43 protein-coding genes and 1 pseudogene are annotated in these 49419 nt (G+C 69.3%); 29 read left to right on the forward strand and 15 right to left on the reverse strand.

Annotation, left to right across the window (positions count from 1 at the left end):
- The first annotated feature begins 364 nt into the window (after positions 1–364).
- The 8 genes and pseudogenes from Msi02_RS38715 (at position 365) to Msi02_RS38745 (ending at position 10498) form a co-directional block, all read left to right on the forward strand.
- The gene (locus tag Msi02_RS38715) at positions 365–1294 is read left to right on the forward strand and encodes a hypothetical protein (protein WP_204052728.1); all 930 of its coding nucleotides are present in this window, start codon (positions 365–367) and stop codon (positions 1292–1294) included.
- Positions 1284–1517: pseudogene (locus Msi02_RS44855) on the forward strand (DUF7662 domain-containing protein); the annotation flags it as partial. The gene Msi02_RS38715 and the pseudogene Msi02_RS44855, both read left to right, overlap by 11 nt.
- A 9-nt stretch (positions 1518–1526) precedes the next feature.
- Complete coding sequence (locus Msi02_RS38720; protein WP_204052729.1) at positions 1527–2216, forward strand: hypothetical protein; 690 nt, start codon at positions 1527–1529, stop codon at positions 2214–2216.
- Complete coding sequence (locus tag Msi02_RS38725) at positions 2213–2902, forward strand: GIY-YIG domain-containing protein (protein WP_204052730.1); 690 nt, start codon at positions 2213–2215, stop codon at positions 2900–2902. Before Msi02_RS38720 ends, Msi02_RS38725 begins: the two co-directional genes overlap by 4 nt.
- Positions 2903–3299: 397 nt before the next feature.
- Positions 3300–5372: a hypothetical protein gene (locus Msi02_RS38730; protein ID WP_204052731.1), complete on the forward strand. Its 2073-nt coding sequence runs from the start codon at positions 3300–3302 to the stop codon at positions 5370–5372.
- A 575-nt stretch (positions 5373–5947) separates the two neighbouring features.
- Positions 5948–7516: a glycosyl hydrolase family 18 protein gene (locus Msi02_RS38735; protein ID WP_204052732.1), complete on the forward strand. Its 1569-nt coding sequence runs from the start codon at positions 5948–5950 to the stop codon at positions 7514–7516.
- A 335-nt stretch (positions 7517–7851) separates the two neighbouring features.
- Positions 7852–9630, forward strand: a complete 1779-nt coding sequence (locus Msi02_RS38740; protein WP_204052733.1) for a carbohydrate binding domain-containing protein — start codon at positions 7852–7854, stop codon at positions 9628–9630.
- A gap of 259 nt (positions 9631–9889) precedes the next feature.
- Positions 9890–10498, forward strand: a complete 609-nt coding sequence (locus Msi02_RS38745) for a TetR/AcrR family transcriptional regulator (protein ID WP_204052734.1) — start codon at positions 9890–9892, stop codon at positions 10496–10498.
- 26 nt (positions 10499–10524) lie between these two features.
- On the opposite strand, the gene Msi02_RS38750 is transcribed toward Msi02_RS38745, so the two are convergent.
- From Msi02_RS38750 to ureA, 4 genes are all read right to left on the reverse strand, one after another.
- Entirely contained in the window at positions 10525–11487 is a 963-nt protein-coding gene (locus Msi02_RS38750) for a quinone oxidoreductase family protein (RefSeq protein ID WP_204052735.1), read from the reverse strand.
- A gap of 153 nt (positions 11488–11640) precedes the next feature.
- Complete coding sequence (locus tag Msi02_RS38755; RefSeq protein WP_239109166.1) at positions 11641–12813, reverse strand: cytochrome P450; 1173 nt, start codon at positions 12811–12813, stop codon at positions 11641–11643.
- A gap of 244 nt (positions 12814–13057) precedes the next feature.
- Positions 13058–14701, reverse strand: a complete 1644-nt coding sequence (locus Msi02_RS38760) for an urease subunit alpha (RefSeq protein ID WP_204052736.1) — start codon at positions 14699–14701, stop codon at positions 13058–13060.
- Entirely contained in the window at positions 14701–15378 is a 678-nt protein-coding gene (gene ureA / locus Msi02_RS38765; RefSeq protein WP_204052737.1) for an urease subunit gamma, read from the reverse strand. Before ureA ends, Msi02_RS38760 begins: the two co-directional genes overlap by 1 nt.
- 114 nt (positions 15379–15492) lie before the next feature.
- Between ureA and Msi02_RS38770 the strand changes: the two genes are divergently transcribed.
- Complete coding sequence (locus Msi02_RS38770; protein ID WP_204052738.1) at positions 15493–16080, forward strand: TetR/AcrR family transcriptional regulator; 588 nt, start codon at positions 15493–15495, stop codon at positions 16078–16080.
- A 95-nt stretch (positions 16081–16175) separates the two neighbouring features.
- Here Msi02_RS38770 and Msi02_RS38775 read toward each other — a convergent pair whose 3' ends face one another.
- A complete protein-coding gene (locus Msi02_RS38775; protein WP_239109168.1) occupies positions 16176–16958 on the reverse strand; it encodes an IclR family transcriptional regulator in 783 nt (260 codons plus the stop codon).
- A gap of 66 nt (positions 16959–17024) precedes the next feature.
- Here Msi02_RS38775 and Msi02_RS38780 point away from each other — a divergent pair, with 66 nt between their 5' ends.
- From Msi02_RS38780 to Msi02_RS44165, 6 genes are all read left to right on the forward strand, one after another.
- Positions 17025–18194, forward strand: coding sequence for a cupin domain-containing protein (locus Msi02_RS38780; protein WP_204052739.1), 1170 nt, complete (start codon positions 17025–17027; stop codon positions 18192–18194).
- On the forward strand, positions 18191–19039 hold the full coding sequence (locus tag Msi02_RS38785; protein ID WP_204052740.1) for a fumarylacetoacetate hydrolase family protein: 849 nt from the start codon (positions 18191–18193) through the stop codon (positions 19037–19039). Before Msi02_RS38780 ends, Msi02_RS38785 begins: the two co-directional genes overlap by 4 nt.
- Positions 19039–19749, forward strand: a complete 711-nt coding sequence (locus Msi02_RS38790; RefSeq protein ID WP_239109169.1) for a maleylpyruvate isomerase family mycothiol-dependent enzyme — start codon at positions 19039–19041, stop codon at positions 19747–19749. The genes Msi02_RS38785 and Msi02_RS38790 overlap by 1 nt, the downstream gene beginning before the upstream one ends.
- 26 nt (positions 19750–19775) lie before the next feature.
- On the forward strand, positions 19776–21035 hold the full coding sequence (locus Msi02_RS38795; RefSeq protein ID WP_204052741.1) for an FAD-dependent oxidoreductase: 1260 nt from the start codon (positions 19776–19778) through the stop codon (positions 21033–21035).
- A 63-nt stretch (positions 21036–21098) separates the two neighbouring features.
- Complete coding sequence (locus tag Msi02_RS38800) at positions 21099–21383, forward strand: hypothetical protein (protein ID WP_204052742.1); 285 nt, start codon at positions 21099–21101, stop codon at positions 21381–21383.
- Positions 21383–21517: a hypothetical protein gene (locus Msi02_RS44165; RefSeq protein ID WP_256862901.1), complete on the forward strand. Its 135-nt coding sequence runs from the start codon at positions 21383–21385 to the stop codon at positions 21515–21517. Before Msi02_RS38800 ends, Msi02_RS44165 begins: the two co-directional genes overlap by 1 nt.
- Positions 21518–21526: 9 nt before the next feature.
- On the opposite strand, the gene Msi02_RS38805 is transcribed toward Msi02_RS44165, so the two are convergent.
- Positions 21527–22288, reverse strand: a complete 762-nt coding sequence (locus tag Msi02_RS38805) for an IclR family transcriptional regulator (RefSeq protein WP_204052743.1) — start codon at positions 22286–22288, stop codon at positions 21527–21529.
- A gap of 69 nt (positions 22289–22357) precedes the next feature.
- On the opposite strand from Msi02_RS38805, the gene Msi02_RS38810 reads away from it, so the two are divergent.
- The 3 genes from Msi02_RS38810 to dmpG are packed head-to-tail and all read left to right on the forward strand — an operon-like array spanning position 22358 to position 25148.
- Positions 22358–23182 carry a 2-keto-4-pentenoate hydratase gene (locus Msi02_RS38810; protein ID WP_239109171.1) on the forward strand — a complete coding sequence of 275 codons (825 nt, stop codon included), beginning with the start codon at positions 22358–22360 and terminating at the stop codon, positions 23180–23182.
- A complete protein-coding gene (locus tag Msi02_RS38815; RefSeq protein ID WP_204052744.1) occupies positions 23179–24123 on the forward strand; it encodes an acetaldehyde dehydrogenase (acetylating) in 945 nt (314 codons plus the stop codon). Before Msi02_RS38810 ends, Msi02_RS38815 begins: the two co-directional genes overlap by 4 nt.
- Entirely contained in the window at positions 24123–25148 is a 1026-nt protein-coding gene (gene dmpG / locus Msi02_RS38820) for a 4-hydroxy-2-oxovalerate aldolase (RefSeq protein WP_204052745.1), read from the forward strand. Before Msi02_RS38815 ends, dmpG begins: the two co-directional genes overlap by 1 nt.
- Before the next feature lie 24 nt (positions 25149–25172).
- On the opposite strand, the gene Msi02_RS38825 is transcribed toward dmpG, so the two are convergent.
- Entirely contained in the window at positions 25173–25823 is a 651-nt protein-coding gene (locus Msi02_RS38825) for a TetR/AcrR family transcriptional regulator (RefSeq protein ID WP_204052746.1), read from the reverse strand.
- Between the two features lie 184 nt (positions 25824–26007).
- Between Msi02_RS38825 and Msi02_RS38830 the strand changes: the two genes are divergently transcribed.
- The 3 genes from Msi02_RS38830 to Msi02_RS38840 are packed head-to-tail and all read left to right on the forward strand — an operon-like array spanning position 26008 to position 29358.
- A complete protein-coding gene (locus tag Msi02_RS38830) occupies positions 26008–27552 on the forward strand; it encodes a bifunctional 3-(3-hydroxy-phenyl)propionate/3-hydroxycinnamic acid hydroxylase (RefSeq protein ID WP_204052747.1) in 1545 nt (514 codons plus the stop codon).
- A 28-nt stretch (positions 27553–27580) separates the two neighbouring features.
- Positions 27581–28513, forward strand: coding sequence for a VOC family protein (locus Msi02_RS38835; protein ID WP_204052748.1), 933 nt, complete (start codon positions 27581–27583; stop codon positions 28511–28513).
- Entirely contained in the window at positions 28513–29358 is an 846-nt protein-coding gene (locus tag Msi02_RS38840) for an alpha/beta fold hydrolase (protein ID WP_204052749.1), read from the forward strand. Before Msi02_RS38835 ends, Msi02_RS38840 begins: the two co-directional genes overlap by 1 nt.
- 249 nt (positions 29359–29607) lie before the next feature.
- Here Msi02_RS38840 and Msi02_RS44170 read toward each other — a convergent pair whose 3' ends face one another.
- Both Msi02_RS44170 and Msi02_RS38850 read right to left on the reverse strand, forming a co-directional pair.
- Complete coding sequence (locus tag Msi02_RS44170; RefSeq protein ID WP_275414216.1) at positions 29608–29805, reverse strand: rhamnogalacturonan lyase family protein; 198 nt, start codon at positions 29803–29805, stop codon at positions 29608–29610.
- A 42-nt stretch (positions 29806–29847) separates the two neighbouring features.
- On the reverse strand, positions 29848–30891 hold the full coding sequence (locus Msi02_RS38850) for a LacI family DNA-binding transcriptional regulator (protein WP_204052750.1): 1044 nt from the start codon (positions 30889–30891) through the stop codon (positions 29848–29850).
- A gap of 175 nt (positions 30892–31066) precedes the next feature.
- Here Msi02_RS38850 and Msi02_RS38855 point away from each other — a divergent pair, with 175 nt between their 5' ends.
- From Msi02_RS38855 to Msi02_RS38870, 4 genes are all read left to right on the forward strand, one after another.
- Positions 31067–32383: an ABC transporter substrate-binding protein gene (locus tag Msi02_RS38855; RefSeq protein WP_204052751.1), complete on the forward strand. Its 1317-nt coding sequence runs from the start codon at positions 31067–31069 to the stop codon at positions 32381–32383.
- A gap of 89 nt (positions 32384–32472) precedes the next feature.
- Positions 32473–33426: a carbohydrate ABC transporter permease gene (locus tag Msi02_RS38860; protein ID WP_239109173.1), complete on the forward strand. Its 954-nt coding sequence runs from the start codon at positions 32473–32475 to the stop codon at positions 33424–33426.
- Positions 33410–34351, forward strand: a complete 942-nt coding sequence (locus Msi02_RS38865) for a carbohydrate ABC transporter permease (RefSeq protein WP_204052752.1) — start codon at positions 33410–33412, stop codon at positions 34349–34351. Before Msi02_RS38860 ends, Msi02_RS38865 begins: the two co-directional genes overlap by 17 nt.
- 49 nt (positions 34352–34400) lie before the next feature.
- Entirely contained in the window at positions 34401–36038 is a 1638-nt protein-coding gene (locus tag Msi02_RS38870; RefSeq protein ID WP_204052753.1) for a GH39 family glycosyl hydrolase, read from the forward strand.
- A 40-nt stretch (positions 36039–36078) separates the two neighbouring features.
- On the opposite strand, the gene Msi02_RS38875 is transcribed toward Msi02_RS38870, so the two are convergent.
- From Msi02_RS38875 to Msi02_RS38900, 6 genes are all read right to left on the reverse strand, one after another.
- Positions 36079–37395 carry a hypothetical protein gene (locus Msi02_RS38875; protein WP_204052754.1) on the reverse strand — a complete coding sequence of 439 codons (1317 nt, stop codon included), beginning with the start codon at positions 37393–37395 and terminating at the stop codon, positions 36079–36081.
- 9 nt (positions 37396–37404) lie between these two features.
- Positions 37405–37881 (reverse strand): cupredoxin domain-containing protein, encoded by a 477-nt coding sequence (locus Msi02_RS38880; RefSeq protein ID WP_204052755.1) that lies wholly within the window; start codon positions 37879–37881, stop codon positions 37405–37407.
- Positions 37882–37912: 31 nt separating this feature from the next.
- The gene (locus Msi02_RS38885) at positions 37913–38872 is read right to left on the reverse strand and encodes a copper resistance CopC family protein (protein WP_204052756.1); all 960 of its coding nucleotides are present in this window, start codon (positions 38870–38872) and stop codon (positions 37913–37915) included.
- Positions 38873–39119: 247 nt separating this feature from the next.
- Positions 39120–41972 (reverse strand): glycosyl hydrolase family 95 catalytic domain-containing protein, encoded by a 2853-nt coding sequence (locus Msi02_RS38890; protein ID WP_239109174.1) that lies wholly within the window; start codon positions 41970–41972, stop codon positions 39120–39122.
- 233 nt (positions 41973–42205) lie between these two features.
- Positions 42206–43531, reverse strand: coding sequence for a lectin (locus Msi02_RS38895; RefSeq protein ID WP_239109176.1), 1326 nt, complete (start codon positions 43529–43531; stop codon positions 42206–42208).
- A gap of 566 nt (positions 43532–44097) precedes the next feature.
- Positions 44098–44787: a FadR/GntR family transcriptional regulator gene (locus Msi02_RS38900; protein WP_204052757.1), complete on the reverse strand. Its 690-nt coding sequence runs from the start codon at positions 44785–44787 to the stop codon at positions 44098–44100.
- 219 nt (positions 44788–45006) lie between these two features.
- Here Msi02_RS38900 and Msi02_RS38905 point away from each other — a divergent pair, with 219 nt between their 5' ends.
- From Msi02_RS38905 to Msi02_RS38920, 4 genes are all read left to right on the forward strand, one after another.
- Complete coding sequence (locus tag Msi02_RS38905; protein ID WP_204052758.1) at positions 45007–46284, forward strand: ABC transporter substrate-binding protein; 1278 nt, start codon at positions 45007–45009, stop codon at positions 46282–46284.
- A gap of 157 nt (positions 46285–46441) precedes the next feature.
- On the forward strand, positions 46442–47269 hold the full coding sequence (locus Msi02_RS38910; RefSeq protein WP_204052759.1) for a carbohydrate ABC transporter permease: 828 nt from the start codon (positions 46442–46444) through the stop codon (positions 47267–47269).
- Positions 47269–48096, forward strand: a complete 828-nt coding sequence (locus Msi02_RS38915) for a carbohydrate ABC transporter permease (protein ID WP_079317010.1) — start codon at positions 47269–47271, stop codon at positions 48094–48096. The genes Msi02_RS38910 and Msi02_RS38915 overlap by 1 nt, the downstream gene beginning before the upstream one ends.
- A gap of 25 nt (positions 48097–48121) precedes the next feature.
- Entirely contained in the window at positions 48122–49306 is a 1185-nt protein-coding gene (locus Msi02_RS38920) for a mandelate racemase/muconate lactonizing enzyme family protein (protein WP_204052760.1), read from the forward strand.
- Positions 49307–49419: the final 113 nt, after the last annotated feature.

Consider the following 49419-nt stretch of genomic DNA (forward strand, 5'->3'; position numbering starts at 1 on the left):
CCTGACGCGGGTCCGGCTCTGGCGTTCCTGACATGTGAGCCCTGTCAGCGAGCGTGACCAGGACCGAATGGAGCCGGAGCGGCGGGCTCGGCGCAAGGCCGAGCCCGCCGCAGTCATGTAAAGAGCCCAGATCCTCCTGCTGTCCGAGCGAGGGAGTTCGCCTCGGCGATCACGACGCGGACGGTTGCCGCACCCCCGCGGCCGTGTCGCCAGGCGTTACTCAACTTGCGGTGGGCGCAGTTCGCCTTTCTCATCCGGGTCACCGGCAAGCTGCTTGAATTCCCCGCCGAAGAACGGGAACGCCCTAGTGTGGTGATCACTTACTCATCTGGCCGTTCATGACGGCCGCCGGACGGAGAATGAGATGGCAGAACCCCCCATGCCTCCCATTGAGGGCCGGCTTCGACACTGGGCGGAGGAGTTCGCCGCCCGACGCGATCTTCCCGTCGCCGATCTACGGATCGATCCGCCTCTTCACCGGGAGGAGGCGGAAGGGCTTGTGCTCGCTCTGCGATCCGGTCTTGTCATGGTCGAGCGGGCCGGGGTGTTCCGCCTCGCGGGGGCGCACGCGGCGAAAGGGCCGTACAACCTTTTTTCCACCGGCCCGAGGCCGATGCTCAACCGGGAGTATCTGATCCAGATAGCCACGTTCGCCGAGTTGGTGGTGCATCACCGATGGCCCGCCCGGCAGGTGGTCTTCGAGTACGACGCGTTCGACCTCGGCGTTCTCGATGAAGGAGACCGCCCCGCCATCCTGGTGGAGACCAAGAGGGATGAGGCTGGGCTAGACGTCATGCTCAGCCGAGTGACGGCTGCGAGGGAGGATGAGGTGCTCCAGCCGCGCACGGCGGACCAGCGCAAGGCATCGGCACTGGTACGGCTGCGGCCTCGGCGTTTTCTAGCGGTGGCTCCTGGTGTGCGGCGCTGTTTCGGCTCGGTCGTTGAGGACGGCCGGGTACGGCTCATCCCGAGGTCCGAAATTCCTCACGGCACCCGCGGGGATCGGGACTGTCCCGTTTGCGGTGGCGAGGACGTGACGGGAAGCAGGCTCCCGGACGGACGTATCGCCTTGTTATGCGGGGGCTGCCACTACCGCTGGTCACGAACGCCGAGACACCCGTGTCCGCGCTGTGGCTCTGGGGATGTGGAGGAGAACGGCTACCGGGGCTGGGCGTTCGAGGACGAGGAGGAGGCACGGGACAATCCCGACGCCGACTGGCACTACGTGGACTGGCGGGTCTTCCGTTGCAGCCGGTGCCACAACGAGTGGCGGGAGGGCTCTCGTGCCGGGTGAACGCGGCCGCGCGGACTGCAGCGGCTTGACCAGGTGGCTGCGCGGGCGGCGGGAGGACATCGTGATCGTCACATGGGACGAGCTCAATGGTCTCGTCCGGGGTCTTCCGCGCTCGGCGGTCGATCATCATCCGCAGTGGTGGTACGGAGACCGGCCCAACACCCGGGCGTGGCGGGCGGCGGGATACGAGCTTGATCGGGTGGAGATCGGGCGATACGTGAGGTTCCGCCGAGTGGCTGCCCCGGCGATCGCGGTCTCTGCAACGCCGCAACCGGCCACCGTGCCGTGTGGGGTGGACGAGCTGACGGACATCGACCCGCGGAGGGTGCTCGTCGTCATTCCCTGCTCGGCCGGCAAGTCGCGGGGCGGGGAGCCGTCTTCCGGGGCTACGTCGTGTTCCTGGCCTGAGGCTTTGCTCGCGGCCCGCGCCCGCCTCCGGCTGACGGCGCAGGTCGACGAGGTGCTGCTCCTGCCCGCCTGGCGGAGATATGAGGGCTTCTTCTACCGCGCCGCGGGGTCGTCACTCCAGCAGGCCGTCTTGTCTGGTGTCCACGTCCTCATCCTCAGCGGCGGATACGGGGTGGTCAGAGCTAAGGAGGCCATCGGGTATTACGAGAAGGTCCTGAACCGGAGGGACTGGCCGCCGGGGTTGCTGGAGTCCCTCCTGGTGGAGGAGGCGTCACGCCTGGACGTGGATGCCGTGGTCGCGTTCACGCCTGCCCGGGGCCATTACGCCGCTGTCGTACGGTGCGCTCCATGGCGCGAACGCGGTGTTTCACCCGTGTTCCACGTGACGATGGTCGGCCATAGCGGCGGCGCGATGATGAAGGTGCCCCATGGGTTGGGTCAGGCCTTCGCCGCATTCTGGGACAGGGACCGGCGCAGCTTTCCCCCTGGCGCGGTGCTGGAGCGGCTCTCATGACCGACGTACAGCGGCGGGCGGACACCGACCGCTTCTACGGGCTTCTGGAAACACTCGCAGCACGCACAAGACTTCCCCGGCTGAGGGAATGCTCAGCGGCGGATTCGTGGCCGGCCCACGGCGTGTACTTCTTCTTCGAAGACGGCGAGACCCGCACGGAGGGGAACCGCCCGCGAGTCGTGCGGGTCGGGACGCACGCGCTGACGGAGCGGTCCCGGACCCAGCTGTGGACTCGGTTACGCCAGCACCGCGGGAACGTCGGTGGCACCAACCCCGGAGGCGGTAATCACCGAGGGTCGATCTTCCGTCTCCACGTAGGTACGGCTCTGCTCAACAGCGGCGAGTGGCCGGCCGTAGTCAGAGCCGGGTGGCGGCTCCCACGGGCAGGCGCCGAGGTCCGCCTGGCCCAGCACGAGCTCGAACGCGCGGTGAGTGACCACATCGGCGCGATGCGCCTCCTATGCCTGCCCGCTCCCGAGCGCGAGCAGCGCCGGGCGATCGAGTCGAATGCCATCGCACTGTTGTCCCTTATCCGGGGAGGCGTCGACCCGCCGTCCCCGCGCTGGCTCGGCCGTCATGCCGAGAGTCTGGCGGTGCGTACCTCCGGCCTCTGGAACGTCCAGCATGTCGACGGCCGCTACGATCGCGCCTTCCTCGATCTGCTCGGCGACCTGGTCGAGGGATAGAGACCGGCGCTGCCGGGCGGGTCAGGAAGCAAGTTAGGCGTGGGATGGTCAGACCGAGATAGGTGACGGCACCCTACTAGTTGGTATCGCCAAAAGGCGTAGCCCGGGCAGCTCTGGGCCGACAGAGCCATAACGAAATGCCCCCAGTTGCCCGCCTCGCCCGCCCTTTCATCAGTAAGACCCGACAGAGTCTTAGACATCAAGGCTCGCTTCTGGCGGTTCTGCCGCTTGATACCGAACTTCATGGGAAAGTCTTTGACTGTCGCATGCTCGGTGACTACGCCGGGCGCGTAGGACACGGGTATCCGTCGCCTCTCAGCCGAAGTGACCGAGGCGTATCCGTGATTCACGGCAGGCTGTCGGCTCAGGGAGGGCTGTGACTGCGAGAGGGGGCACCTTGCGGGTTGAAGATCTGTCGGAGGCTGAACGTCGGGTGTGGGACGCGTTTCCGCTGGGAGAGGAGGTGGACTTCACGGTCGGTGAGCCAGAGAATGTCGATCCCGCGGGGGGCGCCACCTGGGGGCCGGAACGGACCGTCCGTGCCAGGGTGATCGCCACACTTCTGATGCGGGAAGAGACGCCTCGATCGCACCGTATCCCGGCTATACGAATCAAGGGCGCTCGGATCACCGAACGTGTGAACCTTGCCTACGCCACCCTCCGCCACTCAGCGCGATTCTTATCATGTTACTTCGAACGCGACCCGAGCCTGTACTGGACGCGTTGTTCTCAACTGGGTTTCAATGGCTCCCACCTGCCAGGGCTCTCGGGTTCCAATGCTCAGATCGATGGGCATCTGCGGCTCGAAGGCTGCGTGTTCACTGGCCTCGTGGAACTGCGGGGGACCCAACTTGCGGGAAGCCTCACTCTCAGTTACGCACGGGCTTCGGTGACCGGTTTGGCGATCGACTGTGACCGGCTCCAGGCGGGCCGCGGCATCTCAGCGATCGGGTTCAGCTCAACAGGACACGTGAGATTCTCCAACGTCAAAGCGAGCGGCACCGTGGTCATGAGCGATGCTCGTTTGAGCGCAAAGGGCAAGGCGCTGACCTTGGACGGGCTGGTGGCCGACGGGAGTGTCTTGTGCAAGCGCATGGTGGTCAGCGGTATGGTCAGCGTTCGCAATGCTCGTATTGCGGGTCTGTTCAGCTTCGGCGGAACAAGGATCGATAACCCCGGAGAAATGGCCTTCCGCGGCTCCCGTATCACCGCAGAGGGCGGGCTGTATTTGGGCGGAGGGTTCTCCGCAGCCGGCACGGTACGTCTAGCCGACTCGCGCATCGACCGGGAACTCAACCTGGAGGATGCGCGCCTGACACAGGTGGACGGTGACGCGCTCCAGGCGGAGGACCTGCAGGTCGAGGGCACACTGGATGCACATAACCTCGATGCAAGGGGCAGGGTCGACCTCACTCAAGCGCGTATCGCGGGATCGCTGCACCTGAACGGGGCCCACATCGATGGCACAAGACCGTCCACCACAGGTCTGGACTCGTCGCGGCTTGTCGCGCTCGACGGCGACGGGATGACCATCGGCGGCGGTCTGTCATGTTCCGATGGCTTTCGAGCGGAAGGCGCCGTTCGGCTCGCAGACGCGCATATCGGCACTTTCGCCGACTTCACCGGCGCGCAGCTAAGCAACCCCTCCGGCCAAGCACTCGACGCGGCGGGGGCGAATATCGGCCGCGGCCTGCAATGCGGCCACGGCTTCACGAGCGAAGGGGAGCTCACCCTGATAGGTGCAAGCATCGGTCGACATCTCGATTTCGACGACGCCACGCTATGCGCCCCCGACGGCAAGGCGCTTGCTGCCTGGCAGTTGGAGGTCCGAGAGCTCTACCTTCGCCCTCGCCGGACGCCCGAAGGCGTGATCGACCTGCGGCACGCACGTATCGGCGTACTTCGTGACGACCCTCAAACCTGGGGACCGCATCGGCAGGACGGCCTCGTCTACGATGCCGTAGATCCTGTGCTCCCCCCTGCCCGGCGTCTGGATTGGCTGAAATTGGACGAGGACGGGTATGCGCCGCAACCGTATGAGCAACTCGCCGCGACACACCGGAGATTAGGAGAGGATGCGAGAGCCCGCACCATCCTGCTAGCCAAAGAGCGGCAGCGGCGTGCGACGCTGCCGCTATACGCTCGTGCTTGGGGCTTGTTGCAGGACGTCACGGTCGGGTACGGCTATCGCCCGGTCCGTGCCGCCTTGTGGTTCCTGGCATTACTCGCCCTCGGAACAGTCGTATTCGCCATGGATGCACCACCGCGCGCCGAGGCCGGCAAAGGACCCGCATTCAACGCCGTCGTCTACGCCCTGGACTTGCTGTTTCCCCTGATCGACTTCGGACAGGAGAAGTCGTTCCAACCGATCGGCGACGGTCAGTGGGTCGCCTACGGGCTCGTCCTGGCGGGCTGGGTGCTCGTCACGACCATTGCCACCGGCATTACCAGAGCCATTTCCCGGCAATAACTGAATCCTGCGATCTCCGAGCCCAAAGGATGCCCGCCTGTGGGAGCCGCTGGCGGGCAAATATGAGTGGCCCTGCATGGGGCGGGAGAAGTATCAGAGCCGCCCGCTCTCGCCGCTGCTGCGGATATAGGTTCTGATCGATGGCGACCGGGCGCGCTCGCTGGGAGGTATCGGCGGCAGCGCTGCGTCCGGCACCTGCGGCGGCATCATCCGGTCGCTGCTTCGGGGGCCTGACGACGGCGATGCGCTACGAGGCACTCATTTCGGTGACAATCGAAGCCTTCTCCTGACCCGCGATGGAGACGACCAGGGTTGGGCCGGCGGACCTCTGGCGCGAGGGGCGACCAAGCCCTTCGATCTCGCTCGATCCCCTGGTCTTACGGGCATCCTCGCTGGTGAGCGAGTTATCTGTTAACAACCTTGACAGTGAGAGCGTGGGTCCCGACCATGGGACCACGGATCCGTACTGTCCAGTGGCTCGCTGGTGAACCGACCCACCGGTGAGGTCGCCGGCGCGCCATCACCCCCCGCGATCGGCGCCTTGGCTCCGATCACTCCTGGTTCAGGAGACCTTCATGCGAAAGCGCACACCCCGCCTGCTGACGCTGGCAGCATCGCTGCTGCTGGCGGCCGCGGGCGCCGTCCTCACGCAGACATCGGCCAACGCGGCCAATCTGCTCGTGAACTCCGACTTCGAGACCGGCAGCCTTTCCCCATGGTCCTGCACCGGCGGCCTGGGATCGGTGGTCGGCTCCCCGGTCCACACCGGCGGCAAAGCGCTGGCCGGCGCGGCCAGCGGCTCGGACAACGCACAGTGCACCCAGACCGTGTCCGTGAAGCCGAACACCGCCTACACGCTGAGCGCATGGGTCCGCGGAAGCTACGTGTACTTCGGCGTGAACGGCGGATCGTCCACCTGGACCTCGTCGCCGTCCGCCTACACACAACTGCGCGTGTCCTTCACCACCGGTGCCGGCCAGACGAGCGCGGTGGTCTACCTGCACGGCTGGTACGGCCAGGGCACCTACTACGCCGACGACATCAGCTTCGACGGTCCCGGCGGACCGTCGCCGTCGCCGTCGCCGTCGCCGTCCGCGTCACCCTCTCCGTCGTCTTCTCCCTCTCCCTCTCCGTCTCCGTCGTCTTCGCCCTCGCCCTCGCCGTCGGCGTCGCCGTCGCCCGGTGACACGACGTGCCCGGTGAAGGGGCGGCCGGCCGGCAAGGTCGTCCAGGGATACTGGGAGAACTGGGACGGCTCGTCCAACGGCGTGCACCCGCCGTTCGGCTGGACGCCGATCAACGACGCCCGCATCCGCCAGCACGGCTACAACGTGATCAACGCGGCGTTCCCGGTCATCCGCTCGGACGGCACGGTCCTGTGGGAAGACGGCATGGACAGCACGGTCAAGGTCTCCACGCCGGCCGAGATGTGCCAGGCCAAGGCCGACGGCGCGACGATCCTGATGTCCATCGGCGGAGCGACCGCCGGCATCGACCTCAGCTCCAGCACCGTCGCCGACCGCTTCGTCGAGACCATCGTGCCGATCCTGAAGAAGTACAACTTCGACGGCATCGACATCGACATCGAGACCGGCCTCAGCGGCAGCGGGAACATCAACCAGCTGTCCGCCTCCCAGTCCAACCTCATCCGCATCATCGACGGCGTGCTCTCCCAGATGCCGTCCAACTTCGGCCTGACCATGGCCCCCGAGACGGCGTACGTCACCGGAGGCAGCGTCACCTACGGCTCGATCTGGGGCGCCTACCTGCCGATCATCAAGAAGTACGTGGACAACGGCCGCCTGTGGTGGCTGAACATGCAGTACTACAACGGAAGCATGTACGGCTGCTCGGGTGACTCCTACTCCGCCGGGACGGTCCAGGGATTCGTCGCCCAGACCACCTGCCTGGACAAGGGCCTGGTCATCCAGGGCACCACGATCAGGGTCCCGTACGACAAGCAGGTCCCCGGCCTGCCCGCCCAGCCCGGCGCCGGAGGCGGCTACATGGCGCCGTCCCTGGTGAGCCAGAGCTGGAACAGCTTCAACGGCCAGCTCAAGGGTCTGATGACCTGGTCCATCAACTGGGACGGGTCGAAGGGCTGGACCTTCGGCGACAACGCCAGGTCGCTCCAGGGCCGTTAGACCGGACCTGGATCAGGCTGACGCCGCCGAACGAGCGCGAAGGCCGCTCCCTGCTGTCGGGAGCGGCCTTCGCCCCATTGGGACGCCGCCGATGTCCCGCCCGGTACACGCCCGCGCCTGCTCCTTCCGGTGCGCGCGGCGTCTTCCCTGGTGGAGCGGTTAATTGTTAAGAACCTTGACAAATAGGCTCGCCGGTCCCGACCATGGGATGCGCGGATCCGTGTGCTCGTCCAGCAGTTCGCTGCTGTAGCAAATCCACCGACGGTCTCGCCGGTGCACCATCACCCCCCACGATCGGCGTCAAGGCGCCGATCACTCCTGGTGCAGGAGATTTCATGCGACCACGCACGTTGCTGCGCGCCGCCGTGGCTCTGATCGCCACCGCCACCGCGACGCTCGGCCTCACCGCGACCCAGACCGCCACCGCGCAGGCGGCGACCACACGGGCGACCGCCGCACAGGCGGCGGCAGCCCTGCCCGCGCACGTGTTCGCGCCGTACTTCGAGGCGTGGACCGGCGAGGACCCCGCGACGCTCTCCCAGCAGTCCGGGGCGAAGTATCTGTCCATGGCGTTCCTCCAGGCCGCGACGAAGGGCTCGTGCACGGCCTACTGGAACGGCGACACCGGCATGCCGATCGCCTCCTCGACGTTCGGCGCGTCGATCACGAAGATCCGGAACGCCGGCGGTGACGTCATCCCGTCCTTCGGCGGTTACACGGCGACCAACACCGGCACCGAGATCGCCGACAGCTGCACCAACGTCAACTCGATCGCGGCCGTCTTCCAGAGCGTGATCAACACGTACGGGGTTACCCGGATCGACCTCGACATCGAGGACAACTCGCTGAACAACAGCGCCGGGATCGACCGCCGCAACAAGGCGATCAAGCTGACCGAGGACTGGGCCGCCGCCAACGGCAAGACCGTCCAGTTCTCGTACACGCTGCCGACGACCACCCACGGCCTCGCCGACAGCGGCCTGGCCGTGCTGCGGAACGCCAAGACCAACAACGCCAGGATCGACGTCGTCAACATCATGACGTTCGACTACTACGACGGCGCCAGTCACAACATGGCGACCGACACCCAGACCGCGGCGACCGGGCTCCACGACCAGCTCGCCGCCCTCTACCCGGACAAGACGTCCGACCAGGTCTGGAACATGATCGGCGTCACCGAGATGATCGGCATCGACGACTACGGCCCGGCCGAGACGTTCCGCACCGCGGACGCCGCGCCCGTGCTGAACTGGGCCACCGGCAAGGGCCTCGCGATGATCTCGTTCTGGGCGCTCCAGCGCGACAACGGCGGCTGCCCCGGCACCGGCGGTTCGGACAGCTGCTCGGGCATCGAACAGAGCACCTGGTTCTTCAGCCAGACGTTCGCCCCGTTCTCCGGGGGCGGCCAGCAGCCCCCGGACAACGACTTCTCGATCTCCGTGTCGCCCTCGTCCGGCTCTGTCGACCCCGGCGGGACGGCGACGGCCACCGTGAGCACCGCGGTGACCAACGGCGACGCGCAGACCGTCAATCTCACCACCGCCGGGGCGCCCTCCGGGGTGACCGCGACGCTCAACCCCGCCTCCGTCACGGCCGGCGCTAGCTCGACGCTGACCCTGGCGACCACCTCGGCCGTCCAGCCGGGCACGTACCCGATCACCGTCACCGGCACCTCACCGTCCGGAAGCCACACCACGACCTTCAACCTGAAGATCAACGGGTCGTCCGGCGGCGGTACGGTCGTCAACCCCGGCTTCGAGTCCGGCGGCCTCAGCCCGTGGGTCTGCCAGCCGGGCAGCACGGTCGTCGGCACTCCGGCGCACTCCGGGTCGCACGCCCTGCAGGTCACCCCGACGCAGAGCCAGAACGGCCAGTGCACCCAGTCGCTGACGCTCGAGCCCAACCACCGGTACACGCTGAAGGCCTGGGTGCAGGGCAACTTCGCCTTCCTCGGCGTGTCCGGCGGCGCGACCGGCTCCACCTGGGCCTCGTCGGGCGGCTGGAAGGAACTGTCCCTGTCCTTCACCACCGGCTCGTCCGGCGCCGTGACCGTCTACGTCAACGGCTGGTACGGCCAGGGCAACGTCTACGCCGACGACTTCTCCATCGCCTGATCGGCAGGCGTCGATCTCGCGGCGGCCGCCGTACTCCGTTCGAACCGTACTCCTTTCGAAACAGAGTGCGGCGGCCGGGCGGTGACCTCGATCACCTCCGCCCGGCCTCCCGATCGTGAGCGTTGCGAGGCGCGATCCGGTGGAACTCCGTCTGCGCCACGCTCGACCGCACAGCCGCACGCCCGGGGGTACGCAGATCGCCACTCGGCAGGGGTGTAATAAAGTGGCCGCCACGTCCAGCGGGGCGAGGAGCGAGGCCATGCAACATGTGCTGACGCCGAAGGGGCGGGCGACCCGGGCGCGGATCGTCGAGGGTGCCGCCGAGGTCCTCCGGGAGAAGGGGGTCGCCGACGTCACCCTGGACGACATCCGATCGCGAACCGGCACGAGCAAGAGCCAGCTCTTCCACTACTTCCCGGAAGGCAAGGACGCCTTGCTGCTCGCGGTCGCGCAGTACGAGGCGGACCAGGCACTGAACGAGCAGCTGCCGCAGCTGCGCCGGCTCGATTCCTGGGACGCCTGGTACCGCTGGCGGGACACCCTCGTGGAGCGCTACGAGTCGCAGGGCGACCAGTGCCCGCTGTATTCGCTGTTCCTGCAGGTGGGACGCACCACGCCAGGCGCACGGGCGATCGTCGCCGAGTTCATGAGACGCTGGCAGCAGAGTCTGGCCGGCGGAGTCAGGGCGTTGCAGCGAAATGGCCTGCTCCCCATGTCCGTCGACGCCGACGAGAGCGCCGCCGCGCTGCTCACCGCCATCCAGGGAGGCGTGGCGATCATGCTGTCCACCGGGGAGTCCACCCATCTGCGCGCCGCGCTCGACTGGTGGATCACGCGGTTGCGGGCGGCGATCCCCGTGGCCGACTGACCCTCGCGTACGGCCGGGTCATCCGTTCAGGGCAGGAGCAGCAGTTTCCCCACGGTGCGGCGGGATTCGAGGTCCGCGTGCGCCCGCGCCGCGTCCGCGAGAGCGTAGCGCCCGCCGACGATCGGCCTGATCAGCCCCTTCCTGACGAAGTCGAACACCTCCGCCGTACGCGTGAGAAGCGCCTCCCGGGTCGGCACGTGATCGCGGACGAGCGGATGGGACAACAGGATGCTGTTGGGCAGTTCCGTCGGGGTGAGCGAGGGGACGCCCATGAGGGGGCCGTAGTAGGCGTGCACACCGTGTCGGCGCAGGGCCGACTGCGACGACCGGAACGTCGGCGTTCCCCCGCCGTCGTACACCACGTGCGCGCCCTCGCCGCCGGTCAGTTCCCGCACTCGATCCTCGAAGCCGCCGCCGCTGGAGACGATGACGTGGTCGGCTCCGGCCTCCTTCGCGACCGGCGTCTTCTCCTCCTGCGAGACCAGGCCGATGACGACGCCGCCCCTCGCCTTGACCATCTGGGTCACCATGAGCCCCACTCCTCCGGCGGCGGCGTGCACCACCGCCGTGTCGCCCGGCTTGATCGGGTAGGTCTCGGTGGTGAGGTGGTTGGCGGTGAGTCCCTGCATCATCACCGACGCCGCCGTCTCGTCGTCCACGTCTTCGGGAACACGCACCAGCGACTCCGCCGGGATGGCGATCTGCTGCGCGTAGCTGCCCCGGTGGTAATACCAGGCAACCCTGTCACCGATGGTGAAATCCCGTACGCCGTCGCCGAGGGCGGTGACGTACCCCATGCCCTCGATTCCCAGGATCGCGGGAAGGGTCCAGCCGGGAGCCGGCCCCGTCCGTACGCCGACATCCATGTAGTTCACCCCGGCCACGCCGAGCCGGACGAGCACCTCTCCCTGCCGAGGCGTGGGATCGGGCAATTCGGTCCAGTGCATGACCTCGGCACCGCCGTACTCGCTGATACGAATCGCATGCATGGGAAACTCCAGTCTCTCGTCGCCATGCGTGACACCGTCCGGCCTCGGGGGGCCGGGCGGTCACAAGCTAACGAGCGAAAAATGGACCAGCAAGTCCAAAAAGTGGCGGCGGCTACTCCGGCGTCCGGCACCGCGGGTGGAGGCCCGTCAGCGTCATCCAGCCGAGGTGACGTGCATGGCGACCGGCCGCAGGACCAGGCCGTCGCTCCACGTCACCGACTCGGGCGAGGTGGTCAGGCGGAGGGCGGGCCGCCGGGTGACCAGGGCTCTGATCGCCTCGGTGAGCTCGACCCTGGCGAGACTGGCGGCCAGGCAGCGGTGCGGACCGTAACCGAACGCGACATGCGGGTTGGGGGGATGGCCGGTGAAACGGTGGATGTCGAACCGGCCGGGCTCGGGGAACGCCTGCGGGTCGTGGTTGGCCGCGTTCAGGTTCGGCATGACGACCGTCCCCGCCCTCAGCGAGCCACTGGGCAGGTCGGTGTCCTCCGTGATACGGCGCATGAAGGCGCTGGCCGGCGGCCCGTCGTAGCGAAGGATCTCCTCGACCGCGGTAGCCGTCAGGGCCGGGTCCGCGACCAACTCGTCCCACTGGCTCCGGTGGAGGAGCAACCGGAATACGCCACGGGCGATCATCGAGGCTGTCGTCTCGTAACCGGCGGTGATCAAAGAGAAGACTGTGTTGACGAGTTCGCCCTCCGACAGCCGGTCGCCGGAATCCCTGGCCTGGATGAGCAGGTCGATGAGGTCCTCGCCGGGGGAGAGGCGATGCTGGGCGACCAGCTCGGCGGCATAGGCCATGAAGTCGGCATGGCCCTCGTAACGCGCCTGCTCGGTGGCCGTGGAGGTGGTGAGGAACATATCCGTCCACCGGACGAACTGCTCGTAGTGGTCCATCGGCACGCCGAGCATCTCGCAGATGACATGGGCCGGTAGCCGCAGCGCGTATCCCTGGACCAGGTCGAAGCGGTCGCCCAGGCCGTCGAGGAGTTCCTGGGCGATCCTCGCGATGCGGGGACGCCACGGTTCGATCTGGCGCGGGGTGAAGGTGCCCTGCATGATCCGGCGGTAGCGCGTGTGCTCCGGCGGATCCTGATTGACCAGCGCGTCCGGGTCGTCGTCGATGCCGACGCCGCTCACGAACCGCGGCAACCCGGGAAGGCGTAGATTGCGGCTGGACGTGGGCGAGGCCAGCAGGGCGCGGACGTCCTCGTACCGGACGGCCATCGGGACGCGGTCGCCGCTGGGCATGGTCGCCGGCTCCAGCGGTCCCGACTCGCGCCTGCGGGCGAACTCCGGTGGTGGCGTGGCAAGTGGCCCCGGCACTACATCCGGCCCGATATGCGGCCCGATGTTGGGCGCAGTCCCGTTCGAATCCGGCTCGCTGGTCACTGCAACCCCTTCCGCTTCGGGGCGCCCGGGGGACGGCCTACGCGGAACGTACGAAATGGCGCACCCTCCGTCAACAGGCGAATCAGGTCGACTCGCGGCACCCGACCAATCCGCAGCACGACACCCAGGTGCGGCTGTGCGGGTGCCACTCCGGCGGCATGAACGAGGGGATCGCTCCTCAGAGGAAGTAGAGGCGGTTCAGCGAGACGGAGTCGGACGGTCCGGACTCGACGGGCTCGCCGTCGAGCGAGACGCGGCCGTGCCGATCGACGTCCACGTGGCCGAGGCGGGTGTTGCGGACCATGGAGGCGGGACCGATGCCGCGGGTGCCGCGCACGCCGACCCGGCGCCTGCGGGTGGGCAGGCGGTCGCCGGACGCGGCGGCCTGCGCCACGAAGGCGACCGACAGGTCGGCGGCGGTAGCGCCGTGCGCGCCGAACTGCGGACCGAGCACGAGCGGCTCGCAGGTGTCGGTGGAGGCGTTCGGGTCGCCGGTCACGCCGTAGGCGGGGAAGCCCGCCTTCAGCACGAGTTGCGGCTTGGCGCCGAAATAGGCCGGTTGCCACAGGACGATGTCGGCGAGCTTGCCCACCTCCAGCGTGCCGACCTCGTGCGACAGGCCGTGCGCGATGGCGGGGTTGACGGTGAGCTTGGCCAGGTAGCGCAGGACGCGCTCGTTGTCGTGCCGTCCGGGGGCGCCCCGCTCTGCCTTCATCTTCCCGGCCATGGCGAAGGTGCGCCTGACGGTCTCGCCGGCCCGGCCCATGCCCTGCGCGTCGGACGAGGTGATGCCGATGACGCCCAGGTCGTGCAGGACGTCCTCGGCGCCCATGGTCCCCGCCCTGATCCGGTCGCGGGCCAGCGCGGCGTCGCCGGGAAGTTCGGGCTTGAGACCGTGCACCGAGACGATCATCCCGTGGTGCTCGGCGATGGCGTCCCGGCCGAACGGCAGCGTCGGGTTGGTGGACGAGCCGATCACGTTGGGCACCCCGGCCAGCTTGAGCACGTTCGGCACGTGCCCGCCGCCGCAGCCTTCGATGTGGAACGCGTGGATCGTCCTTCCCGAGAGCACGGCCAGGGTGTCCTCCACCGACAGGCACTCGTTGAGCCCGTCGGTGTGCAGGGCCACCTGCACGTCGTACTCCTCGGCGACGGTCAGGGCGGTGTCCAGGGCGCGGGTGTGGGCTCCCATGTCCTCGTGCACCTTGAAGCCCGAGGCGCCGCCCTCGACCAGCGCCTCGACCAGGGGCGCGGGGTGGGAGGAGGAGCCGCGGGCCAGGAAGCCGATGTTGACCGGCCAGGCGTCGAAGGCGTTGAACGCGTGCCGCAGCGCCCACGGCGAGTTCACCCCGACCCCCCACACTGGGCCGAACTCCTGCCCGATGATCGTCGTCACGCCGGAGGCCAGCGACGCCTCCATGATCCGGGGCGACAGCAGGTGCACGTGCGTGTCGATCGCCCCGGCGGTCGCGATGAGGCCCTCGCCGGGCACGATCGTGGTCCCGGTGCCCACCACCACGTCGACGCCGTCCAGCGTGTCGGGGTTGCCGGCGCGGCCGATCGCGTGGATCCGCCCCTCGCGGACGCCGATCGAGGCGCTGCGCACCCCGAGGACCGGGTCCAGGATCAGCACGTTGCTGATCACCAGGTCGCAGGTCTCCCGTACGGAGGCGGCCTTCAGGTGCAGCCCGTCCCTCGCGGTCTTGCCGAACCCGGCCAGGAACTCCTCGCCCCGCTTCTGCGAGTCGTGCTCGACCTCCACCACCAGGCCCGAGTCGCCGAGCCGCAGCCGGTCGCCCTCGCGGTAGCCGTACGTACTCATCACGCCCCCAGATATCCGCACGCGCGGGCCCGCTCCATCGCCGCCTCGAACGCGCCCGGCGCGTCCAGCGGCCCGTCCACCAGTCCGGCGAAGCCGACGGCCACCCGCGCGCCGCCGATCGCGACGAGCGGCACCGTACGGGCGACGCCGGGCTCGAACCGGACCGTCGAGCCCGCGGGCACGGCCAGGCGGCGGCCGTAGGCGAGGGCGCGGTCGAAGCGCAGCCGCGGGTTGACCTCGAAGAAGTGGAAGTGCGAGGTCACGCTGATCGGCACGGACGCGGTGTTGACCACCTCGATCCTGACGGTCTCGGACGCCTCCTCCGGATGGTCGGCCGCGAAGAGCGCGCCCGGGGCGTCGGGGCCCAGCGAGCCGCCGCCGAACGGGTCGGTGACCACCGCCAGCCGGGAGCCGTCGTCGAACACCGCCTCGACCTGGATCTCGGTCACGACGTCCGGCACGCCGGGCAGCACGTCGTCCGGGCCCAACACGCCGCGGCCCGCCTCGATCGCCTCGGCGAGCCGGGCGCCTCCGCGGGCCGCCTCGCAGACGGTGTCCGCGATCAGCGCCGTCGCCTCGGGCACGTTGAGCCGCAGGCCCCTGGCCCGCCGGGAACGGGCCAGCTCGGCCGCCGTGAACAGCAGCAACCGATCCCGCTCAGTGGGCGTAAGTCTCACTCTTCCTCCGGATCGCGTCAGGGAGCGGCGACAAGGTTTGAACCGTACTCAAAGTTTGAGCACAGGTCTATGTTCGACCGCGAATCAGGACGGGAAGGCGCTACCGTGATGCGCATGGTGCGGGAGTCGAAGATCACCCTTGAGCGCCCCGACATGCGGGCACACGTGCTCAAGGCCGCCCTGCTGGCGATCGAGGAGGTCGGCTTCACGCAGTTGCGCGTCAAGGACATCGCCGACCGGGCCGGGATGAGCACGAGCCACGTGCTCTACTACTTCGGCAGCCGCGACCGCATCCTCATCTCCACCCTGCTCATGAGCGAGGCCGACCTCGACGAGCGCCGCGGAGCCGAGCTGGCCCGCCTGGACGCCCGCGCGGCACTGGACCGCCTGGTCGAGCTCTACCTGCCGCGAGGGCGACAGGACGTGCGCTGGCGGTTGTGGGCGCAGGTCATCGCCCGGCCGCCCGATGACGAGGAGACCCTGCTCCGGCTCGACGGCTTCTTCCGCTCGTGGGCGGCCGAGCTGGCCGCCATCGTGCGCAGGCTGTCGGACCTCGGCGCGGAGGCGGCCGAGGACTTCGCCGTCAGGCACTGCCGCCTCATGGACGGCCTCAGCGGCGACGTCCTGCTCGGCATACCGGGCCACGACGCGCTCTGGGCGAAGGAGACCGTGCTCGCGTCCATGCGCCGCGAGCTCGCCTGACGCCGCGCCGGATCCGGTCCGGAGCCGAGATCGCGGGGCTGCGGCGGCGTGACGCGTACGGGAGCCTGATCGTGCTCGCCGCGGCAGCCGGCAGTTCAGCGGGCGAGATCGGCCTCGATGGCGCCGGCGACACGGGAAAGGGTGTCGACCAGTGACGGCAGCCGGTGCTTGTCGTAGCGTCCGCTCGGCATCGACACCGACAGGCCGGCGAGGGCGGTCCCGTCCGGGGCCCTGACCGGCACACCGACCGCCACCACGCCGCGCTCCGAGCGGCCCTGGTTGAGCGCGAAACCCTTGCGCCGCACCCGGGCCAGCTCGGTCCGCAGCCGGTCCAGGTCGGGCCGCGCGGTAAGCCGCTCAGCAGGCCGGTCGGCGTACCGCTCGGCCGGGTAGACCGCCTCGAGTTCCTCGTCGGTCAGCTCCGCCAGCAGCAGCAGCCCCGCCGTGGTGTGGTGGGCCGGGAACACCATGCCCTCGCGGGAGCCCACCCGCAGGGTCTGGGAACACTCGACGCTGGCGATGAACCGGACGGTGTCCCCGGTGCGCACCGTCAGGTTGGCGGACTCGTCGAGCACGCCGACCAGCCGGTGCAGGTGCGGCAGGGCCGCCGCCCGCAGGCGAGATGCGGCCGAGGGGGAGTGGGCCGCGAGCTCCAGGATCGGGCCGGCCCGGTAGAGGCGCCGCTCGTCCTGCACCGCGAAGTCCCGGTAGACCAGCATCGCGAGCAGCCGGTGCGCGGTGGAGCGGGCCACGCCCAGCCGCTCGGCGACCTCCGAGACGGTCAGCTCGCCCTCCAGTTGCAGCATCGCGGCGATCCGCAGCGCGTGGTCCACGCTGTTGATCAGGTAGGTCGGCGGATTCTTCAGCGGCTTGCCCACGGGCCCTCGATTCTGCACAGCAGAATTACGTCTTCTCCAGGGGGCTACCGCAGCAACATTAGCCGTATGAGCACCCCTGTGACCACGCCGAACTCCCCGGTGCGACTCCGCGCGATCGACGCGCCGGACCAGCCCGACGTCACTCCCGCGCTCGAAGACCTCTACCGCGGTTTCGAGCAGGAACTGCTCGTGCCGCTGTGGACGGAGATCGGTGACCTGATGCCGGCGCATCCCCGTTCGCGCGCGGTGCCGCACCTGTGGCGCTGGGAGAACCTGCGGCGGCTCGCCGCGCAGGCCGGCGAGCTGGTCCCGGTCGGCCGCGGGGGAGAGCGGCGGGCGATCGCGCTGGCCAACCCCGCGCTGGGCGGACGGCCCTTCGCGACGCCCACGCTGTGGGCCGCGATCCAGTACCTGATGCCGGGGGAGGACGCTCCCGAGCATCGCCACACCCAGCACGCCTTCCGCTTCGTCGTCGAGGGCGAGGGCGTGTGGACTGTCGTCGGCGGCGACGCGGTCCCGATGCGCCGCGGTGACTTCCTCCCGCAGGCCGGCTGGAACTGGCACGCCCACCACAACGCGACCGCCGAGCCGATGGCCTGGCTCGACGGCCTGGACATCCCCTTCCAGTACCTCACCGAGACGCAGTTCTTCGAGTTCGGCCGCGACGCGATCGGCGACGCCGAGCGGATCACCCCCGAGCGGTCGCGCTCCGAGCGGCTGTGGGGCCACCCCGGCCTGCGTCCGCTGTCGGTCGGCGAGCTCACCCCGGGCACCCCGCTGCTGTCCTACAAGTGGGAGTTCACCGACCGCGCCCTGGCCGACCAGCTCGCCCTGGAGGCCGAGGGCTTCGGCGGGACGGTCGAGCCCGGCCACGCCGCCGTCCGCTACACCAACCCCGCCACCGGCGCCGACGTGCTGCCCACACTCCGCGCCGAGATGCACCGCATCGCCCGCGGCGCCGAGACCACCCCGGTCCGGGAGACCGGCTCGTCGGTCTACCAGGTCTTCGACGGCTCCGGCACCGTGACCGTCGGCGACAGGACCTGGACGGTCACCCGCGGCGACCTGTTCGCCGTCCCGTCCTGGCAGCCCTTCTCGGCACGCTCCGAGGCCGGCTCCACCGACTCCGACTCCGGCGCGCTGGATCTGTTCCGGTTCGGCGACGCCCCGGTCTTTGAGGCTCTCCGGCTCGACCGCACCCAGTACGACACCCGTATCGAAGGGACCACCCGATGAAGCTCGCCACCCTCCGCGTCGATGGCTCGACCCGGGCCGTACGGCTCGACGGCGATCGGCTGGTCGACCTCGGCGCCGCCGACCTCGGTGAGCTCCTCGCCTCAGGCGACTGGGCCGCCAAGGCCGCCGCCGCCGACGCCGGCACCGCCACGACGTACCCGGCCGACGGTGCGGACTTCGCGCCGGTGGTCCCGCGCCCCTCGAAGGTCGTCTGCGTGGGGCTCAACTACAAGAACCACATCCAGGAGATGGGCCGCGACCTGCCGCGGTACCCCACCCTGTTCGCGAAGTTCGCCGACTGCCTCGTCGGCGCCCGCGACGACATCGCCCGCCCCGAGGAGACCGAGGAGTTCGACTGGGAGGTCGAGCTCGCCGTGGTGATCGGTGCGCCGGTCCGCCGCGCCCGGGGCGCGGAGGCCGAGGCCGCGATCGCGGGCTTCACCGTACTCAACGACGTCACCTGCCGCGACTGGCAGTTCCGCACCCGTGAGTGGTTGCAGGGCAAGATCTGGGACTCCTCCACCCCCGTCGGCCCCTACCTCGTCACCCCCGACGAACTGCCCGGCGGCGTACGCCCCGAGGTCGAGGTCAGCCTCAGCGTCGACGGCGAGGTGATGCAACACGACAACACCGGCGACCTGCTCTTCGACCCGGTCGCACTGGTCGAGTACGTCTCGACCATCGTGCGTCTCAACCCCGGCGACATCATCGCCACCGGCACCCCCGGCGGCGTCGGCCACGCCCGCACCCCCAAGCGCTACCTGACCGGCGGCGAGCGCGTCGTGGCCGAGATCCGGGGCATCGGCCGGCTTGAGAACACCGTGGCCAAGGACGGGGCGGCCTGATGCGCCGCACCTTCGACGACGTCCTGAGCTGGTGCGAGATGGGCACCACGCTGCTCCTCGGCGCCGCCGCCGGATGGGGGGAGGAGCAGTACCTCGCCCCTTCCGGGCTCCCCGGCTGGACCCGCAAGCACCTGGTGGCCCACGTGGCGGCGAACGCCGACGCACTGAGCAATCTGGTGCGCTGGGCCGCCACCGGCGAGCCGACCCCGATGTACTCCTCGCCGCAACAGCGCGACGCCGACATCGAGGCGGGCTCCCGCAAGCCGGCCGCCGAGCTGGCCGCCTGGCTGACCTCGTCCGCCGAACGGCTCGCCGCCGGCATCGCCGGGCTGGACGACGACCGGTGGAACGCCGAGGTCGTCACCGCCCAGGGCCGTACCGTCCCCGCGACCGAGATCCCGTGGCTGCGCTCCCGCGAGGTCTGCGTCCACGCCGTCGACCTGGCCTCCGGCGTCGCCTTCACCGACCTGCCCGCCGGATTCCTGACCGCCCTCGCCGACGACATCGCCGCCAAGCGCGGCGGCGCCGCAGGTCCCGCTGTCGTCCTGGCCGCCACCGACACCGGCGACCGCTGGGAGCTGCCCGGCGAGGGCGAGCCCGCCACCGTCGACGGCCCGCTCGCCGACGTCGCGGCGTACCTCGCCGGACGCCCGCACGCCCTGACCACCCCCGACGGTTCCCTCGCGCCGGCCCTGCCGGCGTGGCTGTGAGCGTCCCGGCTTTCGAGGAGAGCAGCGTGACGACATCCACCACCTCCGCGAACCCCGTCGACGTCCTGATCGTCGGAGGCGGCATCGGCGGCCTGAGCGCGGCCTTCGCCCTGGCCCGCGAGGGCCTGCGGGTACGCGTGCTGGAGCAGGCCCGCGAGTTCGGCGAGGTCGGCGCCGGCCTCCAGATCGCACCCAACTGCACCAGGATCCTGCATGACTACGGCCTGCTGGAGGAGGCCAAGAGCCTCGGCGTGCTGCCGAAGAGCATGGTGATGCGCGACGCCGTGGACGGCCGTGAACTGACCCGCCTGGACCTGGTCGACCTGGAACGCAGGTACGGCTTCCCGTACATGGTCATCCACCGCAGCGACCTGCACGGCATCTTCCTTGGCGCCTGCCGGGGCGCGGGAGTCGACCTGGTGACCGACGCCCGCGTCGGCGGCTACGAGAACACGGCGTCCGGCGCCCGGGTGCTGCTGGCGGACGGCCGCACCGACGAGGCCGCGATCGTCATCGCCGCCGACGGCCTGCACTCGGTCGCGCGCCGGCTTCTGGTCGAGGACGAGCCGGTCAGCTCCTCCTACGTCGCCTACCGCGCCGCGGTGCCCATCGAGCGGGCCGGCCGGGACGTCGACCTCAGCGAGGTCTCGGTCCACGTCGGCCCGCGCTGCCACTTCGTCCAATACGGGCTGCGCGGCGGCGAGATGCTCAACCAGGTCGCGGTCTTCGAGTCCCCCAAGGCCCTCGCGGGCGAGGCGGACTGGGGCACGCCCGACGAACTGGACGCCGCCTTCGCCGCCACCTGCCCGGAGGTTCGGGCCGGCATCCCGCTGATGTGGCGCGACCGCTGGTGGCGGATGTTCGACCGCGACCCGATCACGACCTGGGTCGACGGCAACATCGCGCTGCTCGGCGACGCCGCCCACCCGCCGCTGCAGTACATGGCCCAGGGCGCGATCATGGCCGTCGAGGACGGCTGGGTGCTGGCCAGGCACGTCGCCGCTCGCCGCGCCGAGGACGGCGCGATCGACTGGCAGGGCGCCCTGGCAGCCTACGAAGCCGTCCGCCCCGAGCACTGTCGGCGCGTCCTGACCACGGCCCGCGCCTGGGGCGAGCTGTGGCACCTGGACGGCGCCGCCCGCCTCCGGCGCAACACGCTCCTGCGGGCCCGCGACACCTACGACTACTCCTTCACCGATTGGATCTACGGCCCCACGGCGCTGACGCCGGAGGAGGAGCCGCCGATGTTCTCACCGATCCCGCTGGACTCCGTTCGTGTCGACTGAAACCCGTTGGACCCTGTCGGTGTCTCCGGCCTGACCGGCGGGGGCGGAGCTCGGTGGCGCCCGATGTCCAACGAACCGCCGCCCGACGCGCACAACGCGCTGCTGCCGGCGGACGCGTTCCACCTGCCGGTCGGTCGCCCCGTCACCCACAAGATCTACCGCGACGTCGCCCACCCGTCCCGGCTCGTGCTGCCGTTCACCAAGCGCACCGCGGTGGAGAACAGGCAGCCGACCAAGGCATTCGTCGGACCGTCGAACCCGCCTCATCCTGACAGCGGGCTGGATTGCCGAACCGGAAATCTGGTCCGAGGAACTCAACGATTGAGCAGCCGAACGTCGGGGTGCTGATGTTCATCGCGTACCGGGCCATGGAGAGCGAGGCCTTGAGCGGCTTCGCCGGAGGAACCAGCTCCCCGAAGCAGATCAAGCCGCTCATCGCCGCGCTCGTGGCCATCGCCGACGCGATCACTCGCGCCCGCTGAGAAGCCGGTTCAGCGGAGGAGGTCGCGCCGACTCAATGTGCTGCCGAGCGCGGCCGCCGTCGCGCGCACCGCCGTCACGTGTCCCTCGGGCCGGAACCTGTGCCTGGGGCCGGCCACGCTGATCGCGGCGAGCGGCTCGTCGCCGCCCCCCAGCACCGGCGCGGCGACACACACGAGCCCGACGGCCGACTCCTCCTGCTCGAACGCGACGCCGGTCTCGGTGACGTGCTGCAACTGGCGCCGGAGGATGCCCGGCGCGACGACGGTGTGCGGCGTGCGCCGCTCGAGCGGCCCGGTCAGCACCTCGCGCCGCAGGTCGGCGTCGGCGTACGCGAGCAGAGCCTTGCCGATCGCGGTGCAGTGCAGCGGCATGCGACCGCCCGTGCGCGAGGGCGCCTTGGCTTGGCGGTGGCCCCCGATCTTGGCGACGTAGACGACGTCGTGACCCTCCCGCACTCCGAGGTGGACGGTCTCGTGGGTGCGTTCGTAAAGGTCCTGAAGGAACGGCATCGCGACCTCGAGCAGGCTGCGCTCCAGCGAGGCGAGCATCCCGAGCTCGAAGAGGCCGCCGCTGAGCCGGTAGCCGCCGTCGGCGCGGTCGAGCAGGCGGTTGGCGACCAGGTCGCCGGACAGCCGGTGCACAGTCGCCTTGTGGAGGCCGGTACGCCGCACCAGCTCGGCGAGGCTGACGACCCGGTCCTCGGACCGGAAGGCACGAAGGATCGTCACCGCCTTGCCCAGCACGGTGTCGAGGTCGGCCGTTTCCTTCACCTCCGCAGCGTATCGCTGAACGAGACGAAGTGCTGGTTCGGCGCCGGAGGCCGCCCGCACAGTGGGAGAGTGACCGAAACCACCGGGCTCGCCGCCACGAGCCAGTCCGACATCGCCGCCGCGGTCGAGCGGCTCGCCGGGGCGTCCGCGTCCGGCGTGCCCTGCGCCCCCGTGCGGGACCTGATCGGCCGGGACGACCTGGCCGCCGCGTACGCCGTCCAGGCGGCGCTCACCGGGCGCCGCCTCGCCGCCGGCGCCCGGATCACCGGCCGCAAAATCGGCCTGACCTCGGAGGCCGTGCAACGGCAGCTCGGCGTCGACCAGCCCGACCTCGGCGTCCTCTTCGACGACATGGCGTACGCCGACGGGGACGCGATCCCGGTCGGGCGGGTCCTCCAGCCACGGGTCGAGGCGGAGATCGCGTTCGTGCTCCGTTCCGACGTGGCCGACGGCCCGCTCGACGCCCCGCAGGTCCGGGAGGCGATCGAGTACGGCGTCGCCGCGCTCGAGATCTGCGGCAGCCGGATCGCCGGATGGGACATCGCCTTCGGCGACACGGTCGCCGACAACGCCTCCTCGGGTGCCTACGTGCTCGGGACCGAGCGCCGCTCCCTCGACGAGTTCGAGCCGGTGGACGTCGCGATGTCGATGAGCATCAACGGTGAGGAGGTATCCACCGGGACCGGCGCGGCCTGCCTGGGCGACCCGATCGAGGCCGTCGTGTGGCTGGCCCGCATGGCCCGCGACCTCGGCGAGCCGCTGCGCGCGGGGCAGGTCGTCCTCTCCGGCGCGCTCGGCCAGATGCGGCCGGTCGCCGCCGGTGACACCGTCGCCGCCACCCTGTCCGGCCTCGGCACGGTGACGGTCCGCTTCGTCGAAGGAGCAGCACCATGAGCAAGACGAAGGTCGCGATCATCGGATCGGGCAACATCGGCACCGACCTGATGATCAAGGTGCTGCGCGGCGCGCACCACCTCGAGATGGGCGCCATGGTCGGCATCGACCCCGAGTCGGACGGCCTGGCCCGCGCCGCCCGGTTCGGCGTCCGGACGACGCACGAGGGCGTCGACGGGCTGATCGCGCTGCCGGACTTCGACGAGATCGGGATCGTCTTCGACGCGACCTCGGCGAAGGCGCACGAGGTGAACGCCGCGAAGCTGACCCCGCTCGGGAAGCGGCTGATCGACCTGACCCCGGCGGCGATCGGGCCCTACGTCATCCCCGCTGTCAACCTCGACGAGCACCTCGACGCACCCGACGTCAACATGGTCACCTGTGGCGGCCAGGCGACGATCCCGATCGTCGCCGCCGTCGCCCGTGTGGTGCCGGTCGAGTTCGCCGAGATCGTCGCGTCGATCGCGTCGAAGTCGGCCGGTCCGGGCACCCGCGCCAACATCGATGAGTTCACCGAGACCACCGCGGCCGCCATCGAGCAGGTCGGCGGGGCGCGCCGCGGCAAGGCGATCATCATACTCAACCCCGCCGAGCCACCGATGATCATGCGGGACACGGTTTTCTGCCTCGTCGCAGCACCGGACCCGGCCGCACAGGAGGAGATCCGGCGGTCGATCGAGAAGATGGTCGCCGACGTCGCCGCCTACGTCCCCGGCTACCGGCTCAAACAGCAGGTGCAGATCACCGAGATCCCCGCCGACCAGCCGATCGGGACGCTCCTCGCCGGCGGCGCCTCCCGGCCCACCCACCAGGTGTCGGTCTTCCTCGAGGTCGAGGGCGCCGCACACTACCTCCCGGCCTACGCCGGCAACCTCGACATCATGACCTCCGCCGGCCTGCGGGTCGCGGAGCGCATCGCGGCAGGGAAGGCGGGTCACTGATGGCTACTCCGATCTTCGTCCAGGATGTCACGCTGCGCGATGGGATGCACGCCGTACGCCACCGGATCACCCTGGAGGACGTCAAGCGCATCGTCATCGCGCTCGACCGGGCCGGCGTCGACGCGATCGAGGTCGCGCACGGTGACGGCCTTGCCGGAGGGTCGCTCAACTACGGTCCCGGGTCGCACACGGACTGGGAGTGGATCGAAGCCGCGGCATCGGTGCTGGTGAACGCCCGCCTCACCACGCTGCTGCTGCCGGGCGTCGGCACCGTCCACGAGCTGAAGCACGCGTACGACCTCGGCGTCCGCTCCGTCCGGGTCGCCACGCACTGCACCGAGGCCGACATCTCCGCCCAGCACATCGCTGCGGCGCGCGAACTCGGCATGGACGTGTCCGGTTTCCTGATGCTCTCCCACATGGCCCCGCCGGAGGAGCTGGCCCGGCAGGCGAAGCTGATGGAGTCCTACGGCGCGCACTGCGTCTACGTCACCGACTCCGGCGGCAGGCTCACGATGAACGACGTGGCCGCGCGGGTCCGCGCGTACCGCGACGTTCTTGACGCCGGGACCGAGATCGGCGTCCACGCCCATGAGAACCTCTCGCTGTCGGTCGCCAACTCCGTCGTCGCGGTCGAGAACGGCGTCTACCGGGTCGACGCGTCGCTGGCCGGTCACGGCGCGGGCGCGGGCAACTGCCCGCTGGAGGCGTTCATCGCGGTCGCGAACCTCTCGGACTTCGAGCACCGATGCGACCTGTTCCAGCTCCAGGACGCCGCCGACGACATCGTCCGCCCGCTGCAGGACCGCCCGGTTCGTGTCGACCGGGAGACCCTCACCCTGGGGTACGCCGGCGTCTACTCGTCGTTCCTCCGCCATGCGGAGACCGCCGCCGCACGGTACGGCGTCGACGTCCGCGACATCCTCATGGAGTGCGGGCGCCGCCGGCTCGTGGGCGGCCAGGAGGACATGATCGTCGACATCGCGCTCACGATCGTCGCCGGGCGCGAGAAACGGCCCGCCTGACCGTCGCGCCGCCCCGGGTCCGCCTCAGCGGTCGGCGATCAGCGCCTCGCCGATCGCCACCATGGCGTCGGCGAGCTGCTCCATGAACTCCGAGATCGGCTTGCCGTCCTCGGACTGCAGCGAGACGAACGCGCCGTCGAACCCGGCCATGCCGAAGTGGGCGAGGGCGTCCGCGACCGCGTTCGCGGCGTCCTCGCCCTCGCTCGCGAACGACGAGCGGATCATGTGCCGCATGTAGTCGCGGCCCTCGTCGCGGACCGCGATCACGGTCCGCATCGCCTCCCGCGCCTCGGCGGCCTCGTTGCTCATCACCAGCACCAGCAACAGGCGGAGGAACTCCTCCCGGTGCACGAAGACCTCGCCCGTCTTCTGCAGGTACCACCCCAGACGCTCACGCGGGGTGCCGCCCACCGGCGGGTTCCGGTGGGCCTCGCGCATGGCGTCGAAGAAGTTCTGCGCCCCCTGGGCCATGACAGCCGAGAGCAGCCCCGCCTTGGAGTCGAAATGATGGTAGAAGGCGCTCTTCGGCAGGCCCGTCTCCTGCACGAGCGTCGAGATCGACGTACCGGCGTAGCCGCGCACGGACATCACCCGGGCGGCCGCGTCGAGAATCTCCTGCCGCGACCTGCGGCCGCGGCGGTTTCCGGTGTGCGCCTCCCGCGCGGGTTTCTCCACGCGCCGAAGTCTAGAGATGCGGCCATGGCGGCTCATCCCCACGGCCCGGCCGCGGGTGGTGGCTCCGTTCGCGACGGCCCTTGACATGTCGCCGCGGCTCGTTGTTACTCTCCTCACGTCTGAACCGAACGTTCGGTCCAAAAGTGCCGCATCGAGCGCGTGCGGCAGAGAACGGAGTCAGCGCATGACCGAGAGCTACGACGCGGACGTCGCGATCGTCGGGTACGGCCCGACCGGCGTGATCGCCGCACTCACCCTCGCCAGGTACGGCGTCTCCGCCGTCGCCCTCGAGCGGGACAAGGACATCTATCCCCGGGCACGGGCCGTGACCGTCAACGACTGGACGATGCGGATCTTCCAGGACCTCGGCGTCGACGAGCGGATCGAGAAGAAGATCGACCCCCAGCGGGCCCTGCGGTGGGTGACCTACGGCGGCACGGAGATCATGCGGGTCGAGCACCCGCCCTCGACGCTGGGCCGCAGGCCGCGCTTCTACAACATCTACCAGCCGACGATGGAGGCCGAGCTGCGCGCGGCCGCGCGGGAGCACGGCGACCGCATCGCCGTCCACTACGGCGCCGAGGTCACCGGGATCGACCAGGACGCCGACGGCGTCACCGTCACCTCGACGGACACCGCGACCGGCGAGACCCGCACCACCCGCGCCCGATACGCGATCGGTGCCGACGGCGGCAGCAGCACGATCCGCGGAGTGGTGGGCTGCCGCCTGCTGGGCGACACCAACGACGTCATGTGGGTGATCATCGACTGCCGCGTCAAGAGGTGGTGGCCCGACCGGGACTTCCTGACCTTCTGGTCCGACAAGGAGCGGCCGGTCGTCGACATCGCGCTCTCCGCCGGCAACCACCGATGGGAGATCCCGCTCAAACCCGGCGAGTCCCCTGAGAACTACCCGACCAGCGCCGAGGTCTGGCCGCTGCTCAAGGCGCTCGGTGTCACCGAGGAGGACGTCGAGATCCACCAGCACGCCTTCTACAAGCATCACACCCGGATGGCTGACACATGGCGCAAGGGCCGGGTGTTCCTGGCCGGGGACGCGGCCCACCTGATGCCGCCGTGGGCCGGAGCCGGGATGCAGACCGGAATGCGCGACGCCCACAACCTGGGCTGGAAGCTCGCCCGGGTGATCAAGGGAGAGCTGCCCGAAAGCTGGCTGGACACCTACGAGGCGGAGCGGCGCCCGAACGCCGCCTTCTACACCCGGCTCGCGGTCGAGCTCGGGCGGGTCATCAAGCAGGAGCTGTCCGAGGAGGAGCAGGCCGCGATGAACGCGGTTCCTCAGGACACGGTCACCCCGTTCGAGCCGCCGCTCATCGCCCCGCCGGTGCTCGAGGGCGGATGGATCAGGGGGCCGCTGGGCGACGCCAGCATCGTCGGCCGGATGGTCCCGCAGCCGACCGCCGGCGACGCCGCCGGCCGGATGGCGCGCCTGGACGATCTCCTCGGCGACGGCTTCGTGCTGCTCGGCGACGACATCGACCCCGCGACCCTGCTGACGGCGGAGGAGAAGGCGGGCTGGGACGCGCTCGATGCCCTCTACGTCGCGGTACGGCCGAAGACCGCGTACACGCAGGGCCCGGACGAGATCGTCGACCTCGACGAGGTCCTCCTGCCGTGGCTGCGCCGGTACGGCGCCCGCGCCGTGGCGCTCCGTCCGGACAAGTTCGTCGCGGCGGCGGACGTCAGCAGCCTCGCCGTCCCCGCCTGAGATCGGTTACCTGAGAAGGAGAAGAGAGATGTCCGGAGTCAAGGAGCTCGGTTACGTCGTCTACGAGGTCGGCGACCTCGCTGACTGGGAGCGCTTCGCCGTCGAGCTGCTGGGCATGCAGTTCGGAGAGAAGACCGATGGCGGGTTCACGCTGCGCACGGACGAGAAGGCGCACCGCTGGATCATCACGAGGGGGCCCGCCGACGACCTGGTGGCCACCGGCTACGAGGTCTCGGACTCCGCCACGCTCGACGCGCTGGTCGAGAAGGTCCGTGCGGCCGGGATCGAGGTCACCGAAGGCGGCGACGCCCTCGCCGCCGCCCGCAAGGTGGAGCGGATCTTCGTCACCACGGACCCCATGGGCAACCGGGTCGAGCTGGTCACCGGCCTGGCCGACGCCGCCACGCCGTTCGCGTCCGCGAAGCTGCTCGGCGGGTTCGTGACGGGCGCCGGCGGCGCGGGCCACCAGGTCCTCCTGGCGCACGGCGTCTCGCGAGAGACCTACCTGCACTTCTACATCGACCTGCTCGGCTTCAAGATCAGCGACGTCATCGTCGAGGAACTGGCCCCGGGCGTGGTCGCCGACCTGATCTTCCTGCACTGCAACGGCCGTCACCACACCGTGGCCTTCGGCGACCTGCCGTCGCCGAAGAAGACCCATCACTTCATGGTCGAGGTGACCGACATCCGCGACGTCGGACTGGCCTACGACCGGTGCATGGACGCCAAGCAGCCGTTCGAGATGACGCTCGGGATGCATCCGAACGACCAGATGTTCAGCTTCTACGTCTTCACTCCCTCGGGCTTCAGCGTCGAGTACGGCTGGGGCGGGCTGATCATCGACGACGAGACGTGGGAGGTGAAGACGCTCGACAGGCTGCACAGCTGGGGCCACCGCCCCCCGGGCGTCGTCGCCGGGCTGCTGGCCGCCGCGTCCGCGCCGAACGGGGAGGCCAACTGATGACCCTCGACGCCAAGGACATCGCGCGCACGGTCCAGACCGAGGACTGGAAGCTCCGCTACTACGAGGCGGGCTCCGGCCATCCGGTCGTGCTGCTGCACGGCAGCGGACCGGGCGCGACGGGGTGGAGCAACTTCGCCGGCAACATCGAGGCGCTGGCCGAGCACTTCCACGTATACGCCGTCGACATGCCCGGCTGGGGCGAGTCGGATCCCGCGACCGTCGACCGGCTCGACCACGTGGAGGCGGCGATCCAGTTCCTGGACGCCCTCGGCATCGAGAAGGCCGCGTTCGTCGGCAACTCGATGGGCGGTCAGACTTCGCTGCGCCTGGCCACGGAGCATCCCTCCCGGATCTCGCATCTGGTCACCATGGGTCCGCCGGTCGGCCGGATGCCCACGCTCTTCGGTGCCGGTGACGGCCCGTCCGAGGGCCTCAAGGTGCTGATCGAGGCCTACCGCGACGCGAGCCCGGAGAACATGCGCCGGCTCGTCGAGATCATGGTCTACGACAAGGCCCGGTTCGCCACCCCCGAGCTGTGCCGGGCGCGTTCGGACGCCGCGCTCGCCCGCCTGGACCACCTGCGCAACTACGTGGACGGCCTGCCGAAGGGCGCCCCGCTGCCGAAGTGGGTCAAGCCAGAGCTGCTGCCGGCGATCCAGGTGCCGACCCTGCTCATCCACGGCCGCGACGACCGCGTGGTCCCGTTCGAAACCTCCCTGTACCTGCTGGCGAACATCCCGAACAGCCGGCTGGTGTTGCTCAACCGCTGCGGGCATTGGGCGATGATCGAGCACGCCGACGAGTTCAACCGGCTGGTCGCCGACTTCATCGCGAACAACTGACCTCGGCGGTTCAGGTCCGTTCGGTCGCCGAGCACGGTGGTGAGGGCCATCCCCACCTCGCCGTGCTCCGCGACCGACCGGAGCGTCGGGGGTGGACGCTGTCGGACGGACCGCCGGACGGCACCCACCCGTCGATGGTGACGAAGAAGACGTTGCGGTCGCCGGCGTTGTCGACGGTCTGCACCGTCGCGCCGGGAGAGATGCCGGTCCCTGGCATCGCGGGGGAGGACCGGGGACCGGTCACAGTGGTCAGCGCAGGTAGACCTTGGGCTGGGGCGGGGTGGACATACCGTTGCCGATGAAGAAGCTCGGGTGCGGCGGCTGGTTGTAGGCGGTGTTCTGCCAGGCCAGGGCGACACGATACTGCGGCCGTCCCTGGCGGACCAGGACTCGGCGCCGGGGCTGCCGGCCCAGATGTCGGCCGACACGCCGCGGACCGTGAGGCAAAGAGGATTTCCCGCCCGCGACGCGGTGCCGGACCTGGGCGGATCAGATCGACGGGGCGGGGCCCGTCGAGTCGCGGACGCTGAGGGTCGTCGCCAGCTGGAGGTGCCGTGAGGCGGGCTGGACGCCGTCCGCCATGCCGAGGACGGTTTCGACGGCCATCCGGCCCATGCCGACGAGAGGCTGCCGGACGGACGTGAGCCGGGGCGTGGTCCACTCGGTCTGCGGAGTGTCGTCGAACCCGGTGACCGACAGCTCGCCGGGGACGGCGATGTGCAGCTCCTTGGCCGCGGCGAGGACGCCGACGGCGATCTCGTCGTTGCCCGCGACGACGGCGGTCGGCCGCTCGTCGAGCGAGAGGATCTCACGGCCGTGCCGGAGTCCCGCCTCGACGGAGAACGCCTCATGGCGGATCAGTGCGCGGTCCGGCGTGATGCCGGCCGAGTCGAGTGCGGCCTGGTATCCGTGGAATCGTTCCACCGAGGGGGCCGAGCCCAGTGGGCCGCCGACCCAGGCGATCCTGCGGTGGCCGAGCCTGATGACGTGTTCGGTCGCCGAGCGACCGCCCGCCCAGTTGGTGGAGCCGATGCTGACGACACGTGATTCGGTGGTATCGATCGGGTCGATCGTCACCACGGGCACTTCGAGATCCTCCGTGGCGAGGAGCACCGCGTCGGGCACGGCGACGGCGAGCGCGATGAGACCGGCGACGCCGGACGCCTTCTGCTCCTCCACCCAGGCGCGGGCCGCCGTACGGTTGGTGCTGATCGGCTCGCCGGGCGGCAGGCGAAGGAGGAGCTCGGCCTGCGCGGAGGTCGCGGCCACGAGAATCCCCTGGAGCACCGTCCCGGCGTAACGGGACTCCACGATGTCGAGCATGGTGACGAGGGTCCGGTCCCGCGTCTGCTCGTGACGTGCCGCCGTCGGCTTGTAGCCGATCTCGGCCATGACTCCGAGGACGAGCTCACGCGTCTTCGCCCCCACATCGCTGCGGCCGTTGAGGACCTTCGACGCTGTCGTCGGCGAGACGCCGGCCAGCCGGGCGACATCCGCCAAGGTGGCCCGCTCGGAACGACCTCGCCGTGGCATCAGGGCTCCTTCCGCGGCTACGAAACTATTTCGAAACCTACCACGGGTTCGGTGTGGGCGATTTGCTCCCGTCCACCCCGTTGACACTGACAGACGCGCCACCTAGTGTCCCTGGCAGTAACGAACAAGTTGCGAAATATTTTCGAAACCATCCTCGGGATGAGAGGAGAGGCTCATGCGGCTCTCCCGGAAGGTACGGCTCCTTTCCGCAGCGCTCGTGCCGATGTTCGCGCTGGCCGCCTGCTCGGGCGGCGGCGGCGGTGGGGGCGGGGCGGCCGGCGGCGGTGACGAACAGGTGAAGCTCACGGTCTGGAGCTGGGACGGCACGGTCGAGCGGGCCGTTTCCGGCTTCCAGGCCGCGAACCCGAACATCAAGGTCGAGGTCGTCAACGCCGGCTCGTCCCAGGACGAGTACAAGGCGCTCGACAACGCCATCCAGGCCGGTTCCGGTGTGCCCGACCTCGTGATGTTCGAGTACTTCGCGGTGCCCTACTTCGCCATCCCGGGCAAGCTCACCGACCTCGGAGAGTTCGGCGTCGAGAAGCTCAAGAACGACTACGTCCCGGCCGCGTGGGGCGACGTGACGGTCAACGGCAAGGTCTACGCCCTGCCGTCCGATTACGGGCCGTCGGCGATGTTCTACAACTCCGCCACGCTCAAGAAGGCCGGCGTCGACAAGGCCCCGGCCACGTGGGACGAGTACTACGAGGCCGCCAAGAAGGTGCACGCGCTCGGCGGCGACCACTACATCGCCCAGGACACGGGGGACATCTTCTTCCTGCTGTCGCTCATCTGGCAGGCCGGCGGTCGCCCGTTCACCGTGAACGGCAACAAGGTGCACATCGACTTCACGGACGAGGGCACGACCAGGGCCGTGGCCTTCTGGCAGAAGATGCTCGACGAGGGCCTGGTCAACACCAAGATCACGGGATGGTCCGACGACTGGAACCGAACGCTCAACGACGGAACCCTCGCCACCCAGACCATGGGCGGCTGGCTGACCTCGACGCTGCCCGAGCGCGCACCGAAGGCCGCCGGTGACTTCAGAGTCGCGCTGATGCCGCAGTGGCGGCAGGGAGACAAGGTCGGAGCGGAGAACGGCGGAAGCTCCTTCGGCATCCCGGCCGCGGCGGGGCACAAGGACGCGGCGTTCAAGTTCCTCGAGTACTTCACGCACGGCGGCGGCCTGTCGTCCCGTGTCGACGCGGGCGCCTTCGTGCCGAACACGTCGGTGCTGGAGAGCGAGGCGTTCCAGAGCAAGGCCAACAAGTACTTCGGCGGCCAGAAGGTCGGCGCGGTGCTGGCCGAGGCCTCGGAGACCGTCGGGAGCGGCTGGCAGTATCCGCCGTTCTTCGAATGGGCGCGCTCGATCTACGGCGACATCGCGTCACCGTTCTACACCACGGGCAAGGTCAAGCTCGCCGAGATCCTCGAACAGTGGAAGCAGCGCTGCATCCAGTACGGCAACGAGCAGGGCTTCGAGGTGGACTAGCGCTTCCCATCGGGGGCGGGGCCGCGCGCGACACACCGTCGCCGGAAGAAGCGAGCCGGGCAACGCGGCGGATCGGAAGGAACACGGACATGGACCTGGCACGTCGGTTCGACGTCACCCCTTCGGCCATGGCGCCGCCGGATGAGGAACGGCATCCGGCGCCGGCGGGGAAGCGCCGGAAGTCACGGGCCGGACTGGCGTTCATCGCGCCCTTCGGCGCGCTGTTCGCGCTCGTGTTCATCGTGCCCATCCTGTACGCCGCCTACCTCAGCCTCTTCCAGGACAAGCTCGTCGGGGGCACCACGTTCGTCGGGTTCGCCAACTACGGCAAGCTGTTCCGGGATCCGCAGTTCTGGGACGGGGTGGGACGCGTCGTCCGGTTCACGCTGGTCCAGGTGCCCATCATGCTGTTCTTCTCCATGGCACTGGCGCTGGCGCTGGACTCCATGCGCGTGCACGGCACCAGGTTCATGCGGGCGACGATCTTCCTGCCCTACGCGGTGCCGGCGATCGTGTCGACTCTCATGTGGGGATTCCTGCTCGGGGTGAAGTACGGCCTGTTCGGCAGCCTCAACCGCGCCCTGGGCACGGACATCGACCCCTTCGCCCCCGGCACCACGCTCATCTCCATCGGGCTGATGGTGACGTGGGCGTTCACCGGCTTCAACATGCTCATCTTCTACGCCGCGCTCAAGGCCGTCCCACGCGAACTGTACGAGGCGGCGGCGATCGACGGGGCGAACGAGTTCCAGGTCGTCCGCGCGATCAAGCTGCCGGCACTGCGTGGATCCCTGGTCGTCACGATCATCTTCTCGATCATCGGCACGTTCCAGATGTTCAACGAACCGCAGATCCTGCCCACCATGGTGGCGGGCAGCGGCGTCACGACCTTCTACACGCCCAACCTGTACGCGTACAACCTGGCGTTCACCGGGTCTCAGCAGGGCTATGCGGCAGCACTCGCGCTCGTCATGGCGGCGATCACGATCGCCGTCGCCTACGCCGTCCAGATCAGAGGGTTGAGGAATGCGTCCCATCAGTAGCCCGCGGGCCGAGGCCGGGAACTCCTCCGGCGCGCCGATCCGTCGTCCCGGTCGCGGCCGCCGGCTCCACACAGTGGACAACCCCAGGAAGAGCACGACGCTCACCGTGATGACGGCCCTGTTCACCCTCTACTGCCTGCTGCCGCTCGTGTGGCTCGTCATCAACGCGACCAAGTCGCAGGCCGATTTCGTCTCGTCGTTCGGGCTCGCGCCCGGTCGCGAGTTCGCCCTCTGGGACAACATCGTGGAGGTGTTCCGCTACCAGGACGGGATCTTCTCCCGGTGGCTCCTCAACACCCTCCTCTATGTGGTCGTGGGCGCGACCGTGTCGACCTTCCTGGCCGCCCTCGGCGGGTACGCCCTGGCGAAGCTCGACTTCACGGGCAAGCGGGTGTTCCTCTTCGTCGTACTGGGATCGATCTCGGTCCCCGGCATCGCCCTGGCGATCCCGCAGTTCCTGCTGTTCGCGCACCTCGGCCTGACCAACACCCCGTGGGCGATTCTCATCCCGTCCTTCATCAACCCGTTCGGGCTGTACCTGATGTGGGTCTTCACCGCCGAAGCGGTGCCGACCGGCCTGCTCGAGGCCGCGAAGATCGACGGCGCGGGGGAGTTCAGGACCTTTCTCCGGATCGCGCTCCCGATGCTCGCGCCGGCAGGTGTGACGGTCCTGCTCTTCTCGTTCGTGTCGATCTGGAACAACTACTTCCTGCCGTTGATCATGCTCAAGGACCCCGCCTGGTATCCGCTGACCGTCGGAATCAACCAGTGGAACAAGCTGGGCTCGTCGGCCGGGAACGGCGCCCTCGTCCAGAATCTCGTGATCACGTCCGCGCTGCTGACGATCGTCCCGTTGATCGTCGCTTTTCTCAGCCTGCAGCGGTACTGGCAGTCGGGTCTGTCACTGGGCGCCATCAAGGGCTAGCCGCCGGCCATCTCCCACCCGTAAACCATTCGTGAAGAGAAGAGAGACCATGACGAGCGACGGTGTGTCCGAACCCCGGTTGAGGATCGACGGCAAGCCGTGCGACGAGAGTGCGTTCCCGCACGTGTGGAGCAGGTGTATCGGCGCCGGGCGGGCGAACGAGGCACTGCGCGCGGACTGGCAACGGCAGTTCGCCGAGGTCGTCGACGCGTGCGGATTCCAGTACATCCGCTTCCACGGCGTCTTCCATGACGACATGTTCGTGTACCGGGAAAGCTACGGCGGCGGTTTCGGCGAGAACGCGCCCCTCGCCTCGCCCGTGTACACGTTCGGCTACGTGGACAAGGTGTTCGACTTCATCGTGGACCGCGGTGTCCGTCCGTTCGTCGAGCTTGGCTTCATGCCGCGCGAGCTGGCGACGGTGACGGAGACGGTGTTCTGGTGGGGCGCGCACTGCAGCCCGCCCAAGGACATGGCGCGCTGGGTCGAGCTGGTCACGAGGTCGGTCGAGCACTGGATCGACCGGTACGGCCTCGACGAGGTGAGGCAGTGGCGATTCGAGGTGTGGAACGAGCCGAACCTGGTTCCCCATTTCTGGACCGGGACGAAGACCGAGTACTTCGAGCTCTACGAGCAGACCGTGACGGCGATCAAGAGGATCGACCCCGGGTTGAAGGTGGGCGGGCCCGCCACGAGCGTCTTCGTGCCGGACGACCGCTACAAGGGCGAAGTCGAGGACCGCGCCGCGACGCACGCGACGGCCGGCGCGGCCGACGTGGACGCGCTCGACTGGCGGCCGGTGTGGGTCGAGGACTTCATCGCCTGGTGCGCGGAGCGCGAACTGCCGATCGACTTCATCTCGACCCACACGTACCCCACCGACTTCGCGTTCGGTGCCGACGGCGAGGCGGTGCAGATCACCCGGTACGCCGACGCGACGTTCGACGACCTGACCCTGCTTCGCAAGCTGGTGAGCAACAGCGCGTACCCCGACGCGGAGATCCACATCACGGAGTGGTCGACGTCGCCGTCATCCCGTGACTTCATCCACGACACGCTGTTCGCGGCGACCTTCATCACGCGGTCGTACCTGCAGTGCGCCACCCTCGCCGACTCGATCTCCTACTGGACCTTCACGGACGTGTTCGAGGAGGGAGGCGCCGGGATCGGGCCGTTCCACGGCGGATTCGGCCTGGTGAACGAGAGCGGCATCCACAAGCCGACGTTCCACGCGTTCACGATGCTGGAAAGGCTCGGTGACCGGCTGCTCCTCTCGACGTCCGACGGGGTCGTGACCCGTGACAGCCGGACGTCGGCTGTGTCGGCGGTGTTCTTCAACTACCCGGAGGACATGGCCTTGCGGGGTGTCCGGTCGGAGAACTCGTACCCCGCGACACGCGCGCTGGCCGAGATGGGGCCGAGCCGGAGGATCCGGCACTCGATTGGCGGGCTGGAGCCGGGCACCGAGTTTCTCGTCGAGATCGTGGACTGGGAGCACGGCAACGCCGCCGAGGCCTGGTATCGGCTCGGGTCTCCTCTCAACCCGTCCCGGGCCGAGAGCGAATACCTGAGCAGAGTCGCCGACTCGCTCCTCAGGTTCACGCTGACCGTGCCCGAGACCGGTGTGCTCGACCTCGACGTCGAACTCGCGCCGTGGGCGGTGATGTCGCTCAGGCAGTCGGCGTGACCGCACGGCGCCTTCCCCTTCCCGGCCTTCGCCTTCCCGCTCAGGCGGCGAACAGGAGGAGCAGGCCCACCACGGTGTAGACCACCATCAGCACGAGCAGGGGAACCTGCCCGAGTACGGCGGTCCGGCGCGGGAACAGGGCCAGCGCACGGTCGTGGGCCAGGACGGTGCCCAGCACGTGGCCGATGACGATGACCGTGACCTGGAGGGTGGCGACTCCGGCGGGGGTGGTGCCGAGCGCCTGGATGGTCCATCCGGCGGTGCCGAGCCAGTCGGCTCCGGTGTCCAGCGGGTCGGACAGCAGGGCGATCGTCCGCTGCCCTTCCAGGAGGAACAGGGTGTAGTAGTGGGCGACGACGTATCCGACGGCTATCGGCACGATCGAGTGGGCGATCTCGCCTGCGGTCGTGCCGGGCTCGGCCGCGCCCCATCGGCCCGCGAGCGCGGTCGCGGCCCGGTACGCCGTGAGCACCAGGCCGATGACGATGACCAGGCCGACGGTGCCCGTGACCGGCACCGGCACCGCGCTCTCCTGCACGAAGCGCACCCATACCGGGGCGTTGGACAGGCTGTCGTACATGGTGGAGCCCAGGAGCACGACCACCAGCGCGGTCAGTCCCGGTGCCGGTCGTAGCCCGGCCATCCCGTCCAGGGAGTTGCGCCAGACCGCGACGCCGTCGCGGCGCCTGTGCACGGGGGCGAGCCTGCCCACGAGGTCGCTGTAGACCTCGAACGGATCGGCGTGGTCGAACCACCGGGAGCCGAAGACGACCGCTCCGGCGAGCATGAGCACGGTGTAGGCCGCGAGCCAGGCTCCGATGACCGGCAGGGTGGCCCGTTCGGGGGCCACCAGTTCCAGCCAGACGAAGGCGAACAGGCCGGCGCAGGCGGGCCAGTATCCGAGGGCCGCGGGCATCGGCCTCAGGCCGAGCTCGGGGTCGCGTCCGAGCCCCTTGCAGGCCAGCAGGTGCAGCGTCCGCAGCGGGTTCAGGCCGCGCCACACCGGGCCGAACAGCAGCGACAGCGGCACCAGGCCGACCCAGAACAGCACGTAGAACGCCCCGGCCGTGGGGTTGTCGGCCCGATCGGGACCGAAGATCAGCCCGATGCAGAAGTACGCCGCGGCGACGAGCCCGGCGATCCGCCAGACCCACCGCCAGGCCGGTGCGGTCACCGCCGTCTGGATGACGGTGGGCAGTGAGCGGGCACCGGTGAGTGCGCCACCCAGCCGCGGTTGTCTCCACAACGCGCCGAGCGCCACGAACGACACCAGCAACGCGAGGATCGCGCCGGTCAGCGCGGCCGAGAACGGGATCGGCAGATCCTGACGGCCGCCGATGCCGTGAGCCAGCAGCATCTCGCTCGCCTAACGCACGACGAGCTGGAACAGCTGCAGTCCCGACTCGTGGGTCTCCATCTCGAATAGCCCGGTCTGGTCGGCGACGAACTCGATGCTCGCGGGCGTGCCGGGCTTCAGGCTTGCCTCCTTGTCGTACCCGTGCAGGTGCGCCTCATCGGCGGCGTCGCTGGTGACCGTGATCCGCACCGTCTGGCCCTTGGTCACCTCGATCCGTCCCGGCGGCGGCGTGACCTTCCGACCGGCGACGGTGACGGTGATCTCCTTCACGGCCGAGTCGGCGGGCGCGGCTTCGGCCGACTCGCTGGGGGCGGCGGGAGCCGACTCGGCAGGAGCCGGGGCAGCCGACTCGGTAGATACCGGGGCGGCCGACTGGGCGTGGATCGCGGCATCCGACCCGCCACAGGCCGACGTGGCCATCAGCAGGGCCACGCCGAGCGGGAACGCGGCGAGCAGCGGGCGCAGGCGCGCAGGGGCGATCGTCATGGGGGAGTTCTCCTGAAGGGGGTGGGGCAAGTCAGCGTCGCCTGGTGGACTTGGGGCGCTGTGGAGTACGGGACGCCGACGGGCGTGCGGGTTTCTTGGCCTGCGGGCGGCCGGGAGACGGCCGGGCCGCCGACGCGGCCGGCACGGGCCGCCGTGCCGCTCGCGCCACCAGGACGCCCGCTCCGATGACGAGGAGCGCGGGCACCAGCCATACCGACAGCCCGGTGCCGGAGTCGGCCGGCTGCGCTGTCCGGGCGGCGGTGCCGGGCGTGCCGGTTTCAGGCACGGCGCCTTGACTGCCGCCGGTTTCGGGAACCGCGGCCGCGCCGGCGCCGGTCTGGGGCACCGCGGGGCCCATCGCCGCCGGGCTGCCGCCGGTCTGTGCCACCGGGGCCGGGCTCCCGCCGGTCTGCGTTACCGGGGCCGGGCTCCCGCCGGCCTCTGGCACCGGGGCCTGCGTGCCGCTCCCGGGCTCGGCCGAGGCGAGCAGGATGGCGTCGGGTTCGTTGTCCGGGGCCTGCCAGCCCTTCGGTGGCCCCGAGGTCCTGCCCTTGTAGGTGAACCGCAGCTCTCCCCGCACCGGCTCGCCGTCGGAGGCGATCGACAGGTAGCGCACTACGTACTCGCCCTGCTTCGGCCAGTAGGCGACCGGGATCTCCGCGGGGTACCCGGTGTTGTACACGCTCGGTTCCCACACCCCGTCGACGAGGTTGTACTCCTGGACGGGCTTGTCGAGGCGTTTCGGCTGACCGTGCGTCCAGGGCCGGTCGACGCGGGCGCCGCCGGGGGCGGTGACCGCGAAGTACGCGTTCGGGGCGGGCGCCTCGGTGAAGTAGAGCGCGAGGGACTCCATCGGCTCGCGCACGGTACTGTCCTTGACCGGTGTCGACATCGCGAGCTGGCCATGGGCGAAAGCGGGCGCCGCCAGGGCGGTCATCGCCAGCACGCCGCCGACGACCAGCAGAAGCAACCGGCCCAACCAGCGCGCCATCGTCACTTCTGCTCTCCACGAGGTACGGCCCCTGGATGGGGAGATGCGGCTCGGACCGGTGAGACCGATCGCGTCGAGGCTAACGACTTTCGCCACGAATGAACAGAACTTGATGCGTTCGCAGCAGAAGTGGGGTGAGTCCGGCGATGACATCGAGGACGTTCCCCGGCAGCCACATGCGGGCCGAGGCCTTCCCGCGAATCCGGGCAGGCTGCCGAGGATTCGCAGGAAGGTCTCCGCGTGTCGGTCAGACCGCGGTGATGGTCCATTGGTTGTTGGTGTTGCTGTTGGGCGTCCACATGCCGACGGCGGAACCGGCGGTGGTGTAGCCCATGCCGTCGAGGGACGTCCCGGTGCCGCGGTTGACGATCTGGTAGCGGCCGTTGCCGAGATCGTTCAGGCGCCACTGCTGGTTGTTGCCGCCGTTCCAGGCCGCCTGCCTGGCGTTGGCGCCGTTGGCGGTGTTGCCCCAGCTGTCGGCCACCAGGCCGTTGGTGCGGTTGACGATGCGATACCACCCGCCGCCGAGGTCCACCAGCTGCCACTGCAGGTTGGTGCTGCCGTCCCAGTTCCACTGCTTGAGATTCGACCCCGACGCCACGTTGCCGCCGCTGTCCAGCACCAGACCGGTGGCGACGTTGGCGATCCGCACGTAGCCGGTCGGGGTGGAGCCTCCCCCGGACCCGGTCAGACGATAGGTGCGGCCGGCCTGGCCGGGCAGCGCGATGACGTCGGCCTCGGGCTTGGTGACGGTGACGGCACCGCCGGTCGCGGCGTCGACCACCTGGTAGGTCCCGGTGAAGATACGGCTGCGTACGTTGACCGTGCCGTCACGGTCGAACTTGACGAGGATCTCGATGGCCCCATCGGAGCTCCAGGTCGCGTCCACCGTGTAGCCGCCACGTCCCCGCAGGCCCTGCACTTTCCCGCTCGGCCACGCAGAGGGCAGTGCGGGCAGCACGTGTAGCTCGCCGTTGTGGCTCTGCAGCAGCATCTCGGTGATGCCGGACGTGGCGCCGAAGTTGCCGTCGATCTGGAACGGCGGGTGCAGGTCGAACATGTTCGGCGCGAGCCGGTCCGTCCTCACCAGCAGGCCGATCAGGTTGCGCGCCCGGTTGCCCTCCTCCATCCGGGCCCAGTAGTTGATCTTCCAGGCCAGCGACCAGCCCGTGCCGTCGTCGCCGCGCAGTTCCAGCGTCCGCCGCGCCGCGTTGTACAGGGTGGGGGTGCCGCGCTTGGTGATCTGGTTGCTGGGGTGCAGGCCGTACAGGTGCGAGATGTGCCGGTGGTTCTGCTCGGTCTCCACCCAGTCGTACAGCCACTCCTGGATGTTGCCGCGCGATCCGACCTTCATCGGAGCCAGCCGGTCGCGGGCGGCCAGGACCTGGCTCCGGAAGCTCGCGTCCGTGCCGAGGACCTCGCTGGCCTTGGCGCAGCCGTTGAACAGGTCACGCAGGATCTGGTTGTCCATCGTGGGGCCGGCGCACACGCTGACGCCCGAGTGGTGGGTCAGCTCCGGCGAGTTCGAGGGGTTCGTGACCAGATACCCCAGGTTCGGTTCCTGTACGAGAGTCTCCAGGAAGAACTGCGCCGCGCCCTTCATCGCCGGGTAGTACTGCCGGAGGAAGTCGAGGTCGCCGGTGAAGAGGTAATGGTCCCAGATCATCGTGGCCAGCCACGCGCCGCCGGTCTGCCACATGCCGGACGTGGCGAAGTCGACGACCGACGAGCCCCGCCACCCGTCGGTGTTGTGGTGGGTCACCCAGCCGCCGGCGTTGTACTGCACCCGGGCCGTGCGGGCGCCGGTGACCGTGAGGTCGTTGATCATCCGGAACACCGGCTCGTAGCACTCCGACAGGTTCGTCGTGTCGGTCGGCCAGTAGTTCATCGGCAGGTTGGCGTTGAGGGTGTACTTCGAGTCCCACGCCGGGGTCAGCGAGTCGTTCCAGATGCCCTGCAGGTTGGCCGGCTGGGTGCCCGGCCGCGAGGAGGAGATCAGCAGGTAGCGGCCGTACTGGAACAGCAGCGCCGAGAACTGCGGGTCGTTGGTGGTGGCGTGCTGCGCGATCCGCACGTCGGTCGGCTGGTCGGCCGCCGAGGTGCGGCCGAGGTCGAGCGTGGTGCGGCCGAACAGCCGCTGGTAGTCGGCCACGTGCCGGGCGCGCAGGTCGTCGTAGGTCCTGCCGTTGGCGGCGTCGAGGTATCGCCGTGCGATGCCCTGGTAGTCGCCGCTGGTGTCCTTGTAGTTCACATAGCTGGAGCCGATGGAGATCAGCACGGTCACGCTGTTGGCGCCCCGTACCTGGAGGGTGCCGCCGGAGCTGCTGACCGTGCCGCCGTCGGCGACGGCCCGGGCCAGCGCCAGGAACCTGACCTTGCCCGACAGGCCCCTCTGATCGCCGGAGACGCCGTCGAGCGCCACCGTCGTGCCGTCCGGGCTGGAGCGCGTCGTCCGCTGGGGGCTGTCGAACGTCGCGGAGAACGTGATGGACCCGGGCTTGTCTGCGGTGAGGCGGATGGCGATCACCTGGTCCGGCGCGCTCGCGAGCACCTCTCGCCGATACCGGACGCCGTTCTGCAGGTACGTCGTGGTCGTGGTGGCCGTGGTCAGGTCCAGGAACCGGTTGTACTCCGAGACGCCGCTGGCGCTGCCGAAGGTCAGCCGCAGATTGCCCACGGTCTGGTACGCCAGCTGAGCGGAGGGATTGCCCAGCATGTTCTGGTCGATCAGAGTCTGGGCCTGGCTCCACTGGTTCTGGAAGACCAGCTGCCGGATCTGCCCCAGCGCCGCCGCGCCCTTCGTGTTGCTCTGGTCGTACGGCCCCCCGGCCCAGATCGTGTCCTCGTTGAGCTGCAGCCGCTCGGTGTCGACGTTGCCGAACACCATGGCACCCAGGCGGCCGTTACCGATCGGCAGCGCGCGCAGCCAATCGGTGCCGGCGCTCGCGTCGTACCACAGCGCCAGATCGTTGGCGGCGCGTACCTCCGGCGGCGGCGCCGACGCGGCCCGCGCAGTGGCCGTCCACTGCACCGGCAGCATCGCGGCTCCGGCGCCGATCGCACCGAGTCTCAGCAGTTGCCTTCGCGATACATCAGCCATTGAGGTTCTCCAAACGCATGGGTTGCGGGGCGGACGGCCTTCGTCCGGTACGACCCACGAGGCCGGCACCGACGAGGCATGGCGGCGGGTGGGCGGGACGCTTGGGGCGGCGCCAGGCCGTGTGGCACGTGGAAAAGGCGAGCCGGTCCGCGCGGATTTCGGGCGGACCGGCTCGTGTGAGGCTCTCGCCCGCGCGGGACGGCTCTCAGGCCGCTCCGGTAAGGGATTGCGGGTCAGGTGCGGGTCCATTTCTGGTTGGTGCCGCCGTGGCAGGTCCAGATCTGCGTCTTGGTGCCGTTGGCGGTGCCGGCGCCGGACACGTCCAGGCATTTGTTCGCGCCGACGGCGGTGATGGTGCCGTCGGTGTTGAGGCGCCACTTCTGGTTGTTCTGGCCGTTGCAGTCCCAGATGATCACGCTGGTGCCGTCGGCCGTGGCGCCGCCGTTGACGTCGAGGCACTTGTTGCCGTAGACGCGCAGTTCACCGGCGCTGGTGGAGGTCCACTGCTGGTTGGCCTGCCCGTTGCAGTCCCAGATCTGCGCCTGGGCGCCGTTGGCCTGGGATGCGCCGTTGACGTCCAGGCACCGCCCCGACGCCACGCCCTTCAGTGCGCTCGTCGCCGGCGGATTGCCGGTAGGAGAAGCCGTCGGCGAGGGAGAGGGTGAGGCCGGCGGGTTGTCGCCTGCGAACTGCGCGAAGAAATTCCACACCACTGGCCTGGTCCAGGAGTTCTCGCCAGGTTCGAGGTCGCCGGACTTCCCGTCCACGGGATTCGGCGTGTGACCCGCGTCGAACGCCGCCCACGCGACCGGATACCCGGCTCGGCACCCCGAGTAGTAGGTGACGATGTGCGTCAGGCTGCCCTGCGCCGGCTCCGGCGGGTTCTGGGGCGTGCAGCCGTTGTTCCTGACGAACGTGTCACGCAGCCCTCGGCCCAGAGAGATGTTGAGCACCGGGTCCCTGAGGCCGTGCAGCCCGATGTAGGCGATGGGCTGGGTGCCGCCGCTGCACCCGCTGAGCTGTGCGCCGGAGTAGACCGCCACGGCGCGGAAGACCGTCGACCGGGCGCAGGCGAGCGCGTAACTCATGCCGCCGCCATAGCTGAAACCCATGGCGAAGCGCTGCGTCGTGTCGACGCAGAGGTCCGCCTCGATCCGCCGGATCATGTCGTCGACAAAAGTGATGTCCTCACCGCCGGAATTGGCCCAGCCGTTGTTGACACCCTGCGGCGCGACGAAGATCGCCGTGTTGTTCGACAACGCCCTGAGCCCGTAATAGGACCAGGGGTACCCGCTGGTTCCGCCCGAGTCGACGTCATTTGCGGTGCCACCGTTCCAGTGGAATCCGAAGATCAACCGGTAGGGGGTCGTGTTGTTGTAGTTGTCGGGAATTCTCAGGATGTAGCTGCGATTTTTCCCGCTGGTGGTAATCGACTGCGTGCCGCTTCTCAGCGTCGGAGTCTTGCCGCATCCCGCGGTGGCCGCGAGGGCGCTCTTCCTGGCGACAGACGTGGTCGCGCTGTCGCCCAGCGCCGTCTGCGCCGTAGCCAGAACGAGCAATGCCGCAGTCGCGACAGCGGTGAAGAGGGACCTGTGCCTCGACATCACGCAAGTTCCTTTGCCGTTCCCGTGGTGACACACGTAGATGGGGGAGCCATTCTTGCCTGCACCTTTTCTGGGGTGACCGCGTCGGTCCGCCCGGTTTTTCCGGTCGCTGACTCGGCGAATACCCGGGTCGACCCGGCGCGCGCGTTCCGCCTATCGAAACCCGCCGGTCCGGCGCACAGGGGCAGGCCGGCCGCAGCAGGTTATGTTAGCGCTCACATCAGGCGCCGTGATCGAATCTCCTTTCTTCTGGGAGGCTGGAGCCGATGGTGCAGCGGAGCAAATATGACCGTGACAAGATTTGTCAACACCGGGTCTTTCCGACGCGGTGGGGCACTTGCCCGAGACGAGCCGTCGCTCCCGCGTCTGACCAGGGAAGCGCCCGTGGTCACCACCGGCGTGCCGCGATGAAACTTTCACCGCCCGGCGATCGAATCGTTCCGGAGGACGCGAACGGGCGGTCAGGCCGGCCGGCCACCCAGCCCCGCCCGGCGGGGTGGCCGCCGGCGCGGGGGCGCGGCCTAACGCCGCAGCCGTACGGGATCGGCCGGTCCGCTGCGGCGGACGAGCCAGGCCTCGGTGATGTGGTTGAACATCGCCTCGGAGGCGCCCTCGGGATCGTGGGCGGCGATGCGTTCGTAGATGCGCCGGTGGCCCAGGTTCGACGCCACGCACAGGGCTCGCTCGGTCCGGCCCATGTAGCGGGCGGTGTTCACGACCTGGCTCTCCAGTGCCCTTACGACGCCTCGGGCGATGCGGTTTCCCGACGCCTGCATGATCGTGTCGTGGAAGGCGCGGTCGCTGTGCGCGTACGTGGCGGGGTCGTCCACGAGCTCGTCCATCTGGTCCACCAGCGCGCGCAACCGCTCGACCGTGTCCGGCCCGGCCAGGCGGGCGGCGACGTTCGCCATGTCGGACTCGAGGACACGCCGCGTCACGACGAGGTCGTCGAGAATCGCCAGGCTCTCGTCCTCGGCGATGGTCGCGGCGAGGACGAGCTCGTCGAGCATGTCCCACATCGCGGGCGGGGTCACCATCGTGCCGGCGCCCTGGCGGACCTGCACCAGCCCCTTCTCCTGCAGGACTTTCACGGCCTCCCTGACGACGGTGCGGCTCACGGAGAAGGCTTCGCACAGCGCGGGCTCGGGGGGCAGCGGCGTCCCCGGCGGGTGCACGCCGCGTACGATACGCTCCACCAGCTCGGCGGTCACCGCTCGGGCGAGGCTGGCCGGGCGTCGTACCCAGGCCGGTGGCGCCGGGGTACCGCCGGCCGTTTCCTGCGATGCCGTCATATCCCCCTCCGGTGGCCCTGGCCAAGGAGCGCCACCGCGCCAGTATACGCGACGTCTATTGACGTCAGACGTCATACGAGTTACCTTTCGCCGGACACGGCCGGGTCCGCCGGCCGCTCTCGGAGAGTGAGAGCAGCGATGAAGCAGAGAGCCTTGTGGTCGGCGGTGATGGTCGCGGGACTGACCGTGGCCGGCTGCGGGAGCGCGGCACGGACGGAGTCCCCGTCCGGAGACTCTCAGCAGAAGCAGCAGAAGCTCGTGGTCTGGGACTGGAAATCAAGTGAACCGACCGCGGCGGCATATATCGAGAAGGCGAAGGCCGACTTCGCCAAGCGGCATCCCGGGGTCACCGTCGAGTTCGTCGCCCAGCCGTTCGACCAGTACTACACCCTGCTGGGCACGGCCATCCAGTCCAACAAGGGGCCCGACGTCATGCTCTTCAACGGCGGCGGGCAGATCCGTGACCGGGTCGACGCGCTCTTTCCGCTGGACCAGTACGTGGCCGGGGACAAGAGCCGGCTGGCGGGCTGGGACGCGTTCAGCAAGGACGGCAAGATCTACGCCGCGCCGGTGACCCTGCAGGGACACCCGATCTACTACAACAAGGCGCTCTACGAGAAGGCCGGTCTCGACCCGGCGAACCCGCCCAAGACATGGGACGAGTTCGCCGGCGACTGCGCCACCATCAAGAAGGCGACCGGGGCGTCGTGCTTCGCGCTCGGCAACAAGGAAGGCTTCGGGATTCAGTTCTTCATGTCGGGCCTCGGATCCGGCATCCTGACGCCGCAGGAGTACGACGACTGGATCGGCGGGAAGCGCGACTGGACCTCTCCCCACGTGAAGCGGATCTTCGAGTTGTGGAAGGACGCCAACGACAAGGGGCTGAACAACAAGGGCGCCAACTCCACCGCGATGTTCACCGACATCTTCAGAGTCTTCGAGACCGGGAAGGCCGCCCACATCATCGGGCTGATGTCGGATATCGGGCACTGGAAGGACTTCGGCGAGTTCCTACCGCCCGACAAGATCGGCGTCATGCAGGCCCCCGTCGTCGCCGACGGGGCCACCCCGAGCCTTCCGTACGACGGCGGCATCGGCTACGCGGTCGCGAAGTGGACGAAGGATCCGGCGCTGGCCGCCGATCTGGTGCGCTCCCTGACCTCGACCGACGCCTTGACCGCGTTCTACTCCAAGGCCGGTGCGATCGCGTCCGACACGACGATCGACGTCTCGCAGGCCGGCCCGGCCGTCGCCGCGATCGTGTCCGAGATCAAAACAGGCAAGCCCGCCCTGCACGTCGCGCTGTCCTCCAAGACCCTGGACCTGATGGGAAGGCTGTCCCAGCAGCTCCTGAGCGGGTCGACCACGGTGGACAAGGCGGTGGAGCAGCTGGCCGCCTCCGACCGGGCGGGCTGATCGCGTGCCGCTCGGAGGTTCGTCGCCGTTGGTCCGACCGGCAGGTTCCGGGCGGGCCGGCGGAGAGACGACGAAGCAGCGGGGACCTCGCGAGGGGGCGGCTACCCGGCCGGCCTCCCGTGGGGCGCGCGCGGAACGCCTCGCCCCCTACGTCCTGGTGGCCCCGGCCGTACTGATCATCGTGCTGCTGCGGCTGTGGCCGCTCGTCCTGGGGGTCAACTTCTCCTTCACGGGCGACGGCGAGCTCAACGGGACCCCGGTCGGCCTGAGCAACTACCTGGAGCTGGCCGCCGACCCGTTGTTCCACACCTCGCTGCGCAACGTCGGGCTGCTGGTGCTGCTGCTTCCCGTGGCGGTGGCGATTCCGGGCCTGCTCGCCACCTTCATCTATCTGCGCGTTCCGGGGCATCGGGTCTACCGCAGCGTCTACTTCTTCCCGGCTGTGCTCTCCCCGGTGATCGTCGGTGCGATCTTCAACCTCATGCTCGGGTTCGACGGCCCGCTGAACGCCGCGCTCGGGGCGATCGGCGTCGGCCCGGTTGACTGGCTCGGCGATCCGGGCATCTCCATGTTCACGGTCGTCGGCGTGCACGTCTGGGCGACGTTCGGGATGGCGCTGGTGGTGTTCCTCGCCGGGTTCAGCACCCTCGACACCTCGCTTCTGGACGCCGCCCGCGTGGACGGCGCGTCGCTCCGCCAGGTCATCTGGCACGTGATCATCCCGAGTCTGACGCGCACCATCCAGTTCGTCTTCGTGACCACGATGATCGGGATGCTGACGTCCATGTTCGGCCTGCTCTTCGTCATGACCAGCGGGGGACCGGAGGGCTCGACCTACCTGCCGGAGTACTACATCTGGCATCAGCAGGGACAGATGAACCGGCCGGCGCTCGCCTCGGCCGCCTCGACGGTTCTCTTCGTCGTCATGCTCGTGGTGGGGCTCCTGCAGATCACTCTGCTCCGCCGCACGGGGAGGCAGGACTGATGCCCGGCAGGCGTCTGGCCAGATGGGTGGCCGCCGTCCCGATGGCCGCTCTCGCGCTGGCGACGATCTATCCTCTCGTCTTCACCGCCAACGTCGCGATGAAGACCCGGCGCGACTACATCCTCGACCGGTTCTCCCCGACGGATTCCCTGCGCTGGGACAACATCGCCGAGGCGTGGACCGGCGCCGGAATGGCGCGGTATTTCGCCAACTCGTTCATCGTCGTGTCGTTCGCCGTGGCCCTGCTGCTGCTGTTGGGGTCGATGGCGGGCTTCGCGCTGAGCCAGTTGCGGTTCCGCGGCTCTTCGGTGATCTTCCTGGGCTGTCTCGCGGGGCTGTTCATCCCGTTCCAGGTGATCATGGTGCCGCTCACCAGGATCATGGCCGACAGCGGGCTCGTCGACACCTACCCGGGACTGATCCTGGCCTACGTCGCGCAGTTCCTCCCGTTCACCATCTTCCTGATGACGAGCCACTACAGGACCATTCCGGCGGAGATCGTCGACGCGGCCAGGATCGACGGAAACACGGTGTACGGGGTGTACCGGCGGATCATGCTCCCGCTGGGCGTTCCGGCGCTGCTCTCCGTAGGAATCCTCGACACCCTGTTCTGCTGGAACGATGTGCTGATCTCCCTGCTGATGATGCCGTCGCCCGAGCATCGGACCCTCATGATCGGTGTCAACTCACTGCGCGGACAGTACTCCGACGACATTCCCACCTTCGCCTCGGGAGTCCTGATCGCCGCGATACCCGTGCTGATGCTGTATCTCTTCCTCCAGCGCCAGATCGCCGACGGCGTCACCGCCGGTTCCACGAAGGGCTGACATGCGGATCACGGGGTATCGGACCATGACGACGGTCCAGGAATGGGGCCGTCCCGTCGGTGACGCCAACGGTGTCTTCCCCGACGGAGTCGTCTCGACGCCGATCGTCATGGTGGACACCGACGAGGGGATCACCGGCGTCGGCCTGGGGCCGCACGTGGAAATCGACGCCGTGTTCGCCGCCATCGAGGGCGAGGATCCGCGCGGCGTGACGGCGCTCTACGACCGGATGCTGCGGCAGACCTTCAAGGCGGGGCACGCGGGCGCCGTGTTCGGCACGATCGGAGCACTCGACACCGCCCTGTGGGACATCAAGGCACAGGCGGCCGGTGAACCGCTCTGGCGTCTGCTGGGCGGACGGGACAGGCGGGTTCCCGCCTACGCCTCGGGCCTCGACATCGGCCTGACCGACGACGAGCTCGTCTCCGTCTACCAGGTCTACGCCCAGCACGGTCTGCGGGCGGCCAAGCTCAAGGGCGGCCTCGACATCGAACGCGACCGGCATCGCCTGACGCTGGTGCGGGATGTCCTGACGGAGGCCGGGCAGGGATTGCGGCCGGGCCTCATGCTCGACGTGAACGAGGCATGGACCCGCAAGCAGGCGGTTCGGCACGTCTGCGAGCTCGAGCGCACTTTGGATCTCACCTGGATCGAAGAGCCGGTCCGGCGGTGGGACGCCGAAGGTCTGGCCGTCGTCGGCCGGGGGATCCGGGCCTCCGTCGCCTCGGGGGAGAACCTGACCGGGCTCGAGCAGTTCCGTCCGTTGCTCGCCGCGGGAGCAGTCGACATCGTCCAGACGGCCGCGGTCTGGGGGGTGACCCACTTCCTCCGGGTGTCCGCCCTGGCGCACGCCCATGAGCTGCCGGTCAGCCCGATCGGCACCACGCCGGTCGCGCTGCTGCACGCCGCGACGTCGGTGCCGAACCACATGGCGAGTGAGTTGCAGGACCTCTACCCGCCGGTCGGGATGTCGCTCGACCTGTACGTCGAGAACGGCGCCTTCGTCCTCGGAGACACGCCGGGCCTCGGCATCACGATCGACGAGCAGGCGATCGACACGTTCGCGCGCCGGCCGAACACCGGGGCCGCCAAGGGCCCCAACATCCGGCCGGAGCACGCCGGGCGACGGCTTCTCGCCGTGACCGGCGGCTCTTCACCGAGCGGTCTCCGGGGCGGGACGACGCCTTCCGCGGCCGACGCCGGCGTCTGAGCCCCCACCCCGCGTCGGCACGGAGTGCGGGCGTCGGCAGGGAGCACGGAGTGCGGGCGTCGGCAGGGAGCACGGAGTGCGGGCATCGGCAGGGATCAGCCGGAGGGGGAGAA

Origin of the sequence: Microbispora siamensis, assembly GCF_016863095.1 — a bacterium.
GTDB classification, from domain to species: Bacteria; Actinomycetota; Actinomycetes; order Streptosporangiales; family Streptosporangiaceae; genus Microbispora; species Microbispora siamensis.

What these genes read in the sequence shown, in the direction of transcription:
- Msi02_RS38715 (WP_204052728.1), top strand. Translation starts at nt 365, where the DNA reads ATGGCAGAACCCCCCATGCCTCCCATTGAGGGCCGGCTTCGACACTGG.
- Msi02_RS38725 (WP_204052730.1), top strand. Translation starts at nt 2,213, where the DNA reads ATGACCGACGTACAGCGGCGGGCGGACACCGACCGCTTCTACGGGCTT.
- Msi02_RS38735 (WP_204052732.1), top strand. Translation starts at nt 5,948, where the DNA reads ATGCGAAAGCGCACACCCCGCCTGCTGACGCTGGCAGCATCGCTGCTG.
- Msi02_RS38740 (WP_204052733.1), top strand. Translation starts at nt 7,852, where the DNA reads ATGCGACCACGCACGTTGCTGCGCGCCGCCGTGGCTCTGATCGCCACC.
- Msi02_RS38745 (WP_204052734.1), top strand. Translation starts at nt 9,890, where the DNA reads ATGCAACATGTGCTGACGCCGAAGGGGCGGGCGACCCGGGCGCGGATC.
- Msi02_RS38750 (WP_204052735.1), bottom strand. Translation starts at nt 11,487, where the DNA reads ATGCATGCGATTCGTATCAGCGAGTACGGCGGTGCCGAGGTCATGCAC.
- Msi02_RS38760 (WP_204052736.1), bottom strand. Translation starts at nt 14,701, where the DNA reads ATGAGTACGTACGGCTACCGCGAGGGCGACCGGCTGCGGCTCGGCGAC.
- Msi02_RS38770 (WP_204052738.1), top strand. Translation starts at nt 15,493, where the DNA reads ATGGTGCGGGAGTCGAAGATCACCCTTGAGCGCCCCGACATGCGGGCA.
- Msi02_RS38780 (WP_204052739.1), top strand. Translation starts at nt 17,025, where the DNA reads ATGAGCACCCCTGTGACCACGCCGAACTCCCCGGTGCGACTCCGCGCG.
- Msi02_RS38785 (WP_204052740.1), top strand. Translation starts at nt 18,191, where the DNA reads ATGAAGCTCGCCACCCTCCGCGTCGATGGCTCGACCCGGGCCGTACGG.
- Msi02_RS38790 (WP_239109169.1), top strand. Translation starts at nt 19,039, where the DNA reads ATGCGCCGCACCTTCGACGACGTCCTGAGCTGGTGCGAGATGGGCACC.
- Msi02_RS38800 (WP_204052742.1), top strand. Translation starts at nt 21,099, where the DNA reads ATGTCCAACGAACCGCCGCCCGACGCGCACAACGCGCTGCTGCCGGCG.
- Msi02_RS44165 (WP_256862901.1), top strand. Translation starts at nt 21,383, where the DNA reads ATGTTCATCGCGTACCGGGCCATGGAGAGCGAGGCCTTGAGCGGCTTC.
- Msi02_RS38815 (WP_204052744.1), top strand. Translation starts at nt 23,179, where the DNA reads ATGAGCAAGACGAAGGTCGCGATCATCGGATCGGGCAACATCGGCACC.
- dmpG (WP_204052745.1), top strand. Translation starts at nt 24,123, where the DNA reads ATGGCTACTCCGATCTTCGTCCAGGATGTCACGCTGCGCGATGGGATG.
- Msi02_RS38830 (WP_204052747.1), top strand. Translation starts at nt 26,008, where the DNA reads ATGACCGAGAGCTACGACGCGGACGTCGCGATCGTCGGGTACGGCCCG.
- Msi02_RS38835 (WP_204052748.1), top strand. Translation starts at nt 27,581, where the DNA reads ATGTCCGGAGTCAAGGAGCTCGGTTACGTCGTCTACGAGGTCGGCGAC.
- Msi02_RS38840 (WP_204052749.1), top strand. Translation starts at nt 28,513, where the DNA reads ATGACCCTCGACGCCAAGGACATCGCGCGCACGGTCCAGACCGAGGAC.
- Msi02_RS38850 (WP_204052750.1), bottom strand. Translation starts at nt 30,891, where the DNA reads ATGCCACGGCGAGGTCGTTCCGAGCGGGCCACCTTGGCGGATGTCGCC.
- Msi02_RS38855 (WP_204052751.1), top strand. Translation starts at nt 31,067, where the DNA reads ATGCGGCTCTCCCGGAAGGTACGGCTCCTTTCCGCAGCGCTCGTGCCG.
- Msi02_RS38860 (WP_239109173.1), top strand. Translation starts at nt 32,473, where the DNA reads ATGGACCTGGCACGTCGGTTCGACGTCACCCCTTCGGCCATGGCGCCG.
- Msi02_RS38865 (WP_204052752.1), top strand. Translation starts at nt 33,410, where the DNA reads ATGCGTCCCATCAGTAGCCCGCGGGCCGAGGCCGGGAACTCCTCCGGC.
- Msi02_RS38870 (WP_204052753.1), top strand. Translation starts at nt 34,401, where the DNA reads ATGACGAGCGACGGTGTGTCCGAACCCCGGTTGAGGATCGACGGCAAG.
- Msi02_RS38875 (WP_204052754.1), bottom strand. Translation starts at nt 37,395, where the DNA reads ATGCTGCTGGCTCACGGCATCGGCGGCCGTCAGGATCTGCCGATCCCG.
- Msi02_RS38880 (WP_204052755.1), bottom strand. Translation starts at nt 37,881, where the DNA reads ATGACGATCGCCCCTGCGCGCCTGCGCCCGCTGCTCGCCGCGTTCCCG.
- Msi02_RS38885 (WP_204052756.1), bottom strand. Translation starts at nt 38,872, where the DNA reads ATGGCGCGCTGGTTGGGCCGGTTGCTTCTGCTGGTCGTCGGCGGCGTG.
- Msi02_RS38890 (WP_239109174.1), bottom strand. Translation starts at nt 41,972, where the DNA reads ATGGCTGATGTATCGCGAAGGCAACTGCTGAGACTCGGTGCGATCGGC.
- Msi02_RS38905 (WP_204052758.1), top strand. Translation starts at nt 45,007, where the DNA reads ATGAAGCAGAGAGCCTTGTGGTCGGCGGTGATGGTCGCGGGACTGACC.
- Msi02_RS38915 (WP_079317010.1), top strand. Translation starts at nt 47,269, where the DNA reads ATGCCCGGCAGGCGTCTGGCCAGATGGGTGGCCGCCGTCCCGATGGCC.
- Msi02_RS38920 (WP_204052760.1), top strand. Translation starts at nt 48,122, where the DNA reads ATGACGACGGTCCAGGAATGGGGCCGTCCCGTCGGTGACGCCAACGGT.